The 57,671-nt window shown below is 46.6% G+C and carries 58 protein-coding genes, 1 tRNA gene, 1 other RNA gene and 1 riboswitch (1 of these 61 running past the window's edge); of the genes, 20 read left to right on the forward strand and 40 right to left on the reverse strand.

Annotated elements, in window-relative coordinates:
- Positions 1 to 318: 318 nt before the first annotated feature.
- The 14 genes from NSS66_RS25830 to rpoE form a co-directional block, all read right to left on the reverse strand.
- On the reverse strand, positions 319 to 594 hold the full coding sequence (locus tag NSS66_RS25830) for a pro-sigmaK processing inhibitor BofA family protein (RefSeq protein WP_025719099.1): 276 nt from the start codon (positions 592 to 594) through the stop codon (positions 319 to 321).
- Entirely contained in the window at positions 591 to 902 is a 312-nt protein-coding gene (locus NSS66_RS25835; RefSeq protein WP_025676300.1) for a DUF2508 family protein, read from the reverse strand. Before NSS66_RS25835 ends, NSS66_RS25830 begins: the two co-directional genes overlap by 4 nt.
- 214 nt (positions 903 to 1,116) lie before the next feature.
- On the reverse strand, positions 1,117 to 1,716 hold the full coding sequence (recR, locus tag NSS66_RS25840; protein WP_013308227.1) for a recombination mediator RecR: 600 nt from the start codon (positions 1,714 to 1,716) through the stop codon (positions 1,117 to 1,119).
- Between the two features lie 27 nt (positions 1,717 to 1,743).
- Positions 1,744 to 2,055 carry a YbaB/EbfC family nucleoid-associated protein gene (locus tag NSS66_RS25845; RefSeq protein ID WP_013308226.1) on the reverse strand — a complete coding sequence of 104 codons (312 nt, stop codon included), beginning with the start codon at positions 2,053 to 2,055 and terminating at the stop codon, positions 1,744 to 1,746.
- A gap of 43 nt (positions 2,056 to 2,098) precedes the next feature.
- Positions 2,099 to 3,850, reverse strand: coding sequence for a DNA polymerase III subunit gamma/tau (gene dnaX / locus NSS66_RS25850; RefSeq protein WP_028542567.1), 1,752 nt, complete (start codon positions 3,848 to 3,850; stop codon positions 2,099 to 2,101).
- Positions 3,851 to 4,008: 158 nt separating this feature from the next.
- Positions 4,009 to 4,275: signal recognition particle sRNA large type (gene ffs / locus NSS66_RS25855), an RNA gene on the reverse strand.
- A gap of 110 nt (positions 4,276 to 4,385) precedes the next feature.
- Positions 4,386 to 4,583, reverse strand: a complete 198-nt coding sequence (gene rpmE, locus NSS66_RS25860; protein WP_025719104.1) for a 50S ribosomal protein L31 — start codon at positions 4,581 to 4,583, stop codon at positions 4,386 to 4,388.
- A 156-nt stretch (positions 4,584 to 4,739) separates the two neighbouring features.
- On the reverse strand, positions 4,740 to 6,011 hold the full coding sequence (locus NSS66_RS25865) for a radical SAM protein (RefSeq protein ID WP_076295929.1): 1,272 nt from the start codon (positions 6,009 to 6,011) through the stop codon (positions 4,740 to 4,742).
- 95 nt (positions 6,012 to 6,106) lie between these two features.
- Positions 6,107 to 7,444 carry a transcription termination factor Rho gene (gene rho, locus NSS66_RS25870; RefSeq protein WP_028542569.1) on the reverse strand — a complete coding sequence of 446 codons (1,338 nt, stop codon included), beginning with the start codon at positions 7,442 to 7,444 and terminating at the stop codon, positions 6,107 to 6,109.
- Between the two features lie 259 nt (positions 7,445 to 7,703).
- Positions 7,704 to 8,957, reverse strand: coding sequence for a UDP-N-acetylglucosamine 1-carboxyvinyltransferase (locus NSS66_RS25875; protein ID WP_013308220.1), 1,254 nt, complete (start codon positions 8,955 to 8,957; stop codon positions 7,704 to 7,706).
- Positions 8,958 to 9,196: 239 nt separating this feature from the next.
- Positions 9,197 to 10,051, reverse strand: a complete 855-nt coding sequence (fba, locus tag NSS66_RS25880) for a class II fructose-1,6-bisphosphate aldolase (protein ID WP_013308219.1) — start codon at positions 10,049 to 10,051, stop codon at positions 9,197 to 9,199.
- Positions 10,052 to 10,298: 247 nt separating this feature from the next.
- Positions 10,299 to 10,667, reverse strand: a complete 369-nt coding sequence (locus tag NSS66_RS25885; RefSeq protein WP_013308218.1) for a response regulator — start codon at positions 10,665 to 10,667, stop codon at positions 10,299 to 10,301.
- 213 nt (positions 10,668 to 10,880) lie between these two features.
- On the reverse strand, positions 10,881 to 12,482 hold the full coding sequence (locus NSS66_RS25890; RefSeq protein ID WP_028542570.1) for a CTP synthase: 1,602 nt from the start codon (positions 12,480 to 12,482) through the stop codon (positions 10,881 to 10,883).
- A 403-nt stretch (positions 12,483 to 12,885) separates the two neighbouring features.
- Positions 12,886 to 13,437, reverse strand: coding sequence for a DNA-directed RNA polymerase subunit delta (rpoE, locus tag NSS66_RS25895; RefSeq protein WP_013308216.1), 552 nt, complete (start codon positions 13,435 to 13,437; stop codon positions 12,886 to 12,888).
- A gap of 404 nt (positions 13,438 to 13,841) precedes the next feature.
- On the opposite strand from rpoE, the gene NSS66_RS25900 reads away from it, so the two are divergent.
- The gene (locus NSS66_RS25900; protein WP_053324366.1) at positions 13,842 to 15,002 is read left to right on the forward strand and encodes a S8 family peptidase; all 1,161 of its coding nucleotides are present in this window, start codon (positions 13,842 to 13,844) and stop codon (positions 15,000 to 15,002) included.
- Positions 15,003 to 15,016: 14 nt separating this feature from the next.
- On the opposite strand, the gene NSS66_RS25905 is transcribed toward NSS66_RS25900, so the two are convergent.
- From NSS66_RS25905 to NSS66_RS25920, 4 genes are read right to left on the reverse strand one after another with little or no spacing between them, the layout of a single operon-like run.
- On the reverse strand, positions 15,017 to 16,402 hold the full coding sequence (locus NSS66_RS25905) for an MBL fold metallo-hydrolase (protein ID WP_053324365.1): 1,386 nt from the start codon (positions 16,400 to 16,402) through the stop codon (positions 15,017 to 15,019).
- Positions 16,399 to 18,069: an ABC transporter permease gene (locus NSS66_RS25910; RefSeq protein WP_316243138.1), complete on the reverse strand. Its 1,671-nt coding sequence runs from the start codon at positions 18,067 to 18,069 to the stop codon at positions 16,399 to 16,401. Before NSS66_RS25910 ends, NSS66_RS25905 begins: the two co-directional genes overlap by 4 nt.
- A 4-nt stretch (positions 18,070 to 18,073) precedes the next feature.
- Positions 18,074 to 19,144 carry an ABC transporter substrate-binding protein gene (locus NSS66_RS25915; protein ID WP_075153536.1) on the reverse strand — a complete coding sequence of 357 codons (1,071 nt, stop codon included), beginning with the start codon at positions 19,142 to 19,144 and terminating at the stop codon, positions 18,074 to 18,076.
- Between the two features lie 20 nt (positions 19,145 to 19,164).
- Positions 19,165 to 20,163, reverse strand: a complete 999-nt coding sequence (locus NSS66_RS25920; protein WP_340960068.1) for an ABC transporter ATP-binding protein — start codon at positions 20,161 to 20,163, stop codon at positions 19,165 to 19,167.
- A gap of 202 nt (positions 20,164 to 20,365) precedes the next feature.
- Between NSS66_RS25920 and NSS66_RS25925 the strand changes: the two genes are divergently transcribed.
- Positions 20,366 to 21,259 (forward strand): LysR family transcriptional regulator, encoded by an 894-nt coding sequence (locus NSS66_RS25925; protein ID WP_075153535.1) that lies wholly within the window; start codon positions 20,366 to 20,368, stop codon positions 21,257 to 21,259.
- A gap of 126 nt (positions 21,260 to 21,385) precedes the next feature.
- Positions 21,386 to 22,246, forward strand: a complete 861-nt coding sequence (locus tag NSS66_RS25930) for a hypothetical protein (protein WP_316243136.1) — start codon at positions 21,386 to 21,388, stop codon at positions 22,244 to 22,246.
- Between the two features lie 111 nt (positions 22,247 to 22,357).
- Here the strand turns inward: NSS66_RS25930 and argS are convergent, their stop codons facing one another.
- From argS to NSS66_RS25945, 3 genes are all read right to left on the reverse strand, one after another.
- On the reverse strand, positions 22,358 to 24,037 hold the full coding sequence (gene argS, locus NSS66_RS25935; protein WP_340960070.1) for an arginine--tRNA ligase: 1,680 nt from the start codon (positions 24,035 to 24,037) through the stop codon (positions 22,358 to 22,360).
- Between the two features lie 2 nt (positions 24,038 to 24,039).
- Complete coding sequence (locus NSS66_RS25940) at positions 24,040 to 24,474, reverse strand: DUF1934 domain-containing protein (protein ID WP_013308207.1); 435 nt, start codon at positions 24,472 to 24,474, stop codon at positions 24,040 to 24,042.
- A 92-nt stretch (positions 24,475 to 24,566) separates the two neighbouring features.
- Positions 24,567 to 25,457, reverse strand: coding sequence for a LysR family transcriptional regulator (locus NSS66_RS25945; protein ID WP_028542580.1), 891 nt, complete (start codon positions 25,455 to 25,457; stop codon positions 24,567 to 24,569).
- 153 nt (positions 25,458 to 25,610) lie between these two features.
- On the opposite strand from NSS66_RS25945, the gene NSS66_RS25950 reads away from it, so the two are divergent.
- The 4 genes from NSS66_RS25950 (at position 25,611) to NSS66_RS25965 (ending at position 30,221) form a co-directional block, all read left to right on the forward strand.
- Entirely contained in the window at positions 25,611 to 27,365 is a 1,755-nt protein-coding gene (locus NSS66_RS25950) for an ABC transporter ATP-binding protein (protein ID WP_103744919.1), read from the forward strand.
- Positions 27,362 to 29,101 (forward strand): ABC transporter ATP-binding protein, encoded by a 1,740-nt coding sequence (locus tag NSS66_RS25955; protein ID WP_340960072.1) that lies wholly within the window; start codon positions 27,362 to 27,364, stop codon positions 29,099 to 29,101. The genes NSS66_RS25950 and NSS66_RS25955 overlap by 4 nt, the downstream gene beginning before the upstream one ends.
- A 210-nt stretch (positions 29,102 to 29,311) precedes the next feature.
- Entirely contained in the window at positions 29,312 to 29,626 is a 315-nt protein-coding gene (locus NSS66_RS25960; protein ID WP_025718465.1) for a MazG nucleotide pyrophosphohydrolase domain-containing protein, read from the forward strand.
- A 13-nt stretch (positions 29,627 to 29,639) separates the two neighbouring features.
- Entirely contained in the window at positions 29,640 to 30,221 is a 582-nt protein-coding gene (locus NSS66_RS25965; protein WP_076265412.1) for an LOG family protein, read from the forward strand.
- A 214-nt stretch (positions 30,222 to 30,435) separates the two neighbouring features.
- Here the strand turns inward: NSS66_RS25965 and NSS66_RS25970 are convergent, their stop codons facing one another.
- Both NSS66_RS25970 and speE read right to left on the reverse strand, forming a co-directional pair.
- Positions 30,436 to 31,728, reverse strand: coding sequence for an MFS transporter (locus NSS66_RS25970; RefSeq protein WP_053324353.1), 1,293 nt, complete (start codon positions 31,726 to 31,728; stop codon positions 30,436 to 30,438).
- Between the two features lie 270 nt (positions 31,729 to 31,998).
- Positions 31,999 to 32,826, reverse strand: a complete 828-nt coding sequence (speE, locus tag NSS66_RS25975) for a polyamine aminopropyltransferase (protein ID WP_053324352.1) — start codon at positions 32,824 to 32,826, stop codon at positions 31,999 to 32,001.
- A 282-nt stretch (positions 32,827 to 33,108) separates the two neighbouring features.
- Here speE and NSS66_RS25980 point away from each other — a divergent pair, with 282 nt between their 5' ends.
- Complete coding sequence (locus NSS66_RS25980; protein ID WP_340960082.1) at positions 33,109 to 35,166, forward strand: transglycosylase domain-containing protein; 2,058 nt, start codon at positions 33,109 to 33,111, stop codon at positions 35,164 to 35,166.
- 146 nt (positions 35,167 to 35,312) lie between these two features.
- On the opposite strand, the gene NSS66_RS25985 is transcribed toward NSS66_RS25980, so the two are convergent.
- Together NSS66_RS25985 and NSS66_RS25990 are read right to left on the reverse strand one after the other, a co-directional pair.
- A complete protein-coding gene (locus tag NSS66_RS25985) occupies positions 35,313 to 35,777 on the reverse strand; it encodes a hypothetical protein (protein WP_028542587.1) in 465 nt (154 codons plus the stop codon).
- 135 nt (positions 35,778 to 35,912) lie between these two features.
- Positions 35,913 to 36,962 (reverse strand): hypothetical protein, encoded by a 1,050-nt coding sequence (locus NSS66_RS25990; RefSeq protein WP_340960073.1) that lies wholly within the window; start codon positions 36,960 to 36,962, stop codon positions 35,913 to 35,915.
- 124 nt (positions 36,963 to 37,086) lie between these two features.
- On the opposite strand from NSS66_RS25990, the gene NSS66_RS25995 reads away from it, so the two are divergent.
- Together NSS66_RS25995 and NSS66_RS26000 are read left to right on the forward strand one after the other, a co-directional pair.
- Positions 37,087 to 37,479, forward strand: a complete 393-nt coding sequence (locus NSS66_RS25995) for a VOC family protein (protein ID WP_068939365.1) — start codon at positions 37,087 to 37,089, stop codon at positions 37,477 to 37,479.
- A gap of 118 nt (positions 37,480 to 37,597) precedes the next feature.
- On the forward strand, positions 37,598 to 38,410 hold the full coding sequence (locus tag NSS66_RS26000; protein WP_068939363.1) for a pentapeptide repeat-containing protein: 813 nt from the start codon (positions 37,598 to 37,600) through the stop codon (positions 38,408 to 38,410).
- A gap of 315 nt (positions 38,411 to 38,725) precedes the next feature.
- On the opposite strand, the gene NSS66_RS26005 is transcribed toward NSS66_RS26000, so the two are convergent.
- Together NSS66_RS26005 and NSS66_RS26010 are read right to left on the reverse strand one after the other, a co-directional pair.
- Positions 38,726 to 39,079, reverse strand: a complete 354-nt coding sequence (locus tag NSS66_RS26005; protein WP_340960076.1) for a YunG family protein — start codon at positions 39,077 to 39,079, stop codon at positions 38,726 to 38,728.
- A 61-nt stretch (positions 39,080 to 39,140) separates the two neighbouring features.
- On the reverse strand, positions 39,141 to 39,686 hold the full coding sequence (locus tag NSS66_RS26010) for a histidine phosphatase family protein (protein ID WP_028542593.1): 546 nt from the start codon (positions 39,684 to 39,686) through the stop codon (positions 39,141 to 39,143).
- A 142-nt stretch (positions 39,687 to 39,828) separates the two neighbouring features.
- Between NSS66_RS26010 and NSS66_RS26015 the strand changes: the two genes are divergently transcribed.
- Positions 39,829 to 40,578 carry an MBL fold metallo-hydrolase gene (locus tag NSS66_RS26015; protein WP_053324346.1) on the forward strand — a complete coding sequence of 250 codons (750 nt, stop codon included), beginning with the start codon at positions 39,829 to 39,831 and terminating at the stop codon, positions 40,576 to 40,578.
- Between the two features lie 99 nt (positions 40,579 to 40,677).
- On the opposite strand, the gene NSS66_RS26020 is transcribed toward NSS66_RS26015, so the two are convergent.
- Positions 40,678 to 41,184 carry a PTS sugar transporter subunit IIA gene (locus tag NSS66_RS26020; RefSeq protein ID WP_025723771.1) on the reverse strand — a complete coding sequence of 169 codons (507 nt, stop codon included), beginning with the start codon at positions 41,182 to 41,184 and terminating at the stop codon, positions 40,678 to 40,680.
- Positions 41,185 to 41,488: 304 nt separating this feature from the next.
- Here NSS66_RS26020 and NSS66_RS26025 point away from each other — a divergent pair, with 304 nt between their 5' ends.
- The gene (locus tag NSS66_RS26025; RefSeq protein WP_025723772.1) at positions 41,489 to 41,848 is read left to right on the forward strand and encodes a winged helix-turn-helix transcriptional regulator; all 360 of its coding nucleotides are present in this window, start codon (positions 41,489 to 41,491) and stop codon (positions 41,846 to 41,848) included.
- Between the two features lie 9 nt (positions 41,849 to 41,857).
- Here NSS66_RS26025 and NSS66_RS26030 read toward each other — a convergent pair whose 3' ends face one another.
- Positions 41,858 to 42,409, reverse strand: coding sequence for an NAD(P)H-dependent oxidoreductase (locus NSS66_RS26030; protein ID WP_028542595.1), 552 nt, complete (start codon positions 42,407 to 42,409; stop codon positions 41,858 to 41,860).
- Between the two features lie 170 nt (positions 42,410 to 42,579).
- On the reverse strand, positions 42,580 to 43,086 hold the full coding sequence (locus tag NSS66_RS26035) for a YwhD family protein (RefSeq protein ID WP_340960078.1): 507 nt from the start codon (positions 43,084 to 43,086) through the stop codon (positions 42,580 to 42,582).
- A 124-nt stretch (positions 43,087 to 43,210) separates the two neighbouring features.
- Here NSS66_RS26035 and NSS66_RS26040 point away from each other — a divergent pair, with 124 nt between their 5' ends.
- The 4 genes from NSS66_RS26040 (at position 43,211) to NSS66_RS26055 (ending at position 47,792) form a co-directional block, all read left to right on the forward strand.
- Complete coding sequence (locus NSS66_RS26040; RefSeq protein ID WP_340960079.1) at positions 43,211 to 45,223, forward strand: M1 family metallopeptidase; 2,013 nt, start codon at positions 43,211 to 43,213, stop codon at positions 45,221 to 45,223.
- An 11-nt stretch (positions 45,224 to 45,234) separates the two neighbouring features.
- Positions 45,235 to 46,062, forward strand: a complete 828-nt coding sequence (locus tag NSS66_RS26045) for a hypothetical protein (RefSeq protein ID WP_028542598.1) — start codon at positions 45,235 to 45,237, stop codon at positions 46,060 to 46,062.
- A 276-nt stretch (positions 46,063 to 46,338) separates the two neighbouring features.
- Positions 46,339 to 46,476, forward strand: a riboswitch (cyclic di-AMP (ydaO/yuaA leader).
- A gap of 5 nt (positions 46,477 to 46,481) precedes the next feature.
- Positions 46,482 to 46,982 (forward strand): C40 family peptidase, encoded by a 501-nt coding sequence (locus NSS66_RS26050; RefSeq protein ID WP_025723776.1) that lies wholly within the window; start codon positions 46,482 to 46,484, stop codon positions 46,980 to 46,982.
- Between the two features lie 303 nt (positions 46,983 to 47,285).
- Positions 47,286 to 47,792, forward strand: coding sequence for a GNAT family N-acetyltransferase (locus tag NSS66_RS26055; RefSeq protein ID WP_076265409.1), 507 nt, complete (start codon positions 47,286 to 47,288; stop codon positions 47,790 to 47,792).
- 78 nt (positions 47,793 to 47,870) lie between these two features.
- Here the strand turns inward: NSS66_RS26055 and NSS66_RS26060 are convergent, their stop codons facing one another.
- Positions 47,871 to 48,170, reverse strand: coding sequence for a 4a-hydroxytetrahydrobiopterin dehydratase (locus NSS66_RS26060; protein WP_007428083.1), 300 nt, complete (start codon positions 48,168 to 48,170; stop codon positions 47,871 to 47,873).
- 117 nt (positions 48,171 to 48,287) lie between these two features.
- Positions 48,288 to 48,581 carry a hypothetical protein gene (locus tag NSS66_RS26065; protein WP_028542600.1) on the reverse strand — a complete coding sequence of 98 codons (294 nt, stop codon included), beginning with the start codon at positions 48,579 to 48,581 and terminating at the stop codon, positions 48,288 to 48,290.
- A 187-nt stretch (positions 48,582 to 48,768) separates the two neighbouring features.
- Between NSS66_RS26065 and motA the strand changes: the two genes are divergently transcribed.
- Together motA and motB are read left to right on the forward strand one after the other, a co-directional pair.
- Entirely contained in the window at positions 48,769 to 49,563 is a 795-nt protein-coding gene (gene motA, locus NSS66_RS26070; RefSeq protein ID WP_028542601.1) for a flagellar motor stator protein MotA, read from the forward strand.
- Positions 49,556 to 50,383, forward strand: coding sequence for a flagellar motor protein MotB (motB, locus tag NSS66_RS26075; protein ID WP_025723781.1), 828 nt, complete (start codon positions 49,556 to 49,558; stop codon positions 50,381 to 50,383). The genes motA and motB overlap by 8 nt, the downstream gene beginning before the upstream one ends.
- A 135-nt stretch (positions 50,384 to 50,518) precedes the next feature.
- Here motB and rluF read toward each other — a convergent pair whose 3' ends face one another.
- The gene (gene rluF, locus NSS66_RS26080; RefSeq protein ID WP_028542602.1) at positions 50,519 to 51,220 is read right to left on the reverse strand and encodes a 23S rRNA pseudouridine(2604) synthase RluF; all 702 of its coding nucleotides are present in this window, start codon (positions 51,218 to 51,220) and stop codon (positions 50,519 to 50,521) included.
- A gap of 51 nt (positions 51,221 to 51,271) precedes the next feature.
- Positions 51,272 to 53,548, reverse strand: a complete 2,277-nt coding sequence (locus NSS66_RS26085) for a PAS domain S-box protein (protein ID WP_028542603.1) — start codon at positions 53,546 to 53,548, stop codon at positions 51,272 to 51,274.
- A 328-nt stretch (positions 53,549 to 53,876) separates the two neighbouring features.
- Here NSS66_RS26085 and tadA point away from each other — a divergent pair, with 328 nt between their 5' ends.
- Positions 53,877 to 54,377 carry a tRNA adenosine(34) deaminase TadA gene (tadA, locus tag NSS66_RS26090; RefSeq protein ID WP_028542604.1) on the forward strand — a complete coding sequence of 167 codons (501 nt, stop codon included), beginning with the start codon at positions 53,877 to 53,879 and terminating at the stop codon, positions 54,375 to 54,377.
- Between the two features lie 60 nt (positions 54,378 to 54,437).
- On the forward strand, positions 54,438 to 55,004 hold the full coding sequence (locus tag NSS66_RS26095) for a GNAT family N-acetyltransferase (protein ID WP_076161096.1): 567 nt from the start codon (positions 54,438 to 54,440) through the stop codon (positions 55,002 to 55,004).
- Positions 55,005 to 55,119: 115 nt separating this feature from the next.
- Here NSS66_RS26095 and NSS66_RS26100 read toward each other — a convergent pair whose 3' ends face one another.
- The 6 genes from NSS66_RS26100 to serS form a co-directional block, all read right to left on the reverse strand.
- The gene (locus tag NSS66_RS26100) at positions 55,120 to 56,196 is read right to left on the reverse strand and encodes a hypothetical protein (RefSeq protein ID WP_160788736.1); all 1,077 of its coding nucleotides are present in this window, start codon (positions 56,194 to 56,196) and stop codon (positions 55,120 to 55,122) included.
- Positions 56,197 to 56,395: 199 nt separating this feature from the next.
- Positions 56,396 to 56,551, reverse strand: a complete 156-nt coding sequence (locus NSS66_RS26105) for a small acid-soluble spore protein P (protein WP_025720032.1) — start codon at positions 56,549 to 56,551, stop codon at positions 56,396 to 56,398.
- Between the two features lie 72 nt (positions 56,552 to 56,623).
- Positions 56,624 to 56,794, reverse strand: a complete 171-nt coding sequence (locus tag NSS66_RS26110; protein WP_007428073.1) for a hypothetical protein — start codon at positions 56,792 to 56,794, stop codon at positions 56,624 to 56,626.
- Positions 56,795 to 56,822: 28 nt separating this feature from the next.
- Positions 56,823 to 57,164 carry a hypothetical protein gene (locus NSS66_RS26115; protein WP_013308177.1) on the reverse strand — a complete coding sequence of 114 codons (342 nt, stop codon included), beginning with the start codon at positions 57,162 to 57,164 and terminating at the stop codon, positions 56,823 to 56,825.
- Positions 57,165 to 57,308: 144 nt separating this feature from the next.
- Positions 57,309 to 57,397 (reverse strand) — tRNA-Ser (locus tag NSS66_RS26120).
- Between the two features lie 88 nt (positions 57,398 to 57,485).
- Positions 57,486 to 57,671 carry the 3' end of a serine--tRNA ligase gene (gene serS / locus NSS66_RS26125; RefSeq protein WP_069080573.1) on the reverse strand. 1,098 nt of this gene lie beyond the right edge of the window, so the window shows 186 of its 1,284 coding nt (coding positions 1,099-1,284); its start codon lies beyond the right edge, outside the window; its stop codon occupies positions 57,486 to 57,488.

Raw genomic sequence — 57,671 nt, forward strand, 5'->3', positions numbered from 1 at the left:
TTTGAAACCGACGAGATAAAAATATCTCTTGTTTGATTTTGCGAACAAAATCGTTTTACTCACTCGTTGTTCAGTTTTCAAAGATCAAACCTGCATTATGTCTTACTTTGTTTCACCACCGCATCTCAGCGGCGACTTGATTAATATAACACACATTCAGGATTTAAGTCAACACTTTTTTAAAATTATTTTTTAATTTCATTCAAATGTTGTTCTCACAAAAAATTCCCGGGCTTTAAGGGCCGAGAATTAATGTATCACATTTTTGAATTCGCCGTCAACTATATTTTAAAAATAGAAACAATAACATTTAAGTTTTCATATGGCCTGTCCGAATAATACTATTTTCAATCCCAGTAAAAGGACAATCCCAGGCAAACCTAATATCGTTACCGCCCCCATTGTCACTGGATTGATCGGGATGTACACCTGCGTAATCCACCCTGAATAATTGATAACATACAATGCGATGGCTGCCAGGCCCATATGCGCCCCGAATACTACAAGCCAGCCGATACCCAAACGTTTTTTTAAGATTAGAAATAGTAGCATCCCGACACAGGCAATCAGAACAAGCCAGACCGCCCCTTTCATTCAGCTCTCCGCTTGTGAACACGATCCGTATCATTGGCATACCCAGGTTCATCTGCAGGCAGATGGAAACGATGCAGGCCTTGCTGTTTCGCGCTTTTTAAATGTATCTGATATTTACGTTCTGCAGCTTCTAGAACAAATATAGCGTAGTCGATCTCATCTTTACCCGTAGCTTCATGAAATAAACGATGCGCTCTTAGCCATTCCGCATGCGAAGCCCGAATCTGGGCAAACAACTCCTGCCGATACTCCGCTTCTGATTTGCCATTCTCCTGACGACGGAAATTTTGTTTCATCCGTTCCCACATCCGTTCATCCTCCTCACAAGCTGAATTATGTGCACAGTCTGCAAGACTACCTTATTCATACTTATTGAACTAAGGACAAACTTAGAACCAGGAACGATCTATACTGCCATCTATCACGGCAAATAAAAAAGGAGCCATAGCGGCTCCCCCAAGTAAGTCGAGAATGCCCAAAGGACATTTCAGACTCCCTATTTATAACGTATAAATACACCTATTAATTGAGCTCTCTACGGCCTTCCAACGCTTTGGACAGGGTAACCTCGTCGGCATACTCCAAATCTCCACCCACTGGCAATCCATGAGCAATACGAGTAACCTTGATTTCAAAAGGACGCACTAGCCGAGAAATGTACATGGCCGTGGCCTCTCCTTCAATGTTCGGGTTCGTAGCTAAAATCAGCTCCTTGACGCGTTCATCACTGAGTCTGTTCAGCAATTCCTTGAGTTTGATATCCTCAGGACCAATTCCCTCCATAGGAGATATCGCCCCATGAAGCACATGGTAAAAACCATTAAACTCTTTGGTACGCTCCATAGCCACCAAATCCTTGGAATCCTGAACAACACAAATGACGGAGGTATCCCTCGTCTTATCCTGACAGATCCGACAAGGATCTGTGTCCGTAATGTTGCCGCAGACTGAACAGAAGTGAAGATTGCGTTTTACATTGACCAGCGCTTTGGCAAAGTCAATCACATCATCTTCCTTCATTTTCAGTACGTGAAAAGCCAACCGGGCAGCCGTCTTCGGCCCTACTCCCGGCAGGCGCGTAAAAGCATCAATTAGCTTTGCAATCGGCTCCGGATAATACAATAGCGTGTTTCTCCTTTATGCAGCAGACTAGAACAAGCCCGGAATTTTCATGCCGCCTGTAAATTTACCCATATCATCATTAGCCAGTTCATCTGCTTTGGACAAAGCATCATTGACAGCAGTCAGCACAAGATCTTGCAGCATTTCTACATCATCAGGATCTACAGCTTCCGGTTTGATCGTGATGGACAACACTTTTTTATGTCCATTTACCTCCACCGTCACAACACCGCCGCCAGAAGTTCCTTCGATTACTTTTCCGCCAAGCTCCTCTTGGGCTTTCAGCATTTGTTCCTGCATTTTTTTCACTTGCTTCATCATTTGGTTCATATTGTTCATTTCAATCATCTCCTTTAATGAAGTATACATCTAGAAAATTGATTCAATCTTTAATGACTACTAGGTCTTCCCCGAAAAGTTGAATAGCTTCATCAATCCAGGGCTCCTTGGACTTTCCCGGCGCATCATGCTCCGGCTCCAGTTGCAATTCTTCGGCAGGCTGGTCGGAAACTCCTTCAATCGCAGCATTCCAATCCTTTTGCATCATCGTTACTAAACGATAAGGATGACCCAACTGCTCATGCAATACCTTCTCGATGACCTGCTTATTGGCAGGCTTTTCGGTAGTTTCACGATGAATATTGTTCTTAAATGCAACCAGCACACTGTCCTCTAACACAGAAACTGGCTCACCATCCATAAACCAAGCATGAACCGTAACTTTTGCCTCTTTTACCCCTTGCAAAATCTGGCTCCACTTACGTCCTGCTGCTGCGAATGCTTCGCTCGACTTCTCAGCGATATAGCGATCCAACTGAGAAGGAAGCTTGGCTGGCGCTGAAATCCGCGGAGCAGGGGCACGCCCCCCGGAAGCCTGACGACCACCCGACGATGCTTCCTGTCCCGCTCCAGCGCCCAATCCACCTTGCAGCGCGCGCTCCAGTTTCTTTTCCAGCTCAGCAAGCTGACGCTTCAACATTACCACATCTTCCTGATCAGCTGCAGCGCCAGAGCGTTGTGCGGTCGGCTGAGCAACAGTTCCTGCTTCCCCCGGAATACTGCACAGCTTCAATAGAGCTACCTCAAACAAGGTTTGTGGCTGTACGGCATATTTCATCTCGCTCTGATAACGATTAAGGGTGTCAATCATCGCAAAGAGTTGCTCCTTGGTAAAAGCATCTGCCACTTCCTTAAATCGCTCTGGATCCAGCACTCGCTCCGTCATTTTGGTCGCCTGAGGCACCATCTTGATCATTAGCAGATCTCGGAAATAGTACAGAAGATTCTCCATGCACTTATCCGCACTTTTACCTTCCTGCATAAAGTTCTCGATCATTTGGAGCACCGTGCCCACATCTTCTTTCAGCAATGCCAAGGCAAGCTTACCGAATTGCTCGGACGCAATACCTCCCGTCATATCCAGCACCTGCTGATAAGTAACCCGACCATCTGTAAACGAGGATATCTGATCTAAAACGCTAACCGCATCTCGCATCCCACCATCTGAAAGACGCGCAATGTACTGCAGTGCATCCGAATCAGCCTGTATGTTCTCCTGTTGACATATCAGGTCAAGCCGCTCTGTCTGTTCTTCCAGCGATACCCGCCGGAAGTCAAACCGCTGGCAACGTGAAATAATTGTTGCCGGAATCCGATGTGGTTCAGTCGTAGCCAATATGAACATCACGTGTGGCGGCGGCTCTTCCAGCGTCTTGAGCAGCGCATTGAACGCTTCCGTCGTCAGCATGTGCACTTCATCAATGATATAAACCTTGTGCCGCACTTCTGTGGGCGCATATTTGACTTTATCGCGCAAATCACGAATCTCTTCAACGCCCCGGTTGGAGGCTGCATCAATCTCCTGTACATCCATGACCGCTCCGGCCGTGATCCGTTTACAGGCTTCGCATTCGTTGCAAGGTTCCGGCGCAGGTCCATGCTCACAGTTGATTGCCTTGGCCAAAATTTTGGCCGCACTCGTCTTACCTGTTCCTCGTGGACCGCTGAACAGGTAGGCATGGGACGTGCGATTTTCGCGGATGGCATTCTGCAATGTCTGGATAATATGCTGTTGTCCTACCATGTCCTTGAAAGCCTGCGGCCGCCAAGCACGGTACAACGCTATATGTTCCAATGCGCGTTACCCTCTTTCCCATTCACTTTCATGACCATTCATGGTCACTTCATTATACTATACTCCCGTCCGAATCTAAACCAGACACCTTCCAATTTATAAAACACAAAAAAACATCTTCGCAATGATTGCCAAGATGTTCTAATTACCAATATATACCGTGCACCTGTTATTGATCGTTGTGATCCGAGCGGCAATCCTGAACAACAACTCGGGCTAGGCAACCCTCCGGCACAAGAGTGGACCTGCTTATGGCTGCTTCCTTCCGGACCTGACCAGGTTCACAAGTACTCATTGCGGAGGACCCAGCCGTCAACATTGTGCGCAGGGACCAGCCTCACATCAACAACACCTCTAACAGGAATTCAACCTCGCTATAGCGGATTGCGAGTTACAGGGCACCGCTACCTCCCCATCTAGCACGGTGAAAATAAGTATATCTTAAGGCCGCATAAAAAGCAAATACACATTATTACAAAAAGAGCCCTCTGCAGTTGCAGAAGGCTCTAATAACTTTATAACCTGCGGTAATCCATTAGATACCGTATTTCTTTTTGAAACGATCCACGCGTCCACCAGCATCAATAAATTTCTGCTTGCCTGTGAAGAATGGGTGGCAGGCGGAGCAAATCTCCACACGCAGAGATCCTTTCACAGAACCAGTTTCAAACGAATTTCCGCAAGCACAAGTGACATTAGTTACGTTAAAATTTGGTTGAATAGCTTGTTGCATTGAACTTTCACCTCTTTCCGCCCTGAACGTCCTATCAGTCCAGAGTTGTATGAACACATGTTCACATTATAGCACTTGAATATGAGCGTTTCAACAACTCTTTTCTGCATTCAAAGATGGCATAAAATAGGTGTGTTTCAAGTTACATCGACCATTTTAGGCCTTGGCAAATTTGGGACGTGCCAGCCCTTGTGGCGGTACATGAGTGTAAGAACCGATGACTACATCAGGCAGCTCCTCACGATAAATCTCAAGCATTTGCTTCATACCAAGAATCTCACCTTGAGCAGGTGGAATCAACTCCAGATAGCTTTCAGGATCGATATTCAAGTTACGCATTTGAATCAGCTTGAGCTTAGTACGTTTGGCAAATTCAATCATTGCCTCAATTTCTTCCTCTCGGTCAGTTACACCCGGAAAAATTAAATAGTTAATCGACGTATATACTCCCTGTTCGGAAGCATAACGAAGTGATTTTTCCACATTAGCCAACGTGTAACCGCGCGGCTTGTAATACGCATTGTAGTGATCGTCCAGTGCACTAATGGTACTGACGCGCATCAGATCAAGACCCGCATCCACGATTCCCCGGATATGATCGTTCAATCCCGCATTCGTATTAATATTGATGTATCCCATATCGGTAATGGAACGCACCTCTTTGATCGAATCAATAATCAGTTTGGCTTGTGTGGAAGGCTCACCTTCGCAACCTTGGCCAAAACTGATGATGGACTCCGGTGTCTTCAAATGTTCCAGCATAACTTCTACAATTTCTTCGACGTGAGGACGGAAGTTCATTCTTGTCTGCGGAGATACGAAACCACTGTCATCCGGCTGTTCAGATATACACCCAAAGCAACCCGCATTACAAGAATAAGATACCGGAACTCCTCCTTCCCAGCGATTCAGGAATGTGTTCGAGGAAGTAAGACATTCGTAGCCCAGCGCACAGTTAGACAAATGTTGGTACAGCCGATTTTCGGGATATTGCTCCGTCATCCGCTGCACACCCAATTTAACTTGATGACGGTCACAGTTTTCCGGATTCCACTTGGATGGACTGTCACTCTGCTCTGCCGTTACATAAAATGCCCCGTCTTTCCAGACTACGGCCGAATAACCGAACAAGGGAAGTTTGTACTCCTTATCGGTCTTCACATATCCCGGCAGGCACAAGCGTGTAAAACCTTGCGGCAATAAAGCCCCTACTGCTTGCATATCTCCGGGAAGAGAAACCATTTCCCCTGTTTCAGGGTTCATACCGACCGGGCGAGTGCTGGGTAGGCTTACCAATGTAGCTCCTTCCGGTAACGGAATAAGCTCATCCTCCATGATTTCAACAATCATGTCTGCACTACGGGCAAGCCCATACAAAGAAGCATGATCATATACATTGCCTTTTTCGTCGGCATACACCAAATACATTATGGAGCTCCTTTCGCTCCGTTAAGCCTACGCCATTAACAAAATGAATGGTAACGACTGTGTGCTTACGGAACAGATAAAATACATGATGGGTTTTAGTTGGTTGTGGCCGGGACTGACGCTGTGGTAGAACGCGCCGTTCTCCGTTGTTGCCCACCAGAACTGCTTTGCGAGCCACTGGAAGAAGGTGCCGTCAAATCAAACGAAGCCAAAAACTCAGCATTAGTTTTGCTATTACGCAGCTTTTTGAGGAAGCCTTCCACAAATTCATGGCTTTCCGTCATATTTTTACGAATGGCCCAGATGGTATCCAATTCTTCCTTATTCAACAACACTTCCTCACGGCGTGTGCCGGAACGACGAATATCAATCGCAGGAAAGATACGACGTTCTGCCAGCTTGCGGTCCAAATGCAGCTCCATGTTGCCTGTACCTTTAAACTCCTCATAGATGATATCGTCCATGCGTGATCCTGTGTCAATCAGCGCTGTAGCAAGAATCGTCAAGCTACCGCCTTCCTCCACATTCCGAGCCGCACCAAAAAAGCGCTTTGGACGGTGAAATGCCGCCGGATCAATACCCCCGCTCAAAGTACGACCAGAAGGAGGGATAACGAGATTGTACGCACGAGCCAAACGTGTGATGCTATCCAGCAGGATGACAACATCCTTTTTATGTTCTACGAGACGCAGTGCACGCTCCAACACGAGTTCTGCCACTTTGATGTGATTTTCAGGAAGTTCGTCAAATGTAGAGGCCACAACTTCACCTTTAACAGAACGCTGCATGTCGGTCACTTCTTCGGGTCGTTCATCAATCAACAAGACAAAAAGCTCGATCTCGGGATTGTTGGTAGAAATGCTATTGGCAATTTCTTTGAGGAGAAGCGTCTTCCCAGCTTTGGGAGGTGCTACAATGAGTCCGCGCTGTCCAAGTCCGACAGGGGCCAGTACATCCATAATTCTCGTAGACAAATGGTTGGGGGAAGTTTCAAGGACTAATTTGGTCTGCGGATACAGTGGAGTCAGTGCAGGAAAATGTAGCCGCTCAGCAGCTTGCTCAGGACTTCTTCCATTGACGGCGTTAACTTGAAGCAATCCAAAATATCGTTCATTCTCTTTTGGCGTTCGGCATTTACCGGAAACAAGATCGCCTGTCCTCAAGTCAAACTTGCGGATTTGTGAAGCAGAGATGTAAATATCTTCGGTACTCGGGAGATAATTGATCGGCCTCAGAAAGCCGTAACCTTCGGGAAGGATTTCCAGAACCCCCTGCATAAACATCAATCCGCTCTTCTCAGCTTGTGCGCGCAGGATGGCGAAAATTAATTCTTTCTTTTTGAGCGTTCCGTAGTACGGGATCTGGTATTGCTTGGCCAGCTTGTACAGGTCGGTCAGCTTCATTTCTTCCAGATCGGAAATTTGCAGATCCATATAATAACCACCTATTCAATTATTAAGTCCATTCATACATCTAAATGATAGACAATGATATCATAAACACCATTAACATAATTTTAACCAAAACAAATAAAGTTATGCAGCCACCTGCCTGGATTATACCGAATTATTCCGGTTTTCCGATAAAAGATTGTTAGGTATGAACCACAATCTTTTATCAAGCAGCGGCTGCATAGGTGTTGCCCGTTCTATTGTTTTCGTTCCGGGAGTTCGAAAAAACTGCATGGTTTAATTATTCAGTCTGCCTCCATACATCCGCGCCCAAAAGACGCAGGTTGGAGACAAGGTGATCATAACCACGGTCAATGTACTCGACACCCGTCACCTCGGTTACGCCTTCGCTTACTGTAAGTCCAGCAATGACAAGGGCCGCTCCGGCGCGCAGATCTGCTGCTTTTACTTTAGCTGCATTCAGTTGACCACCCTCTATAATGGCGGACCGACCCTCTACGCGAATTTTAGCCCCCATTCGCACCAGCTCAGGAACGTGCTTAAAACGATTGCTGTACACAAAATCGCTCAATACACTGACACCCTGCGCTTGGGTAAGCAAGCTGGTCATGGGAGATTGTAAATCTGTGGCGAATCCGGGGTATATTAAGGCTTTAACGTCGACATGTTCATAGGAAGGTGCACCCAGTACGCGAATACTTTCATCATATTCCTCGATGCCGATGCCCATTTCCTGCATTTTTGCAGTGAGAGCCTCCATATGTTTGGGAATTACGTTGTCAATCAATACATTTCCACGGGTTGCCGCAGCGGCAATCATATATGTGCCCGCTTGTATACGGTCAGGTATGATCGAATGACGGCAGCCATGCAGCTCCGACACACCTTCAATTCGAATCGTTTCCGTACCGGCGCCTTTAATAATGGCCCCCATGGAGTTTAAAAGGGTTGCTACATCTATAATCTCAGGCTCTTTAGCCGCATTTTCGATAATTGTGGCGCCTTTGGCACGTGCTGCCGCCAGCATAATATTAATGGTAGCGCCTACGCTGCTAACATCCAAATAAATTTTGGTTCCGCGCAGTTCTTTGGCGTGCAAATGAATAGCGCCGTGCTCGTTCGTAACCGTGGCTCCCAGCGCTTCAAAACCTTTGATATGCTGATCAATGGGCCGGGGTTCGAAATTACACCCTCCTGGCAAACCGATGATCGCTTCCTTGAATCTGCCCAGCATGGCTCCCATCATATAATAAGAGGCTCGTAATTTCTTAACAGGCCCATTCGGCATAGGAATGGATTTAATAGAGGAAGGATCTATTTTCATCTGGCTACCTTCCCAGGTAACCGTTGCACCAAGTTCCTCCAGTATTTCGGAATACACCGCCACATCACTCAACAGTGGCAAATTGTCCAAAATGACTTCCGACTCTGCCAGAATGGCTGCGGGAATCAAGGCGATGGCACTGTTTTTGGCACCGCTGATGGAAACTGTACCTTGAAGCGGCCGTCCACCGGTGATCATCAATTTTTCCATAAGCTTGAGGGTCCCCCTACGTGTTTTGCAGTCGGTCAAACAATAATCTCAAACAATAATCTCAAATCATAAACTTTTAACTTTTTTAGTGGTGAAAATGGAAAGACACCGGCTAAGCGGTGTGCTTTCCATACCAAACTATTCAACTGTACAGATTTAAATATTTTGTGCAGTAGAACTACAGTTACAACTAAAAAATTCATCTAGCCTGTGCAGACGCACGACCAGTTGATTCATTATTACGCTTTGTTGTTGGAACCGAACTCACGAATTTTACCGATAACGGTTTGTTTAATCGCTTCACGACCTGGAGCGATGAATGTACGTGGGTCATAAGCATCCGGTTTCTCAGCAAGCACTTCACGAACCACTTTCGCAAATACGATTTGGTTCTCAGTGTTTACATTGATTTTGGAAGTTCCCAGGGAGATTGCTTTTTTAATGTCATGTGTTGGGATACCAGTACCACCGTGCAGAACGAGTGGAAGTTTGATTGCATTGCAGATCTCTTCCATTTCTTTGAATCCGAGGTTTGGCTCGCCTTTGTAAGGTCCGTGTACGGAACCCAGTGCAGGTGCCAGTGTATCGATACCTGTTTCGTTAACGATACGCAGACAGTCGTCCAACTTAGCGTACATTACGTCGCCGACAACATCATCCTCTTGACCGCCAACCATTCCAACTTCAGCTTCAACGGAAACGCCTTTGGAATGAGCATATTCTACCACTTTTTTCGTTGTAGCAATGTTTGTGTCGATCGGGCTGTGGGAATCGTCAATCATAACGGATGTGAAACCAGCGTCGATAGCTTCTTTACATTTTTCAAAGCTGGAACCGTGGTCCAAATGGATCGCAACTGGAACGGTGATTTTCATGTCATGAATAAGACCTTCTACCATTTTAACAACAGTGTAGAATCCGCCCATGTGACGTGCTGCGCCTTCAGAAACACCCAAGATTACTGGGGATTTTTCTTCTTCAGCAGCGCCCAAAATAGCTTGAGTCCACTCCAGGTTATTAATGTTGTATTGACCTACTGCATATTTTCCTTCGAGTGCTTTGTTCAACATGTCTTTCATAGATACCAATGGCATGGTTACAGTCCTCCTAAAGGTGTTTGGGTTTGTCTATATTTTAGCCGACATCACATACGGGCTTATTATACCACAACCCATGTTAAATACTAAACAAGCTTTTGCATATCAACACATACAAAAATCACGCCCAGGACGCCGTTTTTCCATAGAATTGTATAAGGAGAGGATTTACTTTCAGTATTTCCCATAATCACAAACAAAAAACCCTGTTGTGTTAACAGAGTTCTCAACCATAGTGACTCACCTAATCACCTCTGAGTTGTTTGTTCACAGCGATCCGCATTTCGTCAATATCAAAGGGCTTGGTAAAATGCATTAGCGCACCTAGCTCCGTCGCCTCTTTAATCATGTCCAGTTCTCCATATGCTGTCATCATAATAACCTTGATATCAGGATTCATGGTTTTTAGATGCTTCAGAATTTCGAGTCCGTCCATACCTGGAATTTTCATATCGAGCAGAACCAGATCAGGTGGTTCCTTCTCAACAATTTCAAGTGCAATTTTTCCGTTCGCCGCCTGAAAGGTCTCATAACCCTCACTTCCGAACACTTCCATCAATAAAATCCGTATTCCATTCTGGTCATCGACGATTAATACTTTCTTCTTTTCCAATGTTTTAACCTCCTAAGATCTTAAAACGAGGATCATGCAGCTATTGCCATAACAGCGTCCGATGACGTACAATATCCGTCCCATACTTAAAACTATATTCGCTCCTGCAAAAAGAAAATCCTGCTCTTATACATAATTGTGGAATATTCTTTCATAATCAGGAAGCATGGGATAAAAAAAGACCTCCCTGAGGAGGTCTTACAAGCCCAAACATTAACCTTGAAGCTGCAATGCTGCCTTTACAAATTCACGGAACAAAGGCTGCGGACGATTCGGACGGGAAGTAAATTCTGGGTGGAACTGTACCGCCAGGAACCACGGATGCTCAGGGAGCTCCACAATTTCCACCAAGCGTCCATCCGGTGAAGTACCGGAAATACGAAGACCTGCTTTTTCAATAACTTCACGATATTCGTTATTGAATTCGTACCGATGACGGTGTCTTTCGTACACCAGCTCGTCGTTGTAACAAGCCGAAGCCAAGGAACCTTCCGCCAGTTTGCATGGATACAAGCCAAGACGCATCGTACCGCCCAAATCTTCGATGTCTTTTTGGTCAGGAAGCAAGTCAATGACAGGATAATCCGTAGCCGGGTTAATTTCCGAACTGTTGGCTCCTTCGAGACCAGCCAGGGAACGGGCAACCTCAATGACAGATACCTGCATACCCAGACAAATGCCGAAGAACGGAATTTTTTGCTCCCGTGCATAACGAATGGTACTGATTTTGCCTTCAATTCCGCGATCGCCGAAGCCACCCGGTACGAGAATGCCGCCAATGCCGCCCAGCATGTCAGCTACGTTCTCGTCCGTCACTTCTTCAGCGTTCACCCAACGGATTTTTACGTCTGCATTCGCATCAAATCCAGCGTGGGAAAGTGATTCAACCACACTTAAATACGCATCATGTAATGCAACATATTTACCAACAATAGCAATCTCAACCGTTTTATCCAGCTTGCTGATTCGATCAACTAACCCTTCCCATTCGGTCATATCTGGTGCAGGTGTTGTCAGCTTGAGGTGGTTAACTACGATTTCATCCAAGCCTTCTTCACGCAGGTTCAACGGAACCTCGTAGAGGGTTGATGCATCGCGGCATTCTACCACTGCATTCGCATCAATATCGCAGAATAATGCAATTTTTGCCTTCATATCGGAGGACAGTTCATGCTCTGTACGGCAAACAATGACATTCGGTTGGATGCCGATGCTGCGCAATTCTTTTACACTGTGCTGAGTTGGTTTGGTTTTAACCTCACCAGCAGCTTTAATATAAGGAATGAGCGTTACGTGAATGTACATTACATTCTCGCGCCCAACTTCGCTTTTGAGCTGACGAATAGCTTCCAAAAATGGCAAGCTTTCAATATCGCCCACAGTACCGCCGATTTCTGTAATAATTACGTCCGAACCTGCTTCACGGCCTGCACGGTACACGCGCTCCTTGATTTCGTTCGTAATATGAGGGATAACCTGCACCGTACCGCCCAAATATTCTCCGCGACGTTCTTTGCTGATTACGCTGGAATATACCTTGCCTGTTGTGACATTGCTGTTCTTGGACAGATTAATATCAATAAAGCGCTCATAGTGTCCCAAGTCAAGGTCCGTTTCCGCACCATCATCCGTTACAAACACTTCACCGTGCTGGTAAGGACTCATCGTACCCGGATCGACATTCAGGTAAGGATCAAATTTTTGAATCGTTACCTTCAGTCCCCTGTTCTTCAAAAGCCTCCCCAGTGAAGCTGCCGTAATCCCTTTGCCCAAGGAAGACACAACCCCGCCTGTCACAAAAATATACTTTGTCACTGTTCAAAACCCTCCTAGATAAGATGCAAAATTCAGGCGACATTATGATGTTATCGTAACCCGTTTGCACGGATTATCATCCATGAAGAAGGCAGCGGAATCATTTTCCATGTCCGCCGCCCTTAGCCCTCTTTCATGAGTGAAAACACCCCTATAAAAAACAAAAAAGCACTCCCGTAGTACGGGGCACTTTTATACAAAAAGCAAACATATAAGTGAATCAATCATAAGCCCAAGCAATAGTTTACCCCGTGTCCAATCCGCTGTCAAGGAAGTTATCTGTGTTAATTTGTCCATTGAACCAGATTGGAGAGAATCCACCTGAAAGCTTTAAATCAGAAGAGGTTTTCAAGAAAACGGTCATGAAAAAGGGGAGAACGCATCTCCCCTTACAGCCTGTTTCCTAACGAAGCGAATCGTCGTCTTCCGTCGACTCATCGTCATTTTCATCTTCTGAATCTTCCTCATCACTGAGGTCTTCATCGTCTATAACCACGTCTTCATCACTATCATCATCATCTTCTTCTCCGTCGAACAGCTCATCTTCGCCATCCTCGTCTTCGCTATCTGCATCGAAGTCGTCATCAGAGTTGTATGTTTCTTCTTCCTCATGATAGTCATCTTCATCGTCATCGTCTTCGTCGTTAATAATGCGAGGACGCTTGGCGCCTGTCAGGGCATCTTCGGATTTATCTACCGGATACCAACGTTTCAAGCCCCACAGATTCGTACCGACACAGGCAAAACGCCCGTCAATGTTGATTTCAGTATATAGCTGAGCAATAACGTCATTAATTTCTTCGTCGGAAAAGCCACGCAATTTGGCGACTTCCTTCATCAGGTCACGGTAATAATACGGAGTATTGGCTGCTTTCAATACCATAAATGCCAAGTCCACCATTGGAGTCTCGTGGACTTTCTCCGGGTCAATCTTCAAGTTGAGTGGGGTACTCACCTAGGGACACTTCCTCTCACACGTAATTCACAAGAACATGTTTCAGAGCATACACGATACATGCAATACTAACATATCCATTATCAAAACTAAGTAAAACCTATTTGGAAGCAAATTGCAAGTTAAAGATGGGTATCGTCATAATTTCCAGTAATATCCCTCTAAACAAGACGGCACACATAAAAAGACGGGGTCCCCCCCGTCTTCGACTGTACCCGCTCCGGGAGAACCCCCCAAAGTTGTTGCACAAGAGCTTATGCCCTCCATGTATCGTATGTGTCCACAGCCACTTTGACACGACAAGCAGGCCTATTTCCATAAAAAAGGGGCAGGTTTCCCATGCCGCAGCTGACGCTTGCTCATACAATACCTCAGCATGGCTCATCGGAGGGGGACCGTCTCAAATGGACTATCCGGATTTTTTGCAGCGTTTGCATGAGGGTATTTCGGAGCCGTCCGGCAGTGGACGGAACAAACAGATCATCACGTTCGATAAGCCTCACCAATACCGGGAATGCCTGTCCTATCTCAGGAAGCTGAAACCCGAGCTTGCGGGATTACGGCAAGTACAACCGGCCCGACTAATCCGCGCTTTAATCGCTCCGCTTTCAGGGGGAGACAGGCTAGGCAAATATCACAACGGTGTTACCGTTGAAGAAGATACCCGCATGAAGGTCCACGCTGAAACTGCTCATATACCAAAAGCAGAAAAGAACCTTTCCATGCCATGGGGAGTCAAACAGGTACGTGCATACAAGGCTTGGCCTTCCTCGACAGGGAATCGGGTCAGAATCGGTGTGATTGACACAGGAGCGGATTTTCAACATCCTGATCTTCGTCATTCTCTCGCCAGAGGTATTAATTTGCTTAACCGAACCATGCTACCCTATGACGATAACGGCCATGGTACTCATATTGCTGGAACTATCGCGGCGTCCAACTATGACGAAGGTATGGTCGGCGTAGCACCACGGGCTTTAATTCATCCCGTAAAAGCATTTGATCATAATGGAGCTGCCTACGTCTCCGATATCATTCTTGGTATCGACTGGTGTGTATTAAATCGTGTCGATATCATCAATATGAGCTTTGGTATGAAGTCGCGCAGCAAGGCACTACTTGATATGGTGAATAAAGCATATCATAACGGCATCGTGATTGTAGCGTCCTCGGGAAATGAGGGCAAGCGCCGAAGTATTGACTATCCAGCCCGCTATTCCCAGACGATTTCAGTGGGTGCTACTGACAAATACAGACGCATCGCACCTTTCAGCAACCGAGGGCAATTTGTAGATGTGTACGCACCGGGCGAAAAGATCACCTCCTCCTGGATCCATGGCAAGCATCACGAAATGAGTGGTACCTCTATGGCTACTTCCCATGTGACCGGAAGCATCGCACTTCTCCTTTCACTGAGACCGGAACTGGAGCCTGGAGAAATCAAAGCGCTGCTTAAGCGTACCGCCACACCGCTACGCCTGCGTAAAAGCGCTGGACGCAGCTCTATCTCCACTAAACTTGGCGAAGTCGATGCCTTCCGATTGATGCAGGAGGGCACGAAGTAAATGATGATGTGATGCTAAACCTCTAGTGTAGCGCCCGGCTCCAAAGAATGAACTTTTCTGGCAGGACCTTCACACCCACGATTTCCTGCTCTTATCAACTCATCTCGTACCAGGTCAGTCTGCAGCTTTGGCGCATGAACGAGTACAACCTGTTTGCTAGGCAGCTCCTTCAACATTTGCCGCACATCTGATAATCCCTGATGCACCTTGTAAATCAAATGCCGAGCTACACAGCTGTCATTTTGATCTGCACGTTCCAACAGATGTTTGCCAAAAGAACCATGTGGAGCATGCCCGGTCAATATAACAATGTTGCTAATGCTTTCTCCGCTATCTTCACCCTCCCCCATGTTGCGGTTATCCGATAGAAACTGATAGTACCAGCGCGCCTGTGGGGAATCCATCATGCCGTCTCTTGTTATGATAATAGCCGTTGGGTTCTGTTCCAGCAGACTCACTCGTTCAGCAGCACCACGAGGCACGAAGACCCTGTCACTGTTTAGCACATGTTTTATTCGCGCTGGAGCTTCTGGACGCAGCCATTCTTTCCAGCGGTCTAACTGTTTCAATCCCTGCCATATATCGTGCTCTACAATCATTGCCTGTGTAGGGAATTGCTCGCTAGCCCATACGATCATGTCCTGTCCTCTGCCAAAGGCAGGCACCGGCAACAACACATGACCACCAGACAATAATATCCGCTCCATCTCGACCCTCAGCCGCTCCAGCTTAACAGGCTGCGGGTCTATATCCATGCCATAGGCATTGTCCATAATGGATATGTCCGCTAGATTGGGCTCTGACTTCCATTCAGGCAGGTCATGCAGCCCCTCCCCAACACCCAAGTCTGGCGCATCGGCAGCAAGAAGCTCAGATTCGCGGCTGTAATCTCCAGAAAAAAACAACCGCTTCCCTTCCATTTCTACCGCATACCACACTGCACCAGCCAAATGTCCACTGCGTCCCCACATGATTCTCACACCCGGACAAGCCTCAAGCCATTCTCCTGCTGGCGCTTCATCTTCTAGATAGCGATAAGCAATGGATTGGATATCCTGTACGTCGTATGGCAATTCGGCTCCTCTCGATTCAACATAAGTATGCCAGGAGCGAAAATAGGAGCCTAGCTGCTCAGCGGTGGCCTTGGTCGTCCAGACCTCCCCCTGGTATCCATACTTGTACAGTAAGGGGAGCGCCATGGAATGATCCTCATGTGCATGAGACAGCAATACAGTGGTCAGTCCCTCCGCCTTTTGCGGCGGAAAAATCGGATATTGTCCGGTTCCTTCCTTCTTCACGCCACAATCCAGCATGACGCGATGCTGCGTTCCTTCAAAAACATAGCAGGAGCGGCCATGTTCGCCCGCTCCTCCCCAAATCCTAAGCTTGGTCATGATCATTTCCACTTTCTTTGCGAGTTTAAGCTTTCCATTAAGATCAGCAGCAGTGTGGTCATTCCGACCGATATGACGGCCATCGCCATCCCAAGTGACACCTGTCCCTGCTCAAATTGTGCAAATATGTAGGTTGCAGACGTCTGAACGGATGGCGGCAAAATCAGCAACGATCCTACCAGCTCGCGTGAAGCAATGGTAAATGTCATCATCCAACCAGCGAGCATTCCCGGTACAATCAGCGGCAGCACAATCCGGCGGAATATGTAAGACGGTCGCCCGCCAAATACCTGTCCCGCCTGAAAAAGACCAGTGTCCACCTGCGTAAAGGCGCTTTTGACATACTGCACCGTATAAGGAACAAACAAGATAACATACGTCAGAATGACCATGCCGTATGTGTTATACAAAGGGATCGGCATCCATGGTGAGTTCCACCACAAAATCAGGCCGACCACCATAACAATTCCCGGCACCGTATTCGGAAGCAAGCTAAATGCATCAACCGTCCGTTGGATTCTTGTGCGTGAGCCGCCAATGACAAGCGCAAACCAAGTGCCCAGCACCACAGCAAGCGTCGAAGCACCCAAAGAGAGAAATACACTGTTCAGGAGCGCCTCCATGCTCTCTGATCCCCAAGACAGCAGTTCCTTGTAAGAGTCGAGCGTCAAATTATCCCAGGCGAGCCCAATTCCCCTCAGCTTCATCGTCGAGGCTGAAAGAATTGAAAAATAAGGAATGCCAATGGACGCAATGAGCAACAATAGAATGTATGCAACACTTAGCCCCGTAGTCCAGCCGGATATACGAAGACGGGACGGACGCGAACCTTTACCACCTACCAGCCTGTACGTAAACTTTCGGTTGATCACCGATTGCGCATACCACATGAGCAGGCAGGCGGTTAACAGCACCGAGGCCATTGACGTCGCTTTGCCAAAATCTATGGGCCAGCTGGAAATATATTTGTGAATTTCCGAAGTCATGACCTCATACCCGATACGTCGCCCAAAGGTAGCAGGGGTGCCAAACTCGGCAATCGTTTTAACGAAAATGAGCAACGCGCCCATTCCGTAAGCTGAAAGCAGCAGCGGTAAAATGATTCGACGGAATCTGTACAGAAAGCCGCCGCCCATTACGGCACCCGCCTCTTCCAGGCTCCCGCCAATCCTCACCAGCGCCCCGCGCAGCAGCAGGTACAGGAATGGAAACAGATGCAGGCTCATGATCATCACCATGCCACCAAGGCTGAAGAAGGACGGCGTTAAGAAATGCAGGTCCGGGAACAACTGCTCCAGATATCCGTTTTTTTGCATGAACAGAATCCAGCCCATGGAACCGATATAGGGCGGGGTCATAAACGGAATCAGCAACACGACATCCAACCAGCGCCAGTGTGCAAGACGAGTGTTGGACATGATCCAGGCTAGCGGAAGCGCAAGTACCGTCGTTCCTGCAATCACACAGATGCCTAGCCAAATCGAGCTGAATAGCACTCCTATAAATTGTGAAGCAGCTAACGTTCGAAAAGGCGCATCCCATTGAAATTTTTCATCAACATACACACTTTGGATAAAGATTTGCAGCAACGGCAACACAATCAGGAAAAGAAGCGCGATCAGAGCCAGCGTCAGACACCACACTCTGAGGTGTTTAACAGATAAGCCTCCCATCGGCTTACTTGAACATTTGCGTGAACTTCTCCGTCACGTCTGATCCATGCTCACCCATCCACTCCCAATTGGTTTTCAACAATGGAATCTCGTCCAGGTTGGCACGCTTGTCGGCTTTGATATCCGTGCGGCCCGGGAGTAAGGAGGCATCTGCTACTAGTTTCTGTGCCTCGTCCGACAACAGATAGTCAATGAATGCCTTCGCATTCTGCTCATGCTGCGTTGACTTGAGAATTGCGGCAGGACGTGGGCTGATGACCGTCCCCTCTGTCGGATAGACGATGTCAATCGGCTCGCCTTTGGCTTTTGCCTTGTAGGTCATGTAATCGACCGCAGCGACGACTATACCTTTAGCTCCGGTAATCACGGGGTCCAGCGCTTCCTGATTGGCACCAGCCATAGCAACACCGTTAGCCTTGTACTGCTCGAACAACGTCCAGCCTCCATCGCCCTTGGCGCTCAGATAGCCTGTCATAAAATCCAACGCTGAGCCGGACAGGGATGGATCGGGAATATTAACCTGATCCTTGTACTCAGGCTTCGCCAAATCAGCCCATGAAGTTGGTGGTGTTTTCACCAGCTTCGTGTTATACGCAATGCCCAGAGCAGAAGCACTGGTACTGAAGTAGTTGCCCTCCTTATCGGACCAGTCTGGATTTAGCTTGTCTGCGTTCTTGGCTTCCGGGTAAGGCAGCGTAAGTCCTTCCTTTTTCAAGCCTTGTACAGATGGAAGCGATGCCAGCACAACCACGTCCGCTACCGGATTCGTCTTCTCAGCTTCCATGCGGGCCAAAATTTTTCCTGTCGTTCCCTGGAACAACTCTACCTTAACTCCGCTCTGCGCCTCATACCCTGCTACCAGCTTTTTCGCCAGTCCATCCGGGCCTGCGCTGTAGACCACCAGCTTCTGATCGGTGGATGCCGCCTCAGCTTGTCCTGCTGATCCATTATCTGGCGCCCCATCCTTGGATGGCGTTGCTGTTCCGCAACCCGCCACAGCGAGTCCAAAAGTCAATGTTAATGCGAGCATCGTCCCTTTTTTCCATCCTGTACGAAAAACATGCCTATTCATCATCTTATATTTACCCCTTTTCCCTATGCTTCAAGTTGGTGGATGTGTTGCGGTGATACCCAAATGTGCATTTGTTGACCTATGGGCAAGCGGATGGAGTGATATGCAGTCCATTGTTCGCCGTTCTCGGCTAGTATACGAATTTCATAACGATCGCCGACATAGCTGACATGCAGGATCTTTACTGTAAAAGCGTGCTGATCCGCTTGCTCCTGTTCCCAACGGACATGTTCAGGACGAAATAGTGTTCGTTCCGACTCCAGCCAGTTGGATTTGCCAATAAACCTCGCTACCTCTGTATGAGCTGGGCAACTGTAGATCACCTCTGGTGTTCCGGTCTGCAAAATATGCCCACTTTTCATAACAACCACTTCATCAGACATTGACATGGCCTCGATCTGATCATGGGTAACATATAGGGCGGTCAGCCCCAGATCGCGCACAAGCGATAGCATCTCAATGCGCATCTCCTCCCGTAGCACTGCATCCAGCGCACTGAGCGGCTCGTCGAACAAAACAAGTCGAGGCCGGATAGCAACCGCTCTTGCAAAGGCAACCCGCTGCTGCTGACCACCGGACAGCTGATGAGGATACCGATCCTCCATCCCTGACAATCTGACCATGTCGAGCGCCTCCAGCACCACTGTCCGCAGTTCCTTGTCTCGAGCGCTGGCGAACCCTTTCCCACGCTTGCCCGCACGCAGGCCGAAGGCCACATTTTCAAACACCGTCATATGCGGCCACAACGCGAAATCCTGAAAGACCATGCCAAAGTGGCGGAGATGGGCGGGAATATCCTTTTTGCGTTCTGCCGAAAAAAGAATTTCCTCTCCCATCGTGATTGTGCCAGTATCCGGTATCTCCAGACCAGCAATCAAGCGCAAGAGCGTTGTTTTCCCACAGCCGGACGGTCCGAGCAGTGTTGTGAATTTGCCCCGTCGTACTACCAGATTCGTCTCATACAGCGCTGTTATTTGGCTGAAGGTTTTACTTAATCCGTGAATATATAGATCCTGATTCATCGCATTACCTGCCTGTTCTTCTGACTGACCCCAGTGTAAAACTTGAATTCGCAACCTGTGTTATTGGAAAGTTAAAACAAAATTAATTATTTCAATGAATTGTGTTAACACTCATAGATTTAATCTATATAGAGGGGATTGACGCTGCTCCCCAAAGAAATAGGCATGATTGTTCGATTAACCTGAAAGCGAGGCATTCTAAGTGAACTTAAGTCTTTTAAAGTTACATATTGTAGAGCTGCTGAATAAGCACCATAAAATTACCACGGTCGCCGAGCTTCTTGGCCTAAAGCAACCCACCGTTACTTTTCATATGAAAAATCTGGAGCGTGAATTCGGAGTGAAGCTGTTTGACACACGTATGGGTAAAATCATCCTGACGGATGCTGGAAATGCGCTGCTGCACTATGCCACTAAAATTAATGCACTGGCTGCTGAAGCTGAGCGAGTCGTCCGCGAGTTCGATACGCTCCAGCGGGGAAGTATACGTATTGGCGCAAGCTATGTACCCGCTACCTACCTGCTTCCTGCTGTGCTGCACCGCTTTGCCCGTGAGCATCCGGGCATTCACATCGCCTTGTCTGTGAAAACAGCGCCCGTGATCAAGGACATGCTTGCCCGCCACGAAATTGACCTTGGCATCATTTCGGCAGAGCCGTTTCAATCCCCAACGCTACTCTCCGAATCCTTGGGCGAAGATGAATTGATGCTCATCTGCTCACCCACTCATCCGCTCGCCAACGAAACCGATTTGACACCCGAGCTTATCGCTTCTTCCTCCTTCGTATTACATGGCAAGGAATCCAGCACACGCCACGTGACCGACAAATGGCTGGAGCGTGGGAGTCGGCGACTTCCTTCCTATCTGGAGCTGGATTCACTGGAAGCCATCAAACAGGCGGTTATGCTGGGAGAACACATCTCCTTTGTCTCTCGCATTGCCGTTCAGTCAGAGGTTGAGCGGGGCTTACTGGTTGTAAGACCTATTCCGGGGCAGTCTGTTGAGCGGTACATCTATATGGTCAGCAACAAAGACCGCCATCGCTCGGCGCTCATTCACAGATTCACCGAATATTGTTCATGGAACCAAGATTAAATCTTACCTGTCATATAGAAATTATGTAATTTTTTAACCGGAGTACCCTCTTGCTTTGACATACGACTGACAATACACCCGTAAAGTGTAGCGTGTAACCTATTCGGACGAACAGGAGAGGATGAAATGAAAACAGGCCTTCGTATCACCAAATTGATGTCGGTAGTAACTCTAAGTGCAGTGCTGCTCGTAACAGGATGGAAAGGAGCCGAGCCGGTACAAGCTGCCGCCAATGCCACACCAAGCTATGAGGTGAAGCTGCTACTGGATACGGCTCAGGTCCTCAATGCGGATGGCTCATTAAAAAGTGGCATCGTGAACGAGTTTCAAATTAGCGAAGATGCACAACGATTGAGCGTCGAGTATTTTGATACAAATTCATTGCAATTGAATGACGAGGGCTGGAACGTGAGATTTCGTAAAAAAGAGGACAAAAAGAATTATGAATTAACCTACAAAAAGCGCTATACGGTCACAAATGGAAATATCGACGCGGCGCTCACCCAAGCGAATAAAGATGGGTTCAGTGCATCTGATGATAATTATGAGGCTGAGGTGGATTGGGGATACAGCAAGCAAACACTAAGCTTTTCCAATGATAAGAAGACAAACGCCTCCAAAGGATTGGCTCTGCCTTCCCCAGATCAAGCATTAAAGCAATTGCAGGATAATCTTCCGGGCAAGCTGCAAAACTGGAAAAACAGCAATTGGGGTAAACAAACCTTGGCAAACTCCAGAGTACGCGGTCCTGTACAGGTCAGTAAATACGAGGGTCGCTTTCAGGGATTGGATGCCGACGTTGAAGTATGGCCTATTCGCAGCGCAAACGGATCAGGTATAGAAAATATTATCGAAATCTCCTTCAAAACCTCGGATTACAGTGTTGCCGCCAGCAACCGCACCAAGCTGATGAACCTGCTGCAATCCAAAGGATGGCTGGTTCCCGCCGATTCCCTGAAAACGAATTTGGTACTGGAACGCTACTAAGCTAATCCAACATAAAAAGGAACCGAGGCGCCACCCTGTTGAGGGTGATACGAACGGTTCCTTTTATTATTATTTATATGACTACGAAGTCATGATGTCAAAGTTGCTTGCTTACATACGTTCCGGTGCAGACACGCCCACCAGCTTCAGTACGTTGGCAATGGTAGTACGCACCGCACCAAACAACGCCAAGCGTGCCTGCGTTTGAGCGGCATCCTCTGTGATGACGCGCTCTGCCTTGTAGTAGCTGTGGAACAATGAAGCCAGCTCGTAGACATAGCGAATCATACGGTGTGGTGCAAAGTTTGCAGCCGCCACCGATACTTCTTCCGGCAGCTCGCCGATTTTGCGTAACAGATCGTATTCATGCTCAGCCGTCAGCTTGGACAAGTCAACTTCTGCCAACGGCAGCACAGCAATACCTTGCTCTTCGGCTTGACGATATACGCTGCATGCACGTGCGTGCGCATATTGCACATAGAATACTGGATTCTCATTGGAGGTGGAAATCGCCAAATCCATGTCAAAATCCAGGTGCGAATCCATGCTGCGCATAGTGAAGAAGTAACGAATCGCGTCTACACCCACTTCTTCTATCAGATCTTCCATCGTCACGGCCTTGCCGGTACGTTTGGACATTTTTACTTTTTCCCCATTTTGGAACAAGCTGACCATTTGGGCAATCAGCACTTTAAGCTTATCCGGGTCATTGCCCAGTGCTTCCATTGCTGCCTTCATCCGTGGAATGTAGCCGTGGTGATCCGCTCCCCAAATGTTGATGATCGTGTCATACCCACGAGCATATTTATCGCGATGGTAAGCAATATCCGGGGTCAGGTACGTGTATGTACCGTCATTTTTGATCAAGACGCGGTCTTTATCGTCGCCGTACTTGGTCGTATTCAGCCATGTAGCTCCGTCCTTCTCGTAGATCTCCTCACGGTCACGCAGCTCATTCAGCGCTTTAAGCACTTCACCGTTTTCATACAACGACGTTTCGCTAAACCAGGAGTCAAAAGGTACACGGAACAGTTCCAGATCGCGCTTGATCTTGTTCAGTTCCTTTTCCAGACCGTAGTCACGGAAATAAGCAGCGCGATCTCCCGGTTCCATAGACAACAGAGAATCTCCCTTTTCGGCCACCAGTTCCTTGGCAAACCCGATGATATCCTCACCATGGTAACCATCCTCGGGCATCTCCGCAGGCTGTCCCAGCTCCTGCAAATAACGCGCTTCAATAGAACGGCTCATGTTGTAAATCTGGTTACCCGCATCATTAATGTAGTATTCACGAGTTACTTTGTATCCAGCAAAATCAAGCACGTTGCAAAGAGCATCCCCTACGGCTGCACCACGTGCATGACCTAAGTGAAGGCTACCCGTCGGATTGGCGCTGACAAACTCGATTTGCACCTTTTTGCCCGCACCTTCCTGTATACGCCCGTAATCTGCCCCCTGCTCCTGCACCTGTCCAATAACAGCATAAAGGTAGCTCTTGTTCAGGCGGAAGTTAATAAAGCCCGGTCCAGCGATTTCCGCACTTTCAATAGAAGCAGAAGCTAAATCCATATTCGCGATCAAATCTTCAGCAATTTGCCGTGGGTTCTTCTTCGCAATGCGGGTGAGCTGCATCGCGGCGTTGGTGGCCAAATCACCGTGTGACTTGTCCTTCGGTACCTCCAGCGTAATGGTCGGCAGCTCTTCGCGGCTCCCGATTCCGGTAGCCAGCACCGCCGCCTCAATTGCTGAGGTCACCTTTTGATTAATAAGTTCCAGTGGATTGCTTGTCATGATTATTGCTCCTCCTGTATATGCAAACTGATGGCAAAATGCCCCGAGAAATCCTCAAATACGTACAGATCATAGGTCCAGCTCACATGTCCGGTGAATCCATCCATCCGAATATCGAGCTTCTGCGTATGCGCAGACATGTTCAGGTTTAAATAAGGCGAGCGGTAAAATCCAGGCAACCTGCGTCCCAGCGCAAACGACTGCTCTGATTGTACCTCACCGTGACGAATCAGCTTTAGCTCATCCGGTCCGATTTTGACTGTGTTCCGTGTCGTACCGCCCTCAGGACTTTCTTGCGGCTCATCGTACCTTATATATAGATGCTTCCCACGCACGATCGCTTCTCCGGGAAGTTCCTGTACCACATCTTCTCCGTCATGATGACTATGAAGACGGATTCGGACCTTTGCATTATGTGGCATGTATTCAAACTCCATTCTATTGCTATCCTACTGTACTACTATATCCAGTTCCCGATTGCAATTCAAATGAGTTTTTACAAAAAGATGCTTTCATCCAAAAAATTTAGCTACCTTAAGTCAGCTTCATCGGATGCTTGGCTAAAACTTTCAATGAATCGAGAGGCTAGAGAAGACATGTATTTATCCTTCAGCCAGACAGCTGCCACACGCGTATGTAATTCTTCACACATAATTTCCTTAACGATTAACTGGTTATTGCTTCCGAGTGACAACGCAGACCGCGAAATCATACCGATCCCTAGTCCTTCATTAGCCCAGTGAAGCGTGGTGCGGGCATCATCGTTTTTGCAAAAGAAATTTGGCTCAAAGCCATGCTTCATACAGGTATCGTGGATCAATTGTTCAAAGCGGCGATATACGATGAGCGGCCTGTTTTTCAAATCAGACAACGGGATGGTCTTCTGTTCGGGGTTCCAGTCATGTTCTTCTGTCATCACTGCTATCATCGGCTCGGAGGACGCATATCTGCACCCTAAATCGGTGGTATTAAAAGGGGTTCTGACGATACCGACCTCTACAATTCCTTTGTTCAAAAGATCGAGAATCATGAAGGTATTTCCCTCATGAATTTCGAATTTTACACCCGCATAGGTTTTATGAAATTCGGAAAGCCTGTCTTTCATCAGGGCTGCGCCGGAAGAAGAGACCGTTCCAATGGTGAGCGTACCCTTCATCCCCAAGGCAAAATCGTTTATTTCTCTCGTTGTGGCATCTGTCAGCTCCAATATCTGCTTGGCCCTGTTCTGTAAAATGATGCCGGCCTCCGTCAACTGGATACTTCGTGAGCCTCGATGCACGAGCTTTACACCAAGCTCTTCCTCTAGCTGCATGAGCTGCTGACTTAAAGGAGGCTGCGCGATTTGCAGCTTTTTGGCTGCCGCTGTAATCTGTCCGGCCTCTGCGATCGCCAAAAAATACTTGAGATGTCTCAATTCCATCCTTATGGACCTCCGGTACTGATATATGTAAAACCTATACCTCTAATATATATTAAATATTATTCATATGGTTGGGGATGTGCCATAATCAAATTCAGTTATGCTATTGCGGCATGAGGCTATATACATTATTTAGGTTAGGTGATGGTTTATTTGCTGAAATTTGCTGTTTTTTTGAAACCTTATAAAAAGGAAACGATTCTTGGGCCTCTGTTTAAATTGATTGAGGCCATCTTGGAACTATTGCTGCCTACTATGGTTGCTTTAATGATCAATCATGGCGTAGGTAAAGGAGACACCCATTATGTTTGGCAGATGGGTCTTTTGATGTTACTCATGACTATACTGGGCTTTGGCAGTTCATTAGTGTGTCAGTTTTACGCAGCCCGTGCCTCTCAAGGATTCGGAACTACGCTGCGCAATACGATGTTTAAGCATATTTCATCGTTTTCTTATGCTGATCTCGATAAGTTCGGTACGCCCTCGCTCATCAACCGGATTACTAATGATGTCAATCAGCTTCAAACGGCTGTAGCGATGCTGATTCGTCTGGTCATTCGTGCTCCTTTTATTTGTATCGGGGCTATTATCATGTCAATGATTCTGGATTTCCGCCTGGCTTTGGTGCTGTTGGCGGCTACACCAGTTCTGGCTTTGATCCTATATGTGGTCATTACGAAGGCTTCACCACTGTATCGTCGGTATCAGAAAAAATTGGATAAAATCGCCCTGGTGCTAAGCGAAAATCTTACAGGCGTACGGGTCATACGCGCATTTGCCAAAAGAGGAGCTGAACGAGTTAAATTCAACACTGCTTCAGATGACCTGACTCAGACCGCTATTCGTGTCGGACGTATTTCTGCTTTGCTAAGCCCTGCCACCTTGCTGGTGGTAAACGGAGCTATTATTGCAATCCTGTGGATCGGCGGCATCCATATCCAATATGGATCTCTTACACAAGGGGAGATTATTGCCTTTATTAATTACATTACGCAAATTTTACTGGCTCTGATTGTGGTGACCAATTTAATTATTTTGTTCACCAAGGCTGCCACTTCAGCAGCGCGGATTCAGGAGGTCCTAGACACGCAAGCTTCGATTTCCGACACTGCTGCTACTTCTACACCTATAGACAGGGAGGGAACAACTGAGCATGGCGCTGTACCAGCCATCTCTTTTGATCATGTTTCCTTTGGATACAATACGACAGGGCAACTGGCACTTAGCGATGTAGTGGTAAACATCTATCCCGGTGAAACGGTCGGCATCATCGGAGGAACAGGTTCGGGGAAATCCACCTTTGTGAATCTCATTCCCCGCTTCTATGATGTAGTAGAAGGTCGTATAGAGGTTGATGGCATTGACGTACGGCAGTATAAGCTTGAGCAATTGCGGCAGAAAATCGGTATTGTTCCTCAGAAGGCGCTGCTGTTCACTGGAACTATAGCGGATAATATCCGTTGGGGGCATGAACACGCCACCGATGAGGAAGTCGCTCAAGCCGCAGCAATCGCGCAAGCAGATGAGTTCATTTCCAACTTGCCGGAGAAATTGGATGCTCCGATCACCCGAGGGGGGCTTAATCTGTCGGGAGGACAAAAGCAGCGACTTACCATTGCCAGAGCTATTGTCGGCAATCCGCAAATTCTCATTTTGGATGACTCCTCAAGCGCACTTGATTTTGCTACCGATGCCGCCCTCCGCAAATCGCTGCGTGAAAATAGCACCAGTATGACCGTCCTGTTGGTCTCGCAACGAGTAAGCAGCGTACAGCATGCTGATAAAATAATTGTGTTTGATGAGGGGCGGATTGTCGGTATCGGCACACATGAACAGTTGATGAGCAGCTCAGATGTATATCAGGAAATTAATCATTCCCAGCTCTCAACGCAGGAGGTAGACCAATGAGTGGCAAGGAAACCTGGAGAAGATTGTTAACCTATGTGGGTCAATATAAAACAACAACATTTTGGGTCATCGTCAGTGCGTTTCTCAGCGTGCTTGCCAGTCTGATCGGACCCTACATGATTGGTCAAGCTATCGACCACATGGTGGATAAGGGAGCAGTGGATTTTAAAGGTATTGCGCAGATTCTAGCTGGATTAGGCATTGTATATGTAGTAGGAAGTCTATTTAGCTGGCTGCTCACGTATTTGACGAACCGGATTGCTTTTCAGACTGTAAATGATATGCGGCGGGAGTTATTTGATCATTTTAATATCCTTCCGTTAAGCTTTCATGACACTCATCCGCAAGGAGACAGCATTAGCCGTTTTGTGAACGATATGGATGCTGTGTCAGATGGATTGCTGCAAGGCTTTTCCACATTGATTACCGGGATTATTACGATTATAGGCTCCATTGTACTCATGCTGTATATCAGTCCGATCATGACGTTGGTCGTATTGGTGTCTGCCCCGATCACATATGGCGTGGCACGGTTCATTACTACAAGGTCGCAGCGTATGTTCCGCGAACAGGCCAAAATTTTAGGAAGCCTGAACGGTTACGTCGAAGAAATGATCGGCGGACAACGGGTAGTTACCGCTTTTCATTATGAAAACCGCTCGCTTGAGGAATTTTCCGCCAGAAACGAACAATTGTATCAAGCCGGGGTGAAATCGCAGTTTTACGGATCATTGTCCAACCCCTCCACCCGATTGGTGAACAACATGACTTTTTCAGTCACCGCCACGATTGGCTGTATCTCCATCATTTTGGGCGTGATCTCGGTAGGCGGATTGTCGAGCTTTCTAATTTATACCAATTTGTTCGCCAAGCCCTTTAATGAAATTACGGGTGTGCTGACCCAGTTCCAGGCAGCTACGGCTTCTGCTCAGCGCATATTTTCGATTTTAGACTCACCGCCTGAGCAGTCGGAAAAATCGAACGCCGTACAGCTGGAGCGCAGCAAAGGCACGATTCTTTTTGATCATGTCAAATTCTCCTATAACCCGGAACGTACGCTCATTACGAACTTTAGTCTGGAGGTTAAGCCAGGCACTCGTGTGGCCATTGTCGGGCAGACCGGAGCTGGTAAAACCACACTTGTCAATCTGCTCATGCGGTTTTACGATGTGGACAGCGGCTCGATATCCATCGACGGGGTGAATATCAACGACATGAGCCGGGACAGCCTGCGGACTAACTTTGGTATGGTACTTCAAGATACTTGGCTGTTCAGCGGGACCATTCGGGACAATATCGCTTACGGGAAGCCGGAGGCTACAGACGAAGAAGTCATCGCGGCTGCAACAGCTGCCAATGCGCATAGCTTCATCAAACGACTGCCTCATGGCTACGATACGGTCATCAGCGGATCGGGCGATAGCCTGTCGCAAGGCCAAAAGCAGCTGCTCACTATCGCGAGGGTGATCCTCGTCGATCCACCTATGCTGATTCTGGATGAAGCGACCAGCAGCATAGACACCCTGACAGAAGCGCGTATCCAAAAAGCATTTATGAAAATGATTGCCGGACGCACCAGCTTTGTGATCGCCCACAGACTATCGACCATCCGCGAAGCGGATTTAATTTTATACATGAAAAACGGCGATGTCGTCGAAAGTGGTACCCATGAGGGACTTCTTGCCAGCGGCGGCCATTATGCCTCGCTCTATAACAGCCAGTTCACTACGGCTTAAAAGACTGACCGGATACGGTCGCATCATTAAGGTCAACGTTCTTTTAAAAAGTCGGTTGCTTTTTAAGCAAACGGCTTTTTAAATTTTTCTTTGATAAATCCCCCCCTTATATTATATAATATAACACGAACAAATGTTTCTGTTTCATCTAAACCTTATGGTTTGTGTATAGCCAACACCTATGCATGGGTTCCAGTTGGGAGGCTGAATATGGATATTAATGAATTTCAAAAGTGGGTCAAGCAATATTATCAGGAGAGAAACTGGTCTGATTTGGATATCTTTGTCCGAATTGGTTTCTTGGCAGAGGAAACCGGGGAGGTTGCGAGAGCTATTCGCGCCCTGGAGATCGGCAGAGACCGGCCTGATGAGATCGATGGTTCATTCGAGGAGAACAAGGACCATTTAACTGAAGAACTTGGAGACGTACTGGGTAATCTCATCGTGATCGCCAACAAGTATGACATCACCTTGGAGGATATATTTCGAACACACCAGCAAAAACTTGCAAAAAGATATACATAAAGGAGAATCTCATATGAAAAGCATTGCTGTTTTTTGCGGTTCCAGTAATGGAGCGTCTGAGATTTATCGAGAGCATGCTGTTGCTCTGGGCAAGGCACTTGCCGAACAGGAAATAAGCCTGGTTTATGGAGGAGCAAGTGTTGGTTTAATGGGTGCAGTGGCTGACGCGGCGCTTCATGCAGGAGGTTGCGTCATCGGTGTGCTCCCTCACTTTTTGCAAAGCCGTGAAATTGCACATAATGGCCTGAGCGAATTAATCATTGTTGATTCCATGCACGAACGAAAATCTAAAATGGCAGAGATTGCGGACGGATTCATTGTTTTACCAGGTGGCCCAGGTACAATGGAAGAATACTTTGAAATCTTCACATGGGCGCAATTAGGCTTGCATGAAAAGCCATGCGGTCTTTTAAACATTAACCATTATTACGATCCTCTTATTTCCTTGTTTGATCGTATGGCTGAGGAACAATTTATGCAGGAAAAATATCGTGCGATGGTAATTACGGATACTACTCCGCAAGGAATCCTACGGCAATTTACAAATTACACTCCTCCTGCCGTCAAAACATACCTCTCGAGCAAACGGACCTGATATTAGGAATGGCACATACTGCTCAACAGATATACCAATTAATTTAATAGTTATAAAAGGAACACCACCGTCAACGTTATTCCAGTCGTGTTCCTGTAAAATTGAGGAGAATTGCAGGCTTTTATTCTCCCCAATCGTCACGTTCACTTTTACAACTGCATTTAATTATGTAGTCATCCAATGAATGATGTCACGCCTAACGAGAACCCCAATTTTAAATCCCAGCGCCCGTAGCGGTTGGATGGTCCATTTGCTCACTTTCCTGAAAATCCCTGCGATACAACCAGCCGATCAAGATAGCAATGGTCGTCATAATCGCAGCCAACAAATACACCTGCACCATACCAAAACGGTCTGCATACCAGCCCATGAATAACAAGGACAGGCCGAAAGCGAGATTTGTAAGCACATCAATTCCCGCCATCACTTTGGGCAGCTGGGCTGCCGGTGCACTGGTTTGCAGCAAGGTACGGCGAATGATACCAGCCATTTGAACAGGTAAGCCTGATACAGCAAAAAGAATAAGCGCAGCAACGGGGATTGTATTCAGCGCAAATACAATTGTAATCAGTACATACACCAGTAACGCTCCGAGCATGTACAAAAAGCTGTTCTTTTGCAATCGCTTGACCAAGCCAACGACAATCAATCCACCCAAGATCGTGCCCGAGAAAAAGGACGCATTCATAAAGCCCCACCAGCTTGCATCCCGATGCAGCACTTGACTGACGTACGCCAAAATAAATACGCCGAGCCAGGAGACTCCCCCAATACTATCCACACTATCGACGATCATCAGAGAACGAATACGACGGTTGTGCCAAATGATTTTCCAGCCTTCCCCAAGCTCTTTCCAATGGGAGCCTTTTTCCTTTCCCTTTGCAGGTTCTACTAGATTTGTTGAGGAATCCGAAGCTTCAAGACTTAATTCCTTCTGATCCAGTGGATCGCGGACGAAGGACGTGACAGTTACAGCTACGAGATAACAACCGGATGCGATCACAAGCGTATTCAGGGAACCCAGCCAAGCCACAATAATTCCGCTCAACGCCCAGCCTGCACACCTGACCACCTGATCACTGACCGCTACCATGCCGTTGGCCCGCATTAGCCCTTCACCCGTAGCCAAACGGGGTACAAGCGCATTACGCGCAGGATTTGTCCAGCCATCCAGAAAAGACATACCAAACACCATCACAAAAATAAATAGAAACGACCTCTGCTCCGGTACGATCCACAAATAAAGCAGCAGCAGCGTAAAAATGACAAACTGCCCAAACTGGGAAAATAGCAACACGCGCGTCAGCCGAAATCGGCCGAGGACGATCGGTGCAACGAGCCCACTAAGCACTTGGGCAGACAATCGGAACAACGGGATTAAAATAGTCGTCATTAAGGAATTACTTGAACTGAACACCAATACCACTACACTCAACATGTAGATGATATCTGCTACGTTGGAGATCGTCTGAGACCCCCACAGGTAATAAAAAGAGCGTCTGATCAAAAAAGTTTCCCCCTCTTTGGTACATCGCCAATTTATGTATTTCCATAACCAAACCTCCCTTGTTGATATTACAAATCTGTTAATTGTCTGGTTTTTTGTATATTCTACGCACACCCTTAAATTTCCTTCTTTTATCTTAAAAGGAAATCCGGTGTCCAGTATGCTTTCATAGCCTTTTCCAAATCTTATCCAACACAAAAAAAGCGCCTATAGCGCTCTTTCTCACCCAAAAACAGGCAATAAAGACCACTAAGGCGCTTCTTAAAATGTTTACTTCGTTAAATCTTCTACAAATTTAGGTAATACAAACGCCGCTTTGTGTAGACGCGGACTGTAATATCGGGTGTCCATCTCTGGAATTCGGGTCTCGTCTACTTCGAGCGGATCATACTTCTTACTACCCAACGTGAATGTCCAAAGACCGCTCGGATAGGTCGGAATGTTCGCACCATACACACGCACAATCGGGAAAATTTCCTTCACATCTTTGTTGACCTTCTGAATCAGGTCTGCCTTGAACCAAGGATTATCCGTTTGCGCAACGAAAATGCCGTCTTCCTTCAACGCTTCAAAAATACCTTGGTAAAACCCGCGCTCAAACAGCGGGGCTGCCGGACCTACCGGCTCCGTCGAATCGACCATAATGACGTCGTATTCATTTTTGTGTTCAATAATGTGCATGTATCCGTCATTGACCAGCACTTCTACATTAGGCTCGTCCAGCTTTCCTGCGATTTCAGGCAAATATTTTTTGGAATATTCAATCACCTTACCGTCGATCTCAACCAATACAGCCTTCTCCACTTCAGGGTGCTTGATAACCTCACGAATAACGCCGCCATCGCCACCGCCCACAACCAAAACTTTTTTCGGATTCGGATGTGTATTCAAGGCCGGATGTGCTACCATTTCGTGATACACAAATTCATCCTTAACCGTTGTCATCACCATGCCATCCAGAACAAGCATATTGCCGAATTCCTCAGTCTCGATCATAGCCAGATCCTGAAAATCTGTTTTCTCAGAGACGTAGGTTTGTTTGATTTTTGCTGTAATGCCGAAAGAGGGAGTCTGCTTCTCCGTAAACCACAAGTCCATCATTCCAACCTTCTTTCTGATCAAAGTATGTGTCCGGCAATCCGGTAGCATAAACGTTGACTTTCCTTATATCAGCAACACGCAAACGCCGAGTTTGCTATATTTATTGTACCAAACGCATTGGAATTTCACACTTTTTGCATTATAAGTGATACCTGAATGGACTGCAAAAGCAATTTGGAGATTTAATCTTGTTTAAAATAGACACGTGTGTGTATCTGATGAATAGACACTTTCGGATTGACTATACTGAGAACATCAACTATGGAAGGAGGTGGCATGATGACCGATACGACCGGGCGATCCCCCAAGCGTAAACCGCTTTGGCTTCGATGCTTTCAAGGACTGATGTCTCTCACTATTCTGACGGTCATCGCCGCCTGCATCCTGCTCGCCTATTTGTACACGACCAGCCTTCCGCTCGCGGATACGGATCGGAATTCACGTCTGCTCGATAGTCAAGGGCAAGTCATCGCCACTTTCTCTGCTGGAGGCAAAGAATCCATTCCGGTCCAGCTTGATCACATTTCACCCGATTTGATTGCAGCTACCCTGGCTGTGGAAGATCGGAAGTTTTATGATCATTTCGGCTTTGATTTCAAAGGTCTGGGCCGGGCGGTAATCGTTAATCTGACCCGCTGGGATATGTCGCAAGGGGCCAGCACGCTGACTCAGCAGCTTGCACGGAATCTGTACTTATCTCATGAGAAAACATGGACGCGCAAGGCCAAGGAGGCCATCTATACCGCACAGCTTGAAATGAAGTACACCAAGAATGAGCTGCTGCAAATGTATTTGAACGAAATTTACTATGGTCATGGCGCCTATGGCATTGAAGCAGCTTCGCAAATGTATTTCGGTAAATCCGCAAAGGATCTGGATTTGGCCGAAAGCGCCCTGTTAGCAGGTATTCCGAAAGGACCGACCTACTATTCACCGTATAATCATATGAAAAATGCAAAGGATCGGCAGAAAATTGTACTGGACTCCATGGCGCTCACCGGCAAAATTACTCCGGCCGAAGCCACCAAGGCCTATGAGGAAATGCTGGCCCTGCGGCCCGAGAGCCAGCGCCGGACAGTGGAAGCCGCTCCCTGGTTCCGCGATTACGTCCGCCAACTGGCGACTCATCAGCTTGGGATTAGCGAAGGGGTGCTTGAGCATGGTGGCCTGAGCATTTATACCACGCTGGACATGCACATGCAGCAAGCAGCCGAGGCGGCTGTAAACGAGGGCATGAAGAGCAGCAACGGACTGGAAACCGCGTTAATCTCCATGGACCCGCGCAACGGACATGTCAAGGCCATGGTCGGTGGAACGAACTATGTCGGGAATCAATATAATCATGCGCTGGCCACAACCCGGCAGCCAGGCTCCGCTTTCAAGCCGATTATGTATCTGAGCGCGCTGGATTCCGGCGAATTGACGAGTACGTCCAAGTTCGAAAGCCGACCGACGTTGTTCCACTACGATAACAACCGCAAGACCTATAAGCCCAAAAATTTTGGAGATAAATATTTGGGCGAAATAGATCTTCGGCGCGCAATTGCGGCGTCCGATAATATCTATGCCGTTAGCACCATTTTGAAGGTGGGAACGGATAAGGTCATGGACCTCGCCAGCAAAATGGGCATTACAAGCGAGCTCAAGCCCGTACCTTCGCTGGCGCTGGGCGTGTCGCCCGTCAGCCCGTTCGAGATGGCCTCGGCCTTCTCGGTCATCGGCAGCGGCGGGCAAAAGGTGGCTCCGGTGGCAGTGCTGCGCATCACCGATGCGGCCGGGCGGTCGCTGTACGAAGCGCCCCAAGCCGCGCCCGTGCAGGTGGTGAAGCCCGCCTCCGCCTACGTCCTCACACGCCTCATGGAAGGCGTGTTTGAAGAAGGCGGCACCGGCAACCGGGTCGCGAAGCTGATCAAGCGCCCGGTCGCCGGCAAGAGCGGCACGACCAACACCGATGCGTGGATGGTCGGCTTTACCCCCGAGCTGTCCACCGCTGTCTGGGTCGGCTACGACAAGGGCAAGGCCATCAGCACACAGGATGCCCGACGGGCGGCTCCGATTTTTGCGCAATATACGGAGAAAGCGCTGGAGAATGTGCCGCCCAAAATCTTCCCTATCCCTGACGGCGTAGTCAGCGCTTATATTGATCCGGCCAGTGGCAAGCTGGCTGCACCGGACAGCCCGGACAAGCGGCTGGAGGTATTCGTCAGCGGCACAGAGCCAAAGGAGACGCTGTCGGGGCAAGATACCCCACCAGCAGCAACGCCAACTGACCAAGCGGAGCGACAAGCCGAAAAGAAAACGTGGTGGGGCAATTTTAAGCGTTGGTGGATGGATTAATAGCAAAAAAAGACTGGGGGAACGCGATGAGCGCTCTCTCAGTCTTTTTATTTTCGCTTCACTTACCTCATTTACCCATTTACCTCTCTTGCCAGTGCCATCAGCCATCATCCCGTTAAGCCCCGCTCTTCCCTAAAGCTGCGCGATTACCAATAACAGCTAAACGACTCAATACGGTTAGTGTCTACACCATAATAAAACCAAAAACGACCACTCCACCGGAAACCCGCTACGGATGTCCTGCCTACAAAGACAGGGTACATCCAGAAACGCTCTCCGTTCGTCAGCCATACAAACGTGTTGCGGAACAAACAACCGAAAATGGCTCCAGGGTCAACCGCATACGCCGAAACCAGCGGCTTCGGTGGCGTAAATTGCGGTGGTGGGGAAGTTGGTGCTTGAGTTTGCTGCCCACCTTGCGGACCGAATGGCCCCTGCGGCGGCGGTGAGAACGGCTGTGGCGAAAATGGCCCTGGGCCTGGTGGCGGACCTATCGGAGATGGGAAGGAATCCTGCATATCAGGAAATTGTGGAATCGAAGGACCTGACGGCGTGAATGGACCCGGAGTACCCGGTTGCGTTCCGAAAGGAACTTGTGGCAGTAAAGACATGTGTTTCACTCCTTGTGTTCTAGGCTGATGTATCCTATGCGGGACATCAGCCCGCGGACTGGGCGAATCCCCATATCGCCGCCGAACTCCGCTATTTCGTCCTTTTACATCAAAAATTCTTATTTCCTGATGCGATTAACTCCCTTTCTGAACATGCTCCAGCTCAATTTCATGCACCATTTTAATCTCGACTCGTTTCCTTAGCTCATAATACCGTTCCAGCAGTCGGTGCTCCACCCCCAACTGTTCATTCATCCAGCCTATAATAGAGTCATCGTGATGTTCGTTAGACCAGCTAAACAAATCGCTATATAGCTGACCAAATGATTCCTCATTGCTGCGAGAGAACCGGATCGGTCGGGCTGTATAGCTTAGCTTGAGTTCCAACATCTCATATAGCACGTCCAAACGGTATTCCAATGCCTGTACATCTTCTTTGGATGCATCGTAGCTTTTTATATCCTGAACGAGCTCCCTAAAGGTTAGCCCTACATGCTGCATAGCAAAATAAGACCACACACAACTGCCTGTAGCCGTTCCATGAGCCTCCCAAAACGGATTCCACAGGATAGAGCGAATCGTATCCTTCTGCCCTTCTCCAAACAATGCTATTCCAGCAATAATTCCTGCATTACAGTCTACGGAAGCATGTTGCTCTCCCCAATGTACCAATCGCGGAATCATATCTTCAGTAGTGCATTTAAAGCTTAACAGAGGTAATAATTCATTAAACAAATTCTGATCCAACACTTTTTCCAATTCAGCCGCCAGTTGTTCACGATACGGTTCGCATGGAAGATGTACCAGTCCCAAACAGGCATCCACAGACGCAACTCCATATGGCCCATTCACCAAAGCGACAAGATCAGCAGCAGCCTCCACATAACCCAAATAACCTAGCACATACAGCACACCGTCAGGTATATGTTCTGGGGATGACTGATTTTGAACGTAACGCTCGTACATATCCTGCGCCAAAGTAACATCCCCGCATCTCATGATCGGCTGGAGGAGCAACCCCCTGATATAATGATGGGGATCTTCTACAAAAAGCCTGTATAACTCCCACGCATCCTCCATGGTCCCATATCGGGCTACCACATCCGTATAGGCGGAAATGATGCTGGCGTCCAGCTTCTTGCCTGAGCTGAACATATCAATAAGCCCTGCTGTCGCGTCCATCATCCTGTTTTCCCCTTTCCCATGTTTGCATACCTTTCTTTATGAAGCACTTCTCCACTGTTGAATATTTCTATTAAAAAAGAGGAAAGATGTTATCATCTACGATCCAGTCTAGGGAGTTGATCTCATGCAAGATTCCAGTCCAAAAATTACAACATTTTTCATGTTCTCAGGTCAAGCAGAAGAAGCCATGCAATATTATACCTCTGTATTTAAGCCGTCTGGTATTATGAGCATTTTTCATCAGGAAGATGGGACCGTGTTACATGCCGTATTCAACCTCAAAGGGCAGACTTTTATGGCTATAGACTATAACCATCAGGACAAACACCCTTTTACCCCAGCTCTATCTCTATTCGTCACTTGTGATTCGGAAGAAGAAATCCATAGCTTGTTTGACCAGCTATCTCAGGAAGGCCGAGTCCTAATGCCCCTTGAAGCCTCTCCCGTAAGCCAACAATTTGGGTGGGTTGAAGATAAATACGGAGTCTCATGGCAATTGAACCTGGCAAAAGACTAAATTTCTTCTCTAAACGATCCAGCAGACTCTAGAAGTCTATGAAAAAACAATAGACCATGCTCCATCTTTTTTTGGTAATATTACATTTAATAGGTGCCAGTAAAAGGATGTGTGTTTATTGTATAGTGCAAATTGTGAACAATGTTTTGGTTTATGCTGTGTAGCCTTACCCTATGCAAAATCAGCTGATTTTGCTTTTAATAAGGATGGAGGAACTCCTTGTCAAAACCTAAATGCGGATTATCGTTGTGATATTCATAAGAATCTAAGAAACAACGGCTTGCGAGGCTGTACGGTATATGATTGCTTTGGAGCAGGGCAAAAAATTTCCCAAGTTACATACAACGGAAAAAGCTGGCGAGACGACCCGGCAATAGCTGTGGAAATGTTCAGTATATTTCCCATCATGCAACAGCTTCATGAAATGCTTTATTACCTCAATGAAGCCCTTAACTTAAAAGAAACTCAACCCATCTATACAGACTTACAAAAAGCTATGGCGAAAACCGAGCAGCTTACGGATCAAGATCCAAAATCCCTCATAAATCTTCATGTACCAACCCATAGGGCGTTAGTCAATGATTTACTTTTACAAACAAGTGAATTAGTACGAGAAAAAGGTAAGAAAAACTTAGAGCGCAATAAATATAATAAAAAAATCAGGAGTAGAGACCTTATCGGGGCAAATTTGAGAGGCGCCAATCTTAGGGGTGCCAATTTGAGAGGAGTTTTACTTATTGCTGCTGACCTCCGAGAAGCCGATATGAGAATGACCGACCTTATCGGTGCGGATTTTAGAGACGCTGATTTAAGTGGAGCTAATCTGGAAGGAAGTATTTTCCTTACACAAGCGCAATTAAATTCGGCTAAGGGCAATTGTAAAACCAAACTGCCCCCCTCTCTAAGCATTCCCGGCCATTGGCTGCATTAGTTTTTTTCTAAAGAAACATTGCTTACCTACATGAAAAAGAAATAGACCGCCCCCCACAAAGGTAACGGTCTATTGTTGGACCCTACTGCCGACTGCTCTTTAAGCAGTGGTTGTATACTGGAGTCGTGTTAGCGCACGACTCCTTTACTATTCTTACCTCAGTATAGCTCATTTTATAACGTAAATACAGCTTTTATCTTCAAAAATTTTACTGATTACTCAGCTCTTTAACGTATATTTGGCAACAAAAAGTACCTTCCATTGGATCAGGTTCAAAAATCACGTCTTTATGACTGCATCCAGATTTAAATCCCCTTATTCTTCTTCGTTCAGAAATTCCTTTAATCTCCGACTTAAAGCTGTATACTGCTCTGCATTGGTGTCCGAAAAAGCCTCCTCCCGGTTGGAGTATACATCCTGATACTGTGGAGGGATTGAAAATTGCGACCTCGTAAAATCTATAATGTCCTCACCAATGCGGTTGTAATAGTGCCAACCACTATCCAGCCATGTCGTCCTCAAAATATCGCCGCCAAGCCTGTCCTGAACGACAAGCGCTGTGACACCACATTGTCCAGCCGCAGGATTATTTGCTATCCATTTAGAGCTAGACTCCAAAGACCAAGCTTGAAACAACGCCTTTTCTAATTCTAAAAAAACGGTTTGCATTCAACATGCGCCTCCCTCTTCGATTCCATTCTGCACTTATGGTGAACGTGCTTTATTTATTTCAACCCGTATTCCACACTCTGTGAATCTTGGCTTCTGCTTCTTTCAGTTCTAGCAAATATATGTCTGGATTCGAAAGTTTTTTCCACTCCTCAAAACCAAACTGCGGATCGTAATGTCGAATGAGAAGAGATAGTAAAGCTCCATGAGTTACAATGATAACCGTTTTTTCCGCCCGCTCTATAAGCTCCTGGACAAGCTGGATTCCTCGATCTGCTGCTTCACGAGATGATTCTCCTCCCTCCAGCTTCAAGTCCTCGTCCAAATACGTCTGCTCCAGCACGTCCAGCCAATGATCCAGATGCTCACCGCTTAATACACGTTCCTGAAGACGTAGATCAGTATATACCTGCAACTGTCTACGCTCAGCCAAGGGCTGAATGGTTCGCACGGCCCGTTTCCATGGACTGGACACAATATATTCCACACCTACATTCTCCATAAAATCAGCCAACTGCTCAGCTTGCCGGGTACCTTCATCGGTGAGTCGGGCATCTGGTTCCTGTCCGGTTGCTTGGGCATGTCTGACAAAATAAATTTTCTTCACGTCATCACTCCTTAACTGTCACACAAATTTAAAATTCTGCATATTTACAAATAATTATTTTTATGTTATAATATTGGTTTACATATTTGGATTTCATGATACGATTCCTTTGTATTACATCAACTCTTATGGGAGGGATTCGATGCAATTAGACAAGGGAATACACATACTCCAGGTTTCTGCTAACATCATGGGAAGTATAGAGAGTATTCACCCCACTTTAATGTGGGACGAAGATAACATGATTTTAGTCGATACGACTTACCCCGGGCAACTCTCACTTTTACATGAGGCTATTCTAGACACCGGATTAGCAATCCATAAACTTACCTCCATATTAATAACACACCAGGATCTTGATCATATCGGCAGTTTAACAGATATAATCCGGGCTTCCTCATCCCCAGTTCAAGTATTAGCCAGTTCTATCGAAAGGCCTTATATACAAGGAGAAAAACAGCTTATAAAGCTGACTCCAGAAGCAATAGATCAAGCTGTAAGCTCCATGCCCGAATCCGTTCCGGTAGAATGGAGACATGCATTCCGGCGTACACTTGAAAATCCCCCAAAGGCTATTGTAAACTCCATCATCGTTGCCGGAGAGGAATTGTCCTTCTGTGGGGGGATCGTAGTTATAGATACTGCTGGTCATACACCAGGACACCTAAGTTTCTATCATAAATCCAGTCAAACCCTGATTGCAGGAGATGCCCTACGCGTAGTAAGCAGCAAATTATTGGCTCCAGACCCGCAATACTGCTGTGATTTCAATATGGCCAAAGAATCTCTTAAAAACCTGCTGCCTTATGATATTAAAAAAGTGATCTGCTTTCATGGAGGGCTGTACGAAGGCAATTGTAATCAGCGGATATCTGAAATATGTGAATCCTAGCTTTTGATCACATGGTCATGCCCGATCCTTGACCGATCAGAGAATCATCTAAAGAAAAGACTAACCAGGAATTCCTGGTTAGTCTTTTCTGAATGAGAACTAGGCTTTTAAGTGGACTCTTAATACGGGTACTTCTGAAGAGGCAGATGTTCCTTCCAAGATCTCCACATGACTGATCATCTCTTGCCCGTCTGGAACGATTACCGGAGTAATTACAGGCAATCCCCCCTGTTGAATCGCGTCTAGATCAAACTCCATCAGTAATTGCCCTGCTTTAATGTTATCTCCTGTTTGAACGTGAGGGTTAAACCCTTGTCCTTTGAGGGAAACTGTATTAATCCCAACATGTATCAAAATTTGTACACCAGATTCATGCTCAATGATCAGAGCATGCTTACTTTTCTCCATCACGTGGACGACTTTACCCGTAAAAGGAGCAGTCACTTTACCTTCAGTCGGATGAATAGCGATGCCTTCCCCCATAGCCTTCGTAGAGAACGCAGGATCTGGAACCTCTTCAAGGGAAACCACTTTTCCTTTGATTGGTGCTACCATGTCGAATTCTTCAATACGAGGAGCCGCCTTCTTTTTCAACCATTTAAACATAACGATGCCACCTTATTTAGAGATTACATTCATAAACAGTGAATAGGACTTAACTACATCTTTCAAGGAACCGGTTCCACAAAATGAATAAAAAGAGGAGTGGAAGCGATTTCTATCTGAATTATAGTGAATGCCTTTCCAGGATGTCAAGATGCTTCTCTCCGTTTCTAGAATCACTCCATTTAAAGATACAGAAACATTTTATAGCGAGCATACTTTACATCCTTTCACTAAAATTGCATAATGATCAGTTGTAAAGTATGCACATTCATATTATATACTTACCTAAAGGAGAGTGTAATTTATGAGTGAACCCTGTGTTCCGTCTGGCGTGGTCCTAAAAGACACTGGCTTTGGATATACGTTGTCCTTAATAAGCGGTAAATATAAAATGATCATTATATATTGGCTTTTTGAAAATAAGGTTATGCGACATAACGAGCTGAAGCGAAGTATCGGTACCATTTCCTTCAAAACACTAAGCATCATGTTAAAAGAGCTAGAGGCAGATGGCCTTATCATACGCAAGGAATTTCCCCAGATCCCTCCAAAAGTTGAATATTCACTATCTAAACGTGGCCTTTCTCTCATTCCATTATTAAATATGATGTGCGAGTGGGGAGAGGAAAATGGTTTGCCAGCTCTGGAGGACGGACAGCAATAGACATTCCTATTACAGGCTGTCAATAAAATTCAAATAATCTCGTGCGCTTTTCTCCAATTCGCTTTCGGACGTACCAATCTCATTTTCGCCAGACTCTTTTTCTGTACCATAAAACGCAAAGAACGAACGATAATCTGCATTGCAATATAGGAAGGTTGTTTCAAAAGGAGATAATAGCTGCTCAAGTGTATGGCGATATCTTCCTTCTTCACTATAATCTTCTTTTTTACTTCCGGCAGATACTGCTAAAGCAACCTTACGATTCTTTAATTTGTCACCTCCATTTGAACCATGAGCCCAGCCATAAACAAAAACATCGTCAAGCCATTTTTTAAGGAGAGGCGGACTGTTAAACCAATAAACTGGGAACTGTAAAATGAGATTGCTATGTGATTCAATGAAGTGCTGCTCTTTTTCCACATCAATGTTCCCGTCAGGGTAAACCTTATGCAATTCGTGGATAGTATACTTTTCTGGATATTTTTTGAGTTCTTCTACCCATCGCCTATTTATGACAGATGCCTCGATGCTTGGATGTGTAACGATAACAAGAGTTTTCAAAGAATTGTCCTCCTTAAGTATTATTTATTTTTGAGTATAAAGTGAGCGCTACAAATATGTAAGTATGCACTTTCAGGACAACTACTTACTAAAAGGTTAGTGTCAACTCAGATAAATAAAAAAAGCAGCCCACAGAAGTGGCTGCTTTTTTTACTGCGTTAACGCTGGGCCTATCTTTCCAGCGCCTGCTTCAATTCCTCAGGCGAAGCGTCCCACCATTCCTCGTTATGCGAAATTAGCAGGCTTTTAAGCGCTGCTCTATCTTCGCTGCCGAGATCATCCAGCATGAAACGACGCTTGAGCGCGTAATCCATACGGTTGACGTGATCGGCGAGGATTTTCCAGCCGCGTTTGGCTTCGTCGTCAATCAGCATCTCGCAGGCGGTGGCGCCGCCGTACATACGTCCTTCGGGCGTACGATCCACGGCTACCCATACGAGCCATACCTGCCGTCCATTCGGTACATCCTCTTTATTCGTAGAGAACTTGATACCACGTTCTACTTTACTTTTGGCATGCATGGCACCGATATCAATTTTCGCTCCTCCTCGGTCAATGATGACCGGGGACATGCTGTTCAGGTCGATTGAGCCTGCGCCGAAACCCTTATGTTTACTCTTGCCACTGACAATGTTCAGTGCAATCTGTTTTTTGCCGTCCGGCTGATTTTCACTCATGCGTCACTAGACCTCCATTTTCCGTCTTCACACTCATTCTACACTATAAATATTTTAACTAATAATCTCCTGAAAGCAAACATATACATGCTGTAGATGCTTGTCAACGGGAGGTATCCATTGTATGACCCCAGCACGCACTAAAATCGTTTTATTGTCTACACTAGCCCTCGGTCTCCTCGCAGGGACGTTATGGTTTGCCTGGCAGCCCCAATCGCAATCAGACCCGCAGTCCATAGGCCAACCACTATACGGCTCCCTGTCTGAGTCTGCGCTTGCCCCAAATATGGGCAAGCCTCTAGGGGCAAACATCCTGCCTGACCTGCCCAAGAACCCTCCACAGCCCGCTACAGAAATCCTCAGCAAACGGGTGGTAGAGTACCACATTGATGTGTCTCTGGAAAAAGGACAGGTTTTGCGAGGCACTGAGACACTGACCTGGAGGCATCCGGGCAAGAAAACCGTGAATGATCTGTATCTTCATCTATACCCGAATGCCTTCTCTTCCATGGAAACCACCTTTATGAAGGAATCCGGTGGAAAGCTGCGCGGAGACACCATGCCCAAAGACGGCTTTGGCTCCATGACGCTGACTGAACTAAAAACAGAAGACGGTTTATCTCTCATGCACCGCATCCAATATGTGCAGCCAGATGACGGTAACGCAGGCGACCGTTCGCTCATGAAGGTGCGTCTACCCAAGCCGGTACGAGGTGGCGAAGAAATCACATTATATATGAAGTTTGAGGTAAAACTGCCCGCCATCTTCGCTCGTATGGGTGCGACAGATGATTTTGTAATGGCAGGACAGTGGTTCCCGAAGCTCAGCGTCTACGAGACTGCAGGACAACGTGGACGCGCCGAGGAGGGCTGGAACCTCCACCAGTATCATGGTAACTCCGAGTTTTATGCCGATTTTGGAATTTACAGCGTACGGATTCGGGTGCCTGAAACTCATATCGTAGCAGCGACCGGATTTCCCACCCGTGGTGCCGTCCGACAGAACGGCCAAAAAATATATCAATTTTATGCCGATGATGTACACGATTTTGCCTGGTCCGCTTCACCCAACTTTGTAACCGTAGAAGAACCCTTTTCTTCTGCTGAAGTCCCTGGTGTCAAAATCAAGCTCTACCTTGACCCGTCGCACAAGGAGCTCAAAGGGCGCTATATGAGCGCAGCGAAGGCCGCTCTTTCGTACTACAGCAAATGGTACGGGCCTTATCCATATTCCACCCTATCCATCGTGGTTCCACCCAAATCAGGCAATGGAGCCGGCGGTATGGAGTATCCGACACTCATCACAGCCGCTGCTGCGGGTAATCTAAATCCTGGCTATAGTCTGGAACGAACATTAGTTCATGAGATTGGACATCAATATTTCTACGGAATGGTAGCCAATAACGAATTTGAGGAGCCGTGGCTGGATGAAGGCTTCACCTCCTATGCAGAGGAGCGGCTTATGGAGCAAGAATATGGGCTTACCCCCAACTTGCCATTACAATCGGGACAGATAGCCTCCCCACAGCCGCTAAACCGCGAGTCATGGAAGTACGGCTCGGCTGCTGAGTACGCGCAAAACGCCTACTCTCGAGGCAAGCTGGTACTACGGGGCATTGAACGTCAGGTGGGTATGAAAAAAATGGATCGGATTATGCGGACCTACGTCCAGACGTACCGATTCAAGCATCCATCCTCCCAGGATTTTCAACGTATCGTGGAGAGAGCCACCGGACGCTCATGGAGCCACTATTTTGAACAGTATGTATATGACGGCCAGATGGCGGACTTTTCGGTGGATCATATCACGAACCAAAAGCTGGAGAATGGATATGAAGCAGTCGTGACGGTCAGCAAAAAAGGGGCGGATTATCCCAAGATCCCTGTCCAATTTACCTTCAAGGATGGTACCACGATATTCAAGGCTTGGGACGGCGCGGGCAAAAGCACAACTTTTCGGATCAAAAGTACTTCTCCCGTTTCCTATGTAACCCTTGATCCTCTATATACCATTGCACTGGAGAACAAGCACATTAACAATAGCCTAAAAGCCGAATTGGACGAAAAGCAACAAACCCGTTGGAATGTAAGTGTAACCAAGCTGTTAGAAACACTGCTTGGAAGTCTGTCATGGTGAGGTGTCTATAGATGCGGACTGTTATAAAAGAGGGCTGGGCGCTGGTGCGCATACGATTCTATATCGTTATCATTTTATTTCTGTATCGACTACTGTGGGGGGTGTTTCTCTATCGGCTGGTGCAGTCTGCCGTTATCCCGCTACTGCTCCGTTATCCTGATCAGGGTCAAAACGAGCTGGGACAGACCTTGTTTTGGATGGAGAGCCAGATTGCTCTGATGGACAGCCGGGAAGTACATGTGTATTTGTGGATACTACTAGGGGCGACTGTACTACGCATACTGATCACTCCCTTCATTAGAGCCGGAATATATCAAAGCCTGCATACCGATGCGACTGAACCGCAAAGCCTGTCCTTTTTCAAGGGTATGAAACGCCATGGCATGTCGTCGCTGTTGTATTACATCATCGAGTTGGGACTGCTGCTGCTTCCCGCCATTTGGGTAGTACCGAGACTCTACCCTATTGTAGCAGGAGCACTTCAATCTTCCTCTTATCTGCTGCATTTGTTGCCCTATGTCATGGGATGGATGGCATACGGATGGTTCATTCGGCAGTGCATCCTGTATATGCAACTGGGGACTGTCGGTGGTCACGCCATACTATCGTCCCTGCTCGCCTTCTTTCGCCAGCTCCTTCCAGCTGTCGGTATATCTCTTTTGCTTGGTGCTTGTGTGCTGCTGGTCTTCGGTCTATTTGGCACCGTGGCGATGATTTGGACTGGCATGCTGGCGCTCATTCTCCAGCAATCGTATCATTTTGTTACTAGTCTGGTCAGGCTGTGGCATATCAGTTCGCAGTACAGACTATGGCATACCGATATCTCCAGTAGAAGTTAAGCCCTGCCTTTATGTTTTTTACTTCATTTCCGTCTGTCGAAAAATCTTGATTCATATCCGCGCAAACGACACATAACTGAATACTGTTAACAACATCTGTTCCTTGGACATTAGGAGCAGATTTTTTTTGTAACTTTTTGCAATGAAACATTTGCCAAAGCCAGCCGTCTTTGTTACAATAATCGCAGTGAACTGATAGTAACAACTTTGTAATCTTTATTGTAACCTTTATCTCAAAAATAACGTTATTGTGAATACTGCTCTCCAAGGTGCACATCTTAAGTTAAGCCTAATTCCTGGCACCTAGGAAGCGGGGGAACCAGTTTGGGTGAATTGATCTCGCAACAGAGTGGTCATAGGGGAACCTTCTACCGAATCCTTAAGCTAACCTCGCAGGCATTGGAAGGGGTATATTTTTTTTGAAGAAGAAGCTAACGATCGCAGCTATGGGTCTTGCCATTGCCTTTACATCTTTTACATTCGGTGGCGGCAGTGCATATGCAGACTCTAAGATGGACCAGGTCATTCAAGATGCCAAAGGAACGAGCTACAGAAGCGGAGGCACTACACTCGAGGGATTCGATTGCTCCGGCTTCACAATGTATGTATTCAACAAACTGGGAATTAAACTTCCGCATCAATCCGGATCACAATTCAAAATGGGATCTTCTGTATCCCGCGATGAAATGAGACCTGGAGACCTGGTGTTCTTCAACACCACAGGAAGAGGCATTTCCCATGTAGGTATCTTCGTAGGTGAAGGGAAATTTGCCCACTCCTCGACTTCACGTGGTGTAGTAGTTAGCTCACTGAACGAAAATTATTACGCTAACCGCTATGTCGGTGCAAAAAGAATTATGAGCACAGACGCTTACCATTCTGTAGCTTCAGAAATTCCTGATGACGACAACGTAGAATAACTAACGCACAGCAAGCTAACCCTAGCCGCAATTTGATTCTGGCCGGAATCGAATTGCGGTTTTTTATGTCCACAACATCAGCAATTATTATCATTACTGACGAACTGAAGCCTCAAAAGGTTTCAATTTTAGCGAACATCGTCGGTTTTACCGTCAGCGCTGGGGGAGCATATGAGCAGTAATTCCTTCTTATTGAATGTATACCCGACTTGAGTATGAAATAAACACGCTTGCCATTCCCCTGCAACTTGTCTACAATCTGTTGTTAATGATTGAAGTACCTGTAAAAGGAGGATGGAACACATGCCGGCCTCAATATCCAACTATCGGATCGTACCGATGGACGAGCATCAAGCGGCTGCAATCTGTGAGTGGCGCTATGATCCACCTTATAATATATACGGTTGGCTCCCCTGGGAACAAATGAAGGCGCTTGAAGTCGAATTTGGAAGTCCCACGCTTCGCCAAGAGCAATATGTTGCCGTACTGGATGAAGAGAATAAGCTGACGGGATTTGCTCAATATTTTCCTATGATCGGTGTGACCCGGCTAGGTCTTGGAATGCATCCCGAAAGATGCGGACATGGCAAAGGCGCTGATTTTGTCCGTGCCATTGCAGAGGAAGCCCAACGACGCAACCCGAAGAATGAAATTGATCTAGAGGTACTCACTTGGAATCGGCGCGCTATCCGGGCTTACAAGGCGGCTGGATTTGAGCTTACAGATACCTATGAACGCCAGACTCCCGATGGCAAAAAACCGTTTTTTTGTATGGTATATCGTCCCGAGCACCAAACCCAGGTTCTATGATAAAAGCGCCTTCGGCATACAACCGCGATGTTGTATAGCGAAGGCGCTTTTATCATCATACGACAGATCATTACAAGCTCAATGACTGCTGCGCATTTTTTCAAAAGCTTCATTATATTGTTGGGCTTCCTTAATATCCACGGCCATAATACCGCCGTCGTCCCAAGAGGTCAAACGCAGAGTCACGGTCTTGTAATCAATCGTAATAAATGGATGATGATTGAATGCTTCAGATATAGCGGCAACTTCATCCACGAATGCAATCCCTTTCATAAAACTGGAAAAATTATATTTCCGAACGATCCAACGTCCTTCCTCCAGTTCCCAGCCCTCCAGTTTCTCCAGATGTGCTTCAATCTCTTCTTGTGTAAAAGGCATGTTACGAACTCCTCCCCGTTTATACGGAAGCCTTTCGACCGCTTAAATACGGCCAAAACTACGATATATTGGTGTACATATTACCACGGCCCCGTTGATAAATCCATAAGACGGACCTCAAATCAAAGGGACTGACGTCAGCTCCTCGTCTCCAATGAGTACATAGATACGATGCTGCTCCGGCTCATAGATCACAACGCCACTGCCTACAGTGATTATGGGCTCTGTACCCAGTGCATAAAATAAGTCTTCTGCCAAAGCTTCATTGACTTCCTGGCGTCCCGCCGGGTCCAGCCTGTCCCAATCTTCTGCTTCCATCTCGAAAAATTCGTAGCTGTCTGGGATGCGTCCCACAGCCTCTGTCAAATCGTTCAAAATTTGTTCATACTCACGCCCATGCTTTACTCCCATGCCATTTCCTCCAATGGTTCCGCCATTCAATACATAATCACCTTATTATACCGGAAATTCGCACTTAACAAAAAAGAGAGTTTTGTCGATAAATACTATAATCCGTCTTGTAATGACGCGCTTGGGGCAAGGACGACCCCGGCGGCATGAAAGGATTCAAAATCTATTCTCATGGATGAGGTGTATCATGCAAATTTCAACCATTATCGGACTTGTGCTCGGGATTATGTCACTGGTCGTCGGGATGATCTTAAAAGGCGCTCCGGTCGTCAATCTGGTCAATAATCCCGCTGCTTACATGATTATTTTCGTCGGAACGGCAGCGAGTATATTTATGGCCTTCCCGATGGCAGAAATCAAACGGATTCCGAAGCTGTTCAAGGTTATTTTCACCGAACAAAAACTGTTAGACCGCAAAGAGCTCATCGGTACGTTTACCGAGTGGGCATCCATTACCCGTCGTGAAGGTCTGCTCGCCTTGGAATCTAAGGTAGAGGAAATCGACGATCCCTTTATGCGTGGCGGCATGCGAATGATTATTGACGGAAATGATCAGGAATTCGTACGGGACGTTCTGATGGAGGATATCAATGCTACCGAGGACCGACATCGCTCTGGCGCGCTGATCTTCTCTCAAGCTGGTATGTACGCTCCAACGCTCGGGGTACTCGGTGCGGTTGTAGGTCTGATCGCCGCTCTGGCCGACCTTAGTGACATGGAAAAGCTCTCTCATGCCATTGCAGCAGCCTTCATTGCGACGTTGCTCGGTATTTTTACAGGTTATGTCCTGTGGCATCCGATGTCCAACAAGCTCAAACGGTTATCCAAAAAAGAAGTGGAGCTTAAATTAATGATGGTCGAAGGTCTGCTTTCCATTCAATCGGGGATATCGACGATTGCCATCAGTCAGAAACTGACGATCTTCCTGACTCCGACCGAACGGGCTACGTTGACCCAGAAGGATGGCGATTCCAGTGAGTAAAAAGAGACATGAACCGCATGAAGAGCATGCTGACGAAAGCTGGCTGTTGCCATATTCCGACTTAATGACCCTTCTGTTGGCTCTTTTCATTGTCTTATTCGGTATGAGCTCGCTCGACGCCAAAAAATTTGAAACTATGGCTCAATCCCTGAGTGCAGCTTTTAGTGGCGGCACTGGCGTGCTGGATCACTCGGCCGCGAATCCGTCGTCACAATCCATGGATATGGGCAAAAATAAAGAACAAGTATCACAACCCTTAAAATCGAAGGCTACTTCTACCTCTGAACTGCAAAAACAGTTGGCCCAGCGGGAAGAAGAAGATTTAAAAAAACTTAAAAAACAAATGGATCAATACATTCAAAATAACGGCCTGACCCCGTTGCTGAATACCAAGCTGAACCAATCACAGCTGATGATCACCATTAGTGATAATGCCTTGTTTTCATCCGGGCAGGCCGAAGTAAAGCCGGAAGCAAGAAAGCTGGCCAAGTCTATTTCTAGTATGCTTCAGCAGTTCCCTGGCTATGATGTTATCGTATCGGGTCACACGGATAATGTACCGATCTCCAACAGCCAGTTCCCGTCCAACTTTGATTTGAGCGCCAAGCGCTCTCTGAATTTCTTGCGTATCTTGTTGCTCAATCCAGATCTCGATCCAACCAAGTTTGTATCCATCGGTTATGGCGAGTATCGTCCATTGGCAAGCAATCAAGATGGTCAAGGACGCTCCAAAAACCGTCGTGTTGAAATATCTGTTCTCCGCAAATATCAGAACGGGACACAAGTCATCAGTCCTACCTCAAGCTCGAGTGAAGGTTGATTATGCATATGTTATATGAACAAAGGCACCGCCGCATTTTTATGCAGCTGGTGCCTCTTTGTTTATGCTTCCTGTACTTCTGGCCCTGTCAGGTACACGATCATACGCTGTAGGCTATACGAAACTCCTCTGGCATTAGCTAAGCGTATAATCGAGCATCTGGCCAAGCTCCTGCTTCTCAGCCTCTGTCAGATCACGCCAGGCACCTTTCTGAAGGGACCCCAACCGAATATTCATGATTCGCAGCCGTTGCAGTTTTTTTACTTCATAACCGAAGGCAGCACACATACGCCGGATCTGACGATTTTTCCCTTCAGTCAGGATAATACGGAATACATACTCAGATACACGCGTCACCTCACAAGGTAGCGTCCGCTGGCCGAGTATTTTCACCCCGCTGGACATGCCCTGCACAAAAGACGGTATGACAGGGCGATCCACTGTTACGATATATTCTTTCTCATGCTTGCCTTCTGCCCGTAAAATCTTATTCACAATGTCTCCATCATTGGTAAGTAAAATGAGACCTTCCGAATCCTTATCCAGGCGTCCAATCGGGAATATCCGCTGCGGGTGCCCCACAAAATCAACAACATTGCCTCTAATGTGGCTCTCCGTTGTACTTGTAATGCCCACCGGCTTGTTCAATGCAATATAGACGTGATCGGACTTCTCGCGCAGTGGCTTGCCGTTCACGCGAACATCATCGCCTTCCTCCGCTTGACTACCCAGCACGGCCACTTCGCCGTTAATCGTCACGCTGCCGCTCTCTACCAGCTTGTCCGCCTCCCGACGCGAGCAAAAACCGGTTTCGCTGATAAACTTGTTAATGCGCAACCTGTGTACCCTCCATTTCTACTAACACACTTCCTCCTGCGCCCCTGCCCGTTACTCCGGCTTGGCAATCGGAAGCTGCACCAGGGCTGTCGTTCCCTCTCCCTCTGTGCTTTCAATATCCAGTGTGCCTTTATGACTCTGTATAATACGCTGGCTGACCATAAGTCCTAGTCCTGTCCCTGTTTCTTTGTTTGTGAAAAAAGGTTCTCCTAGCTTGGACAGCATTTCTGCAGGAATACCCGTTCCCTGGTCCCGTATGAAGATTTTAACGCTTTCTCCCTCCAAGAACAAATGAATCGTGATGATACCACCTTTACTCATAGCCTCCATGCTATTTTTAAGTAAATTAATGAATACCTGTTTTAACTGATTTTCTTCGGCGTATACCAGGGCAGGCTCGTCCGTGACCTGAAGATTGAATACAATGCCCAGCAGATGCGCCTGACTATCTAGTAAAGAAATCACATCGCTCACAATATAGCGAACATCTTTTTTCTGAAAATGCACCGCCTGTGGCTTCGCCAGAATTAAAAACTCGCTTACGATCAAATTAATGCGATCCAGCTCAGACATCATAATATCGTTGTGTTTCATATTCAACACTTGATTTTGCTGCTGTAGTTGGAGAAAGCCACGTAGCGTGGTTAGCGGATTACGAATCTCATGCGCTACGCCTGCTGCTAGTTGTCCGACGGTTGTCAGTTTCTCTGATCTGCGCAACAGCTCCTCCATCCGGTTGCGACCCGTGATATCACGCGACACGCAGATAAACCCCAAAATCTGGCCTTCTTCATCCAGAATAGGCGACGTGCTCATACTAATCTCTACCGTACTTCCATCCTTACGCATTCTAAGGGACTCACTTGATACGATGCTCTCTCCCTGAAGCAGGCTCTTCTTCTGAAATTCATACTCCTCCTGTTGCTGCGGAGGTACAAACTCCAGCTTACGACCAACCAACTCTTTCTTGGTCCAGCCGTACAAAGCTTCGAAGGCATGATTGACCCGAACGACACGATCCTCCTCATCAGTCACATGAATCGCATCTGCTGTCTGATTAATAACCGATTCCAGATGCTCCTTTACAGAACGGTTCTCTTCATACATTTGTTCGAGTCTTCTCGTATACACCCCCAAATTGTAGGCCATCGCATTGATGCGCTCACCCAACTGTGCAAGCTCATGACCACCCTTGATTTCTAGCCGTGTATCAAAATGACCATCAGCCATCTCGTTCACTTTGCCCAGAATCGACTGAATTGGACGGACAAACAGACTGGCAAGCACATAGCTTCCAATGATCACAACCTCTAAAAGGACAATAGAAATGGCAATTAAACTAATCAATTGCTTGGAAATAACAGAAGTGATCGTATCATAATTCATAACAATACGGATAACATAGGCATCACGGTTAGCCGGATAAAAAGGTATGTAACTGACGAGAACCCGTTCGCCTTTAATATAGCAGTCTTGTACAATACTCTCCCCCGAGATGATAGCCCTGGACACGGCCAAACGATCCTCCTGCACTCTCGTTAGTTGATACGTGCCGAATTGGATCGGTTTGTTGTACATGTAATAGTATTTCCAGTCGTTCCCGTTCTTGTCCATCGTAGCGCCACCAAAGGTTGCAGGGTTAATTCCTGTAATCTCCATGATGCGATAATCCACTTGTTGGGTTTGCTTTACGATCTCATCGGGACTCAGGATGGTTATGAAATTTTGTACTGAAGTATCCTGAAAGGAAATTCGAATTAAGTAGTTACGTTTTTGGTCATAATAAAATCCCCATTTATTAATATGTGAGGAGTCTGAACCCGTGTAGTCAAATGATCCGGTCCAAAAATGATCCAGTTTCTGACCTTGCGCCATTGCAGCCTGTCCATGCTCATATAATTGGTCAACTGCATTTTTCCAATGCCCGGTCAATGGATCGGATGGCGTTACTTCTTTAGGATCGGAGGATTTGACAACCTTATACCCCTGCCCGTCTCGAATCATCAAAGAAATATTAATATCCCTGTGGAGTGTGGCTATCTGTTGAAGCTGTTCCTGCTGAATATTTCGGATGTCAGGATCGAGCTGATTGGCAGCCAACGTGGCAGAAAGCCACAGATTATATCCGAGCTGTTTGTCAACGGCCTCCCAGCTATGTTGGGTTTGTTCGATAGCTCCTCCGATAATTTTAGCGGTCAGAACCATTTTAGTTTCACTGTCACTTCTTAGATTTTCGTGGGTCGTGTAATAATTGAGTGCGATGTTTAACAACAGGATAAACAAGACGGACCCCGACAAAATGATCGTTATTCTGATTTTTATCGACACACTGATTTCTCACCTCTTGCCGTATGCTGGCGATTACTGGCAATTGCTAACTCAATGATACCGTAATAGCGCCTCTGATACCAGCATTTACATTTACCGGATATACATAAATACACACCTTGTGTACAGTATTGTCAATAGACGGGCGTTTGCCTACAATATAAGAAGATAATCATCCACAGGTAGTCCACAAATACACAGATTTTATTATAAACTGTGGATAAACCTGTGGACAAGTGCCTTGTTATCCACAATTTTATTCACATCATGTTAACAACGGAATATTTGTTCGTTGGATAATTCCGCGTTTGAAAGGAGCATTTTCCCAGTGACCACTATGGATCACGCCTATTGGATGAAAGAAGCCATTCAGGAAGCGTATAAGGCAGAAACGTTAGGTGAAGTCCCCATCGGAGCTGTCATCGTAAAAGATAATGAAATCATCGGCCGCGGTTACAATTTGCGCGAGACGGATGCTGACCCAACTGCACATGCAGAGATGGTTGCCATTCGTCAGGCCAGTGAGCACTTAGGCGCTTGGCGCCTGCTGGATTGCAGGCTGTATGTCACCCTGGAGCCGTGCCCGATGTGCGCCGGAGCCATTGTTCAATCACGAGTCCCTCATCTGATATACGGCACCACAGATCCCAAAGCAGGCTGTGCAGGCACGCTGATGAATTTATTACAGGAGCCTCGGTTCAATCATTGCACAGAGGTAACCAGTGGTGTACTTCAGGAGGAATGTGCCTCGTTGCTAACGAGCTTTTTTCGGCATCTCCGGCAAAAAAGAGCGGCCGCCAAATTGTCTCCTCCCCTATCTTCATCCTGAGGGGGAAAATTCCAAAACACTTCATCTCATTGCTAATTCCCCATGGAAGGAGATCACCTCATGCCTATGAGCTTGTATAATACGCCTCAAGGTATCTTTTTACGGCCATTTAGCTTAGCGGATAGCGAAGCCCTTCTCGCCCTTAGGCACCGAAATAGGGATTCCCATGCGCCTTATGAGCCGCTTTACGAGGATTCATTTTTCACATTAGAGAAACAGCAGGATTATATCCGTCAGAAATTGCATCAGGCCGAAGAGGATCGAGGTTACGTGTTCGGTATCTTTCTCTTAAAGGAAGAACGGCTCATCGGTTATATCTCTATTTCCAATCTAGTACGTGGAGTTGGACAATTCGCTGATATCGGCTACATGATGGATCATCATGAACAGGGTAAAGGGCATATGACCGCTGCCTTAAAGTTGATCATACAATATGCCTTTCGTGCCTTATCTCTACATCGTCTCCAAGCGGGTACCCTTTTGCATAATGATCCCTCACAACGTGTATTAAAAAAATGCGGCTTCCAGCCAGAAGGCATTGCTCGCAAGCTTATACAGATTCAGGGCGCATGGCAGGATCACCAGATGTTTGGACTTTTGGCTGAGGATGACGTGTGGCAGAGCTAAATGACTGCACAGGGACAACATTAACAGTAAACAAAAAACCGCCCGGCTTATGCCGAGCGGTTTTCTTACATCATATACGAAAAAAATGATGTTTTGCAATCATGTCATCCCATAATTAAGGAGCAACAGTTTGCATTTTTTGTTGCAGTTGTTCCATAGTCAGGACTTGATCACCTGTTGGAATACCCACTTTAAATGCTGCTTTAGCATTGATTTTGCTGTATTGCGTGTAGCCTGTTACGGACAATTTCACATTGTCTTTTGTAGCCGGATCATTCATCTCTACATTCGCATTCAGGTCTTGATACACAGGAATGTTATCCTTGTTCAAAGCTGTGTTAATGTCAAATTGTTTCACCGTCAAATAGTTTTTCAACTCATCCAGCTTTTTGCTAACTTCGCTGGTGTTGGATTGCAGTTCTTTCTTCGCTTCAGCCAGCTCTTCCTTCTTCACTTGAAGCATGCCAGCATATTCATCTTTAGACATCACATCAAGGACTTTAGGAAGCGCCTTAGTGATAAATGTATTGGTCGCTTGCTTCACATTGTCGTTCGTTATTTTGAACTGAACTACTTGTTTAGCTTCAACGCCTTGTGGCAATTTAGCGTCTTTAGGATCAATATCAAAGAAGTACGTTGCTTGATCATACTCGTTCATAATAGCAGCAATCACTTCATTCGCAAATTTCTGCGATTTTTCCTGATCCATCGCTGCAGGATTAAATTCTTGTCCTGATTGTTTAGCCAGTTCTTGTGGATCAATGATCAGGAATTTACCTACAACATCCTGTGGAAGCGGGTAAAATGGAATATTAGGAATTTTAACGTACAGTTTATCTTTAGTCATTACCATTGGAATCGTGAAGCTGGTGGAAAGATCACCTTTCAAATGAATGCCGAGCGTCATTTCAGATTGGAAAGGTTCTTTTTGGTATACACCATCCAGCGTAATATCAGCATTTTTCAGCATGCTAGTTACCATTGCACTTTGCTCACTTGGAACAGAAGCGGATGTAATGGTCAGTTCCTTAATCGTGAATTGACTTTTGGATTCATAAGAATTCAATTTCATTGCATTAGCTGTACCGGTCGTAACAGCTTCCTTCGGTTCTAACTTCTTGCTACAACCTACCAGGGCTACCGTCATAAGCAACACCATAGTGAGTACCAAGACGGATAACTTTTTACTCATTGTGTAGATTCTCTCCTCTCGTATTTAACCCCTTTATTTATGCTAACAAAAAAAATACACACCCTCTATTTTAACTCATATTCTCAAACGGCGAAACACTTATTGGAAAATTTTCTTACAATAAGCACAAAGACACCCTGGCTCTCTAACCAGGGTGTCTTACACTATGCAATATATTTTAGGAGAAAGGTCTGCCTGCTTATGAGCCTTCTCTATTATGGTGATCCACGTGATTCCGCTGTTTCACCTTCTTGGAACCGGATAACGGCTCCTGCTGATGACTACGCTCACGCTTTTCGTTACTTCCACCAGAATCCTGTGCTTCGGGAACAGGAATGGCTTTAGGCTTGCTCATTTATGCATCCTCCATTCTCAGTCTATATTTTTGGTACATCAACGAATCCGTTTATTACCATTAAAAATAGGACTATAGATGGTGTAGATCTTCCGTTTTATCGTGATTTAGTGAATCCTGATGACGGCGATCATTACGATCCTGCTGCACTTGCTGTGCCTGATGACTATTAACTGGACGTTGCTCCAAATCATCAACAATGTTAGACAGGTTTTTATCCAGTCCGTTTTTGGCTTTTGTCATGTAGCCTTCCTCCTCATTCCTTCATGACCTACGAATGCGTCAACGACTGTAATGTTTGGGCACATTGGTGAATATGCCGAGTATAATCGGACACTAACTGCTGAATGATATCTGTTCGTTCATCCACAGACTGTCCGTCCCGCTCTACATCGACTAAGCTAACCTGTACTTCCCGGGAGTCTACATAAGTACATGCAAAATCAAAGGAGTACATTTGTCGGCCTTCAACCTCGATGTGGATTCGTATAGCCCGGTTATTGGCTTCATCTGCCTGTACCTGTGATTTGTCCCCTGAATTCAAAAGAATCGGCAGTTGTTCCTGCCAGGCCTCTACCAGCTTTTGCTGGTCTACTGTCATTTCTCGATTCATGCCAGCACCTCCACATCTGATAACGTGTGAAAAAAACGAGCTTTTTATACAACAAAAAAGCCATTCTCCACGATTCCTGATCATTAGCTTATAAAGGCCAATGTATCAGCTATCGTATTTGAATGACTTGGTTTATTTAAAATATGGCGGAGAGGATGGGATTCGAACCCATGTGAGCTTGCACTCTAACGGTTTTCAAGACCGCCCCGTTATGACCGCTTCGGTACCTCTCCAGGTGGTAAATGGATAAAGCTGCTTCCCTTTTAACATACTCAGGCGCAACAAAATTATTTTACCACAGGATTTCTAAGAATGCAACACTTACTGCTTAGGAGCAATAACCTCAACACCTCGCATGTATGAACGCAGGACTTCTGGGATCACGATGCTTCCGTCCTCTTGCTGATAGTTCTCCAAAATAGCAGCCACAGTCCGACCCACAGCCAATCCTGAACCGTTCAGCGTATGTACAAATTCAGGCTTCGCCTTCGAATCTGGACGGAAACG

This window comes from Paenibacillus sp. FSL R10-2748 (genome assembly GCF_038005565.1).
In the GTDB taxonomy this organism is placed as follows: Bacteria; Bacillota; Bacilli; order Paenibacillales; family Paenibacillaceae; genus Paenibacillus; species Paenibacillus polymyxa_B.

Bases quoted from the DNA above. Each gene is read 5' to 3' on its own strand.
- NSS66_RS26045 (WP_028542598.1), top strand. From the start codon at position 45,235: ATGCGGACTGTTATAAAAGAGGGCTGGGCGCTGGTGCGCATACGATTC.
- NSS66_RS26110 (WP_007428073.1), bottom strand. From the start codon at position 56,794: ATGACAAAAGCCAAAAACGGACTGGATAAAAACCTGTCTAACATTGTT.
- rpmE (WP_025719104.1), bottom strand. From the start codon at position 4,583: ATGCAACAAGCTATTCAACCAAATTTTAACGTAACTAATGTCACTTGT.
- NSS66_RS25905 (WP_053324365.1), bottom strand. From the start codon at position 16,402: ATGATCATGACCAAGCTTAGGATTTGGGGAGGAGCGGGCGAACATGGC.
- motA (WP_028542601.1), top strand. From the start codon at position 48,769: ATGCAAATTTCAACCATTATCGGACTTGTGCTCGGGATTATGTCACTG.
- NSS66_RS25945 (WP_028542580.1), bottom strand. From the start codon at position 25,457: ATGGAATTGAGACATCTCAAGTATTTTTTGGCGATCGCAGAGGCCGGA.
- NSS66_RS25960 (WP_025718465.1), top strand. From the start codon at position 29,312: ATGGATATTAATGAATTTCAAAAGTGGGTCAAGCAATATTATCAGGAG.
- rho (WP_028542569.1), bottom strand. From the start codon at position 7,444: ATGGATCTGCAAATTTCCGATCTGGAAGAAATGAAGCTGACCGACCTG.
- NSS66_RS26025 (WP_025723772.1), top strand. From the start codon at position 41,489: ATGAGTGAACCCTGTGTTCCGTCTGGCGTGGTCCTAAAAGACACTGGC.
- NSS66_RS26005 (WP_340960076.1), bottom strand. From the start codon at position 39,079: ATGCAAACCGTTTTTTTAGAATTAGAAAAGGCGTTGTTTCAAGCTTGG.
- NSS66_RS26020 (WP_025723771.1), bottom strand. From the start codon at position 41,184: ATGTTTAAATGGTTGAAAAAGAAGGCGGCTCCTCGTATTGAAGAATTC.
- NSS66_RS25830 (WP_025719099.1), bottom strand. From the start codon at position 594: ATGAAAGGGGCGGTCTGGCTTGTTCTGATTGCCTGTGTCGGGATGCTA.
- NSS66_RS26105 (WP_025720032.1), bottom strand. From the start codon at position 56,551: ATGAGCAAGCCTAAAGCCATTCCTGTTCCCGAAGCACAGGATTCTGGT.
- NSS66_RS26100 (WP_160788736.1), bottom strand. From the start codon at position 56,196: ATGAGTAAAAAGTTATCCGTCTTGGTACTCACTATGGTGTTGCTTATG.
- speE (WP_053324352.1), bottom strand. From the start codon at position 32,826: ATGGACTTGTGGTTTACGGAGAAGCAGACTCCCTCTTTCGGCATTACA.
- NSS66_RS25995 (WP_068939365.1), top strand. From the start codon at position 37,087: ATGCAAGATTCCAGTCCAAAAATTACAACATTTTTCATGTTCTCAGGT.
- NSS66_RS26015 (WP_053324346.1), top strand. From the start codon at position 39,829: ATGCAATTAGACAAGGGAATACACATACTCCAGGTTTCTGCTAACATC.
- NSS66_RS26095 (WP_076161096.1), top strand. From the start codon at position 54,438: ATGCCTATGAGCTTGTATAATACGCCTCAAGGTATCTTTTTACGGCCA.
- NSS66_RS26065 (WP_028542600.1), bottom strand. From the start codon at position 48,581: ATGGGAGTAAAGCATGGGCGTGAGTATGAACAAATTTTGAACGATTTG.
- NSS66_RS25915 (WP_075153536.1), bottom strand. From the start codon at position 19,144: ATGATGAATAGGCATGTTTTTCGTACAGGATGGAAAAAAGGGACGATG.
- NSS66_RS25865 (WP_076295929.1), bottom strand. From the start codon at position 6,011: ATGTATTTGGTGTATGCCGACGAAAAAGGCAATGTATATGATCATGCT.
- NSS66_RS25910 (WP_316243138.1), bottom strand. From the start codon at position 18,069: ATGGGAGGCTTATCTGTTAAACACCTCAGAGTGTGGTGTCTGACGCTG.
- NSS66_RS26040 (WP_340960079.1), top strand. From the start codon at position 43,211: ATGACCCCAGCACGCACTAAAATCGTTTTATTGTCTACACTAGCCCTC.
- NSS66_RS25965 (WP_076265412.1), top strand. From the start codon at position 29,640: ATGAAAAGCATTGCTGTTTTTTGCGGTTCCAGTAATGGAGCGTCTGAG.
- NSS66_RS25940 (WP_013308207.1), bottom strand. From the start codon at position 24,474: ATGGAGTTTGAATACATGCCACATAATGCAAAGGTCCGAATCCGTCTT.
- NSS66_RS25845 (WP_013308226.1), bottom strand. From the start codon at position 2,055: ATGAACAATATGAACCAAATGATGAAGCAAGTGAAAAAAATGCAGGAA.
- NSS66_RS25900 (WP_053324366.1), top strand. From the start codon at position 13,842: ATGGACTATCCGGATTTTTTGCAGCGTTTGCATGAGGGTATTTCGGAG.
- NSS66_RS25920 (WP_340960068.1), bottom strand. From the start codon at position 20,163: ATGAATCAGGATCTATATATTCACGGATTAAGTAAAACCTTCAGCCAA.
- NSS66_RS26035 (WP_340960078.1), bottom strand. From the start codon at position 43,086: ATGAGTGAAAATCAGCCGGACGGCAAAAAACAGATTGCACTGAACATT.
- NSS66_RS25980 (WP_340960082.1), top strand. From the start codon at position 33,109: ATGACCGATACGACCGGGCGATCCCCCAAGCGTAAACCGCTTTGGCTT.
- NSS66_RS25875 (WP_013308220.1), bottom strand. From the start codon at position 8,957: ATGGAAAAATTGATGATCACCGGTGGACGGCCGCTTCAAGGTACAGTT.
- NSS66_RS25990 (WP_340960073.1), bottom strand. From the start codon at position 36,962: ATGATGGACGCGACAGCAGGGCTTATTGATATGTTCAGCTCAGGCAAG.
- NSS66_RS25985 (WP_028542587.1), bottom strand. From the start codon at position 35,777: ATGTCTTTACTGCCACAAGTTCCTTTCGGAACGCAACCGGGTACTCCG.
- argS (WP_340960070.1), bottom strand. From the start codon at position 24,037: ATGACAAGCAATCCACTGGAACTTATTAATCAAAAGGTGACCTCAGCA.
- NSS66_RS25955 (WP_340960072.1), top strand. From the start codon at position 27,362: ATGAGTGGCAAGGAAACCTGGAGAAGATTGTTAACCTATGTGGGTCAA.
- NSS66_RS26060 (WP_007428083.1), bottom strand. From the start codon at position 48,170: ATGCCTTTTACACAAGAAGAGATTGAAGCACATCTGGAGAAACTGGAG.
- NSS66_RS26115 (WP_013308177.1), bottom strand. From the start codon at position 57,164: ATGAATCGAGAAATGACAGTAGACCAGCAAAAGCTGGTAGAGGCCTGG.
- fba (WP_013308219.1), bottom strand. From the start codon at position 10,051: ATGCCATTGGTATCTATGAAAGACATGTTGAACAAAGCACTCGAAGGA.
- NSS66_RS25835 (WP_025676300.1), bottom strand. From the start codon at position 902: ATGTGGGAACGGATGAAACAAAATTTCCGTCGTCAGGAGAATGGCAAA.
- NSS66_RS26055 (WP_076265409.1), top strand. From the start codon at position 47,286: ATGCCGGCCTCAATATCCAACTATCGGATCGTACCGATGGACGAGCAT.
- NSS66_RS25930 (WP_316243136.1), top strand. From the start codon at position 21,386: ATGAAAACAGGCCTTCGTATCACCAAATTGATGTCGGTAGTAACTCTA.